This is a genomic window from Microtetraspora sp. AC03309, from assembly GCF_020826795.1.
Lineage (GTDB): Bacteria > Actinomycetota > Actinomycetes > Streptosporangiales > Streptosporangiaceae > Microtetraspora > Microtetraspora glauca.
This window is the reverse complement of the sequence record NZ_JADDIL010000035.1, coordinates 1-56,430: the sequence shown is the minus strand read 5'-3', so window position 1 is coordinate 56,430 and position 56,430 is coordinate 1. Positions and strand designations below refer to the sequence as shown.

Here is a 56,430-nt window from a genome sequence, read left to right as displayed (position 1 = left end):
GGGTGCCGTGCACGTACCGGTGGATCGTCGAGGGCGACCGGGTGCTCGGCGGGATCGTCCTGAGGCGCGGGTTCAGCGAGTTCGTGCAGTGGGCCGGCCACATCGGCTATGGCATCCGGCCGTCCGCGCGTCGGCGCGGACTGGCCACCTGGGCGCTGGGCCGGATGCTCGACGAGGCGCGCGTGCTCGGCATGGACCGGGTGCTGGTTGTCTGCGCGGCCGGCAACGTTGCCTCGGTGAAGACGATCGAGCGCCACGGCGGCGTCCTCGAGGGCATCCGGGACACCGAGCTCGGCCCGGCACCGCGTTACTGGATCAAGATCGGCGTACCGCGCGCGTGATTTCCTGGCACGCCGCCGCAGGTAGTCGAGCACGCGTGTAGGTTGACCTAGATCGCCGAGTTCGGCTACGTGTCCTGATGCGCCTCTGTGTCGTGCTACGTCTCTGGTCACTGGCGCATCGTCTGATTGATGCTGGTTTGCCTTCCCTCAGATGATGGTCGTGAGGGTCCGGCAGGGGAGTTTCTGCGGGACTGCAGAGGTGACCTTCCGATCGGCTGCGACAACGTGCCACGATGTGGGTCATGCTGACCCGAAAGGACCATGCCGCGTAGGCCCCCCGGTGCTCTGCGAGCTGGGTGGAGCGGATCGTCCGAGCGCAGGCCGCGTAGACACATACGTGGACTCTCGGCCAAGTCCGATGCCGCGATACGGCGACTGGAAGATCAACGTTTCTGGCGCAATGCCATTGCCGATGCGCTGGACACGTACACGAGCTTTCTTCGAGGTCGAGGCCGGTATATCTACGTGAACCGGGATTGTCCTTGGTGTGATCCGGTAGAGGCTCGTGATCGCTTGGAAGAAGCCTTGCAGGCCCTTCCCTCCGCTGCTCGCTCTGAGCTACGCCTCGTTGTGGATCGACTGGACGACCAGTTCCATAACCGCACCTTGCCTGACCCGGGAGCGGAGCCCCTGAGCACATGGCACGCGGCGGCGTGGTGGCGCCGGCGCATGACGGGCTGGTGATGGCTTGATGGCTCAAGAAAGCAGGAAGGCCGCAGGGTTCCGGATGGCTTCCGAGACCCTGCCTGTCTGCCTCGTACGTCACGCTGCCAGAGCGCCTCGATCTCCCATCGACGATCTCTTGTCAGCCGTCATGGCGCTTGGCGTAGACCAGTAGGAGGACAGCGCCGAGTGGATGGACGCCGATCCTGCCACGGGCGCGCGGTCAGGTCTTCGCCGGTGCCGGAGACGGCGACCACGGGATCTTCGCCAAACGACTGCAGGTCGCGCAGCAGCTTGCGGCCAAGCCGACCTGCAGTTCCTTGAAGATCCCGATTGATCCGACGTGTCTGTCACCGGGGCGCTCAGTTCAGCGGAGAAACTCCAGGAGCACCGGCACTATGGCTTCGGGTGTGGGCCCGTGGCCCTGGCCTGGCAGGACGCGGCGGGTTGCGTTGGGCAGGGCTGCCGCCACCGCGTCGGCGGCCTCGGGCATGCCGGGGAAGGTCTGGTCACCCGAGTACACGATCGTCGGCACGGTGATCGAAGCCCAACGGGTGGCCCAGCCGGGATCGATGTTGATCTCATGGACGGCCGTGAGGTCGTAGACGAGCGTTGGGGCGACGGCGACTATCTCGGCCCATCCGGGTGATTGCGCCATCCCGTCGACGACCTCGGATGGGATCCCGATCACCGCTTTGAGGTTGTAGCGCATCGCTTCGTCGTTCTGGCCCGCTGCCAACAAAGAGTGCAGCGTGGCCAGGTGCTCGGCATGGTCGGCACCCGCGAACAGTGGTGGCTCATAGAGCGCCAGTGCGGTGACACCGATGCCGGCGTCCGCGGCTGCCAGAGCCACGGTCGCTCCTGACGAGCTGCTGTAGAGAGTCGCCGTCCCTCCGGCTGCCTTGATCAGCGCGGCGAGATCCTCGACCTCTCGCTCCAGCGCCCACGGCGCGGTGTCGCCGGATCGCCCGCGCCCGCGCCGGTCGTAGTCGATCGCGGTGAAGCCCTCGGCCGCGAGCTGCTGCGCGACCTGCCTGGTGTTCTGGTCGATGGCGCGGTACTGGGTGGCCCCGCCGATGAAGATGACGGCAGGCCCGTCACCGTAACGGTCGTAGTCGATGACCGTGCCGTCCTGCGAGGTGACTGTGCTCAAGATCCTGCCTCAATTCGTGGAGACGGTTGTGTGATCGTGGGTTGGAACAGGTCTTGCCCTCGTCCCACGCGGCGGTGTGAGCGCCGGGCGGTCGGAAGCGGGCAGCCTTGCGGCTACGGCCAACGGTATGGGCGGGGACCGACATTTTCCTTCGGGGTCGGACTGCTGGGATTCACCGGCACATGGCCAGCGCCCCGGCGTCATCTCCCGGTTCAGGCCGCGTTCCCCGGTTCAGGCCGCGTTCCCCGGTTCAGGCCGCGTTCCCCGGTTCAGGCCGCGTTCCCCGGTTCAGGCCGCGTTCCCCGGTTCAGGCCGCGTTCCCCGGTTCAGGCCGCGTTCCCCGGTTCAGGCCGCGTTCCCCGGATCGGGCCGCAGGAATGCCGAAGATGCCCGGACGGCCTCCGGCACCGTTCCTGTACGGCTCGCTCGTCACGCCGCAGGGCATCATCGAGCCGCCGGGTTGGCGATCTCGGATATGTCGGGAGTCCGAATTCCCTCCCAGGCTCCACCCATGGGCATTCCCGCTCTCCATGGAATCCACGGCGCTTCGGTTCGAGGCCAGCTGGACGAATAGGGCTGACCGGTGTCAACCGGATGCCCTCGCGCCCCGTCTCTCCTTTGCCCCATCTGTCGCAACAGGAGCCGCTTTGCGCATCCACTCGATTCTCTCGGTCGCCGCCTTGGCCGGCGGCCTGACCCTTTTCTGCCAATCAGCGCAAGCCGCCGTCTCCGAGGCGCGACAGGACACGGTCGCCGTCACCGACATCGTCGACTATCAGTGCACCGCGACGGGCGTGGCCGAGAAACAGGACATCAAGGTCAAGATCGAGCTGACGATGCCGACGGACGCCACGACGGGCGAGCAGATGACGATCGGCTGGCGCGGAACCTATGCCGACGACACCGCGCTGAGGGCGCCGGCCACAGGACTGGCCAGTGGCACCAAGCTGTACGCGTACGCATCCATCAGCGGGCTCGCCGGGCTGACCTCCGCCACCGGAGTGGGCGAACTCGCCACGCTCAGCGCGGGTCAGAACATCTCCCTGCCGATGGCCGCGGTCTCCCTGAAGACCAGATCCTCCAACGCGGGGACCGCGACGGTACGGCCGGGCGCCATCAACTTCGGGACCAGGCCCAACGAACCGTCGATTCAGTGCGAGGTGCGAAACGCCACCGCCCTGGCGACCTACACCCTCACCGTCGCCTCCGCGAACGGCCGGCCGACCGGTTCTGCCTCGCAGACGCCGAGTCCACAACAGACCCCCACCGCCACGGCGACCGCGAGCGGTCAGCCGACCGATTCTGCCTCGGGAACGCCGAATCCGCTGCCGACTCTTACCGTCACGGCAACCGTGACGAGAGCCTCAGAGGAGGGAGACGGCACAGTGGCCACGACTCCGCTCGGCGGAGCAGCGACCGGCGGTGGCGGTGAGTCCGGCCCTGACGGCCGAGTGATGGTATTGGTCGGCTTCCTGCTCACGCTCGCTGCCGCCGCCGGACTCCTGCTGCGCCGTCACAGCCTCACCAAGGGGTGACCACCCGGGCCGTCCGCGCCCGCCGCGAATGGCTCTCCATCATCGATCCGGGCGGACCGGGCGCTCCCTGTGTCAGCTGTCTTCTTGTGCCGGCGTCTGGCGGATCAGCTCCAGGTCGGCGAGCTTCCGCTCTATCTCGGTGAGTGTGGCGGTCGCGCGTGCCCGCGGCCCTCTGCCGGCTCTGCCGTGACGATCCCCGGGCACCCGCACCCGAAGCGCCGAGGTGGTCGGCCGCGACCCCGGCGACGTGCGCCACCGTTCCCGCGAGCCCCAGATGTTCCTGGGGCACAATTGCCGCGTGGCCGAACCCTCCGCGAGCGAGCCGGGCAGCAGCCGGGAACAGCCATGGATGAGCCCCGGAGTCGCCGGAATCGGAACGGCGAGCTTCTTCGCCGACGTCGGCCACGAGGTGCCGACGGCATTGCTGCCCAGCCTGCTCACCTCGACCCTGGGAGCGCCCGCCGCCGCACTCGGCCTCATCGAAGGAATCGCGGACGGGCTCGCCGGGGTCGGAAGGCTCGCCGGTGGAGCACTCGCCGACGATCCTCAACGCCGCCGGGCCGTGGCCGTCGGCGGATACACCATCACCGCGGTCCTGTCCTCGCTCCTGGGAGTCGCGGCCAACGTCTGGCAGGCCGGAGCGCTGCGCGCGGGAGCCTGGTTCGCTCGCGGCCTGCGTGTGCCATCCCGCAACGCCCTGCTCGCCGACCTCGTCCCCGCCAACGCCTACGGCAGGGCATACGGGTTCGAACGGGCGATGGACAACCTGGGAGCCATCGGCGGACCACTGCTCGCCCTCGGCCTCGTCGCCGTCTTCAGCGTCCGTACCGCGATCCTCGTCTCCGTCGTCCCCGGCATCCTCGCCGCGCTCGCCATCGTCTACGCCATCCACCGGGCCGCCCAGCCGGTCGTACGCGAACGCGCGCCCATCCGGTTACGCATCCGCCCCGTCCTGCACGGAGACCTGGGCCGCCTGCTGGGCGCGATCACCGCCTTCGAGGTCGGCAACGCCGCGGCGACCCTGCTCATCCTGCGCGCCACCCAGCAACTCGCTCCCGTCCACGGAACCCGTACGGCGACCGGCATCGCCCTGGGCCTGTACATCGCCTACAACATCGCCGCGACCATGGCGTCCGTCCCCGCGGGGCACGCCTCCGACCGGCTCGGTACGCGCGGGCCTGTTCTGGTCATGTCCGCGGGCATCACCCTGTTCGGCCTCGCCTACGCCGCGCTGGCCGTCAACACCACCAGCTACCTCTTGCTGGCCCTGCCGTTCGGCGCCGCGGGACTGGCCGTCGGGTGCGTGGAGACCGCCGAACACGCGGCCGTCGCCGCCCTGGCCCCTTCCGAGCTGCGCGGGTCGGCCTTCGGCCTGCTGGCCACCGTCCAAGCTCTCGGAAATTTCGCCGCCAGCGCCGTCGCCGGACTGCTGTGGACCTTTGTCTCACCCAATGCCGCCTGGGCCTACCTCTCGGCTTGGATGGCTGTCGCCCTGGTCGGCATGCTGCTCATCCGCCCTCGCCACGGTGTGGGCTAGCCTTCCGCGCTCCATGGCGTACCGCACGATCGCATCGGGAGCCGCTCGCGCCGACTCGCGACGGCTCGCGGCGCCGGCCGCTCCGTTCCCACGCGTTGCTGGCGGCATCACGAGCGCGCCCGCTGATCACCTTCCAGGGGAAGCGCTTCATACTGCTTCAATGCGACACCTGGCCTATCCCAAGATTCCTACGGCGGAGCGGTCCGGCGGAACGGTCCTCGGCGGCCCCTGGGTCGCGACCGAGAAGGTTCACGGGGCTCAAATGGTGATCGCCTACGACGGTCGGAACATATGCGTGGGCAAGCGCAAGGCGTGGCTACGCAGCGACGAGCCGTTCTTCGGATGGCAGCTTCTACGCGGTCGCTTCGAGAAGGTGGCGAACGCCGCCTTGGCCCGGGGCGACGCGGCCGTACGCGTCTTCGGTGAACTGTACGGCGGCCACTACCCCCACTGTGATGTCACGCCGATTCCGGGTGTCACCCCGGTTCAGACAGGGATCTGGTACAGCCCGGAAATCCGCTTCGCCCTTTTCGACGTGCTGCGCCACAAGGCGCCGGGCGATCCCGGTGTCTTTCTGGCGTACGCGGACGTCGCCTCGATCGCCGCTGACGCGGATCTCGACGTTGTGCCGCTTCTCGCCAGAGGGAGTCGGTCTGACCTCGACACCCTGCCGGGCCGGTTTCCAAGCCGTGTGCCGCAGGCACTCGGTCTGCCCGGCTTGCCGGACAACGTGGCCGAGGGGATCGTCCTGCGGCCTGACAGCCCCCTTTCTCCCGAGCACCGCCCGATACTCAAACTGAAGATCGAAGAGTTCGATGAGCGGCGGTTCGATCAGAGCCGCCCCTGGGATCCAGAGGTGATCCTCGCCCCCGAGGAACTGGGCCAGGTCGCCCGAGCCATGGTCAATGAGCCACGGCTGGCCAGCGCGCGATCCAAGGTGGGGCCGTCGGCTCTCGACGAGCTCCTGGACGAGGTGGTCCTCGACATCATGGTGGATCTTTCAGACGCCTTTCCGGCGGCCATGGGGACTCTCGGCGGTGACGACGAGGCGTACCTGCAGGCATCCATCCGCACGGTCGCGGCACGGCTGGAGGTCGGCGGCCACCACCAGGCGTGACCGCGTGCCTCCGGTGACACCGCAGCGGACGATCGGCCGTCAGTGTGACCTGGCGCTTCAGTCGGCGAGTTGAGGGTCGTGGTTGACGAGCGAGCTGATCTCGCACCCTACACGCCGGCTCTCGCCGCCCGAATCGACCGAGACGCCGTAGCCCAACCCACCCGGGTCATGGCACATGAGCACACAAGGCTCACGTGCCGGGGCGTCATCAAGGCTCCGCGTCAGGACGGGGCGAGGACGCAGAACTCGTGGCCCTCCGGGTCGGTCAGGCACGTCCACGGGACGTCGCCCTGGCCGAGGTCGAGGTCGGTGGCGCCGAGGGCCCGCAGCCGGGCCACCTCCGCTGCTTTGTCGTCACCGGGGTACGGCAGCAGGTCAAGATGGACGCGGTCTGGCACGGTCTTCACGCCGGGAGTGCGGAGGAACTCGAGATACGGGCCGACACCCTTGGCGGAGCGCGACACCACATGATCGTCGCTCACCTCGTGCAGGGTCCAGTCCATCGCCTCACCCCAGAACCGGGCCATGGCCCGCGGATCCGCACAGTCGACCACCACCCGGGCGATCGGCCCGGTGTCCCGGTAGATCTCCCGAGGCTCCAGCACGCAGAACTCGTTGCCCTCGGGGTCGGCGAGGACCGTCCACGGCACTTTGCCCTGGCCCACGTGGGCGGGCGTCGCGCCGAGATCCTGGAGGCGCGCGACCAACTCCGCCTGATGGGCCGCAGAGGTGGTGGCGAGATCGAGGTGCACACGGTTCTTTGTCGTTGTCTTGGGTTCCGGGACGGGAACGACGTCGACGCAGACGGCGACCGGGTCCGGCCAAACGAGGCCGCCGGCGGGTCCGACGTAGGTGGTCACGCCGGGGCTGTATGCACTCCAGCCGAGTGCCTCCGCCCAGAATCGGCCGATCGTCGAGTGATCAAGAGCCTTGATGTTCACCTGTACAGGTCGCAATGCCATGCCGGCGATCCTATTGATCCGCTCCGCAACGACATTCGCATCGTCGCCGCACAGAGATCAGCTCGTTCGCCGGCCGCAATGCTCGGCTCGCCAACCAGAGCGCTCAGCCCGCCAGGTGAACTGCTCACTCGCCCGGATGAAGTGCCAGGTCACAGGCAGCCCCTACGGCATCACGAGTTCAACCTCAGTAGACCCCTTGCAGGCCATGACCACCCGCCGCGTTCGCTGGGGAACAGGCGCACATTCCGCGAGAGCTGTCCAAGGGATAAGAGCAATGCGTACATGTTCTCGACCTGCCGATTGTTGCCGGAACCATTCGTCGCGAATGACCGTCTGATCACATGATCCTGCTACGACAGCGTTCTCTGAGAGAGGTCAGCAGTGGTGCTCTTCGGGAAGGACGACCACCCGCCCCTTGTCCAGGACGCACGACGCGCCCGTGAACGTGGACATCGGATTTACGTCGCTCGAATCGCCACCGAGCTGAAGAATCCCGATCAGAGCCAAACCGTGTGGAACGTCGCCGAGGAGATCGAAATCATCGAACAGGAAGGATGGCGGCTCGATCGAATGGTGGAGAGCGTCGTCTCCACCACATTCCATTACCAACAGGCGATCACCTGCGTATTCCGCCGGGAGAACTGAATGGAGATCACCTGGTCGCCCGTCGATGTCGACCCGTGGAACGGGACGGTCCGGTGACGATCCGCACGCGGGTGTACGGATGAACACAACGGGCCGGCCGAGGCGACCGCGGTCGGGGTTGTTCCACTCGACCTGCTGAGCGCCTGCCGCTGCCGTCCGTCCTCTGAATCGTGGACCGCCGGTCGGCCCTGTGGGGGACGACGTGGGGCGATGCCGCCGCCTAGCTTTCCGATCCTCCGGTCCCGTCGGTTTTCGGCGGGCCGTACGGAAGGGAAAGGTCTCATGTCGGCGCTCTCAGATCCGCGCAGATTCCGCAGAACGGCGGCCGGGCTCTGCCTCATCGTCGCCCCGGTCCTCTACGTGGCGGGTGTCGTCGCCGACCCGGCGCTCAGGCAGGGGGGTGACACCGTCGGGGTCTACGGCAGATATCCGGATCAGGTCTCGGTCAGCGCCTCGCTCCTGCACTGGAGCTGGGTGCTGTTGCTCCCGGGCATCGTCGGGATGATCCATCTGGTCCGGTGGCGCGGGGTGGTGTTCGGGCACATCGCCGGGGGCCTCGCCTTCCTCGGCATCGTGAACTTCTCCGGGCTGATGCTCGGCGACTTCTTCTACTCGCGGCTCGAACGCGCCATGCCGGCCGCTCAGGGCGCCATGCTCGCGGACGAGGCGTTCGCCGATCCCGGAGCCCGGTACGGGTTCCAGATCCCGGGCTTCCTCGGGCTCCTCGGCCTGCTTCTGCTGGGTCTGGCCCTGGCCTACGCCCGCCACGCGCCGTGGTGGGCCCCCTTCGCGATGGTCCTGGGCGCACTGGGGGCGCCGGTCTTCCCGATCGGCACCGTCGTGGGCGGGGCGCTCTACCTGGCCGGTGCCGGTGTGATCGGGCTGAGGATGCTGCGGATGAGTGACGAGGAGTGGGCGGGGCAGTTGCGGGCTCAGCCGGCCCCAGCGGGATCGCCCAGCGGGAACCTGGCGAACACGCGATAGCCTCCAGCCGTGATCGGACCGGCGGAGAGCTCGCCGCCGTACATCGCGGTCCGCTCGCGCATCCCGATCAGGCCGTGCCCCCCGCCTCCGCCGTGCGGCGTGCGGCCCGGTCCCGCCTCGTCATTGATGATCACGACGCTCAACTCGTCGGGCCCGTACGCGATGGTGACGTCGACCCCGGCGGCCTGGGCGTGTTTCAGCACGTTCGTCAGGGCCTCCTGGATCAGGCGGTAGGCGGACAGGTCGAGTCCGGGCGGCAGGGCCCGCCGCGTGCCGATGATCCGCAGGTGGACCTCCGGTCCCGCCTCCCGGACCTGCGCGACCAGGTCGTCCAGGCGGTCCAGGCCCGGCTGGGGAGTCGGCGTGTCGCCGTCCTCGGTGCCGCGGAGCATCCCCAGCATGAGCCTGAGCTCCCCGACCGTCTCACGACCGGCGCGCTCGACGCCGAGCAGCAACTCGCGTTCGTGGTCGCGGCCGTCCCCGAGCATCCTGCGCACCCCGCCCACGTGCAGGGTCATCAGGCTCACGTTGTGCGAGACGATGTCGTGCAGCTCGCGCGCGATCCGGGCCCGCTCCTCGGCCACCGCCCAGCGGGCCCGCTCCTCGCGTTCCATCTCCAGCCGCGTGGTGTGCTCGGCCAGCCGTGCCGTCCGGTCGATCTGCCGGCGCAGCAGGATGCCGCTGGTGTACGCCACCCCGACGAAGATGGCGCTTATCAGGACTTCGGGGACGTCGCTGTACTGCAAGGTCTGCAGGTGACCGTACGCGATCAGCACACAGCCGAGCCCGGCGATCCCGCGGCGGCTACGCAGTTCGGCAGTGCTCGCCACGGTGTGCACCATGATCAGGGTCGAGTAGAAATGCCATGCGGCGTAGTACGCGGCGTCCGTGATCATCTGTACGGCGAAGCCGACGGCGGTCAGCGTGAGAAGCGTGGCCATCGGGAACCTGCGCCGGAACAGCAACAGCGCCCCGGAGGCGATCGCTCCCGCGGCCTGGGGCATCGGGTCGTTGATCTGTTCGAGCCCGGCTCCCTGGCGACCGAAGGACTCGACCAGCCCGGCCACCGCCACGGCGAGAGAGAGCAGCACGTCCGGCCACGTCGGCCGCCGATCGCGGAGTGGTCGGGTCAGCACGTCCGCTCCTCGTCCGCCTGCCCCGGCGGTTCCGCCTGCCCCGGCCGTACGACACCGGCCTCGTAGGCGAACACGACCGCGTGGATGCGGTCCCGCAGGTGGAGTTTGTGCAGGATACGGACGACATGGGTTCTCACCGTCGCCTCACCGATGCCGAGCTCCCGCGCTATCTCGGAGTTGGACATCCCGTGCGCGAGCCTCCGCAAGACCTGGAGTTCACGTCGCGTGAGCGTGGCCAGCTCGGCCGGCGCGGTCGGCTCGGGATGGTTCGCGAACGAGGCGATGACCCGTGGGGTGACCGCGGGATCGATGACCGCGTACCCGGCCGCCGCCGCCCGTATGGCGTCGAGCAACTGCTCGGGTGGCGAGCTCTTGAGGACGAAGCCGTGCACCCTCGTACGCAGCGAGGCGTGCAGGTAGTCGTCGGTGTTGAAGGTGGTCAGCATGATGATCTTCGGTGGGCGGGGGTCGTCGAGGAGCCGCCGCGCGGCGCCGAGCCCGTCCAGACCGGGCATCGCGATGTCCATCAGCAGGACGTCCGGCCGCAGCCGCCGGGTCACGGCGAGGGCCTGATGGCCGTCGGCCGCCTCTCCGACGACCTCGATGTCGGGCGCCGTCTCGGCGATGAGGCGAAGCCCGGCCCGGATCATGGCCTGATCGTCCGCGATGACCAGTGTGATCGTCACCGGAGCCTCCACGTCATCGTCACGGGTGCGTCCTTTCCGGCACGATCGCAGCGTACAAAGGTCGATGAGGTCCGGACGTCCCCGGGAACGAGGACCCGAGCCGGGGCGATGTCCCCAACGTGATGGACCCCGCGTCCCCCATATGACGGACCGGCACGCCGGGAGGTACGGCTCCACAGCGGGCCGGCCGCGTGGCGGCTTCGCCGTCATGAGGAGGGAGGTGGGCCGGTGGTGACGGCCGCTTCGGCGAGGACGCGAGCGCTGAGGAGGCCCGCCTCGACCACGAGCGGAGCCCGGGTGGCGGAGCAGCGCCCTCTCGACGGGTCGTACTCCGTCATGACGACGCCGGCGTGGTCGGTGTCCGTTTCGAGCAGGGCCACCGGCCATCCGCGCCTCCGCAGGGCCGCGGCGAAGTCACGCGAACGCGCCACGTCCACGATGGGGTCCATGACGCCGTGGACGAGCCAGAACGGAACGGGCTCCGCGACCGTCGTCGCGATCTCGTCGAGGGGGGTCGTCCCGGTCGAAGGAGCGGGCCGGTCGAAGCCGGAGGCGATGGCCACCACCCCGGCCGGTCGCCAGCCGGCGGCGACTCCGATGCCGGCCGCCGCCTTCCCGCCCATGGACCATCCGGCCAGCAGGACGCGATCGGGATCGCCGCCGAACACCCCGGCCCTCTCACGGACGAAGGCGATCGACTCCAGCAGGTGACACCGTCCGCCGTCCGGCGCGTCGGAACACCAGTCGGGGACGAACACGACGGTGCCCCGCTCCGCGACCACGCGGGCCAGCGGTTCGAGGACGTCCCGCTCGTCCGGGCCCCGGCCGTGCCAGAGCAGTACGGCGGGCAGGGGAGAGCGGCCGGCGTCGCCGCGATAGACGTCGAGGGCCTTGCCACTCGGCCCGTACACGATGCCCCGGTCCACCCGCACGCCCATCGATGCCTCCATGTATCCCGTCCGCCGGGCTCCTGGAACGTGCACAGTTCAGCAATGCGGGCCTCACCGGGGCAATCCCTTTCTCCGCGGATGGGAGGCGGCGCGGGCCGGCGGCTACCGTGAAGAGTGTGGACGCGGCCGGGGAGATCGGTCATCTGAGGAGTCGGCGGGCCGAGCGCGGAGCGGAGGTGCCGGTCCGATGAGCCGTGCGGTGGAGGAGTCCAACCGGCGCATGCTTCGCGCCCGCGACGCGATGGACCGCGCGTACGCGCAGCCGCTCGACATCCCCACGCTCGCCCGGATCGCCCATGTCTCGGAGGCGCACTTCATCCGGACCTTCCGGGCGACGTTCGGCGAGACGCCGCACCGCTATCTGCAGCACCGCCGGGTCGAGCGCGCGATGTTCTTGCTGCGCCAGACCGACCGCAGCGTGACGGAGATCTGTTTGGACGTCGGTTTTACCAGCTTGGGCACGTTCAGCCGGACGTTCCGCGCCATCGTGGGCGAATCCCCGACCGCGCATCGCACACGTGGGCGCATTTCGAACGTGCCCACGTGTTTCACGATGGCCTGGACGCGACCGAGCAATTTCGGAGAAGCCCCGCGCGACCGTGGATGACTAGCGTGACAAGCATGTTCAAGGCGCTCACACACTCGCACATCTACGTCTTCGACCAGGACGAGGCCCTCGACTTCTACGTCGGCACGCTCGGCCTGGAGGTCAACACCGACGCGGACATGGGGTTCATGCGCTGGCTGACCGTCAGCGTCCCCGGCCAGCCGGACCGCGAGATCCTGCTGGAGAAGCCCGGCCCGCCCGCGCTGGACGAGGCGACGGCCGAGCAGGTACGGGAACTGGTCGCGAAGGGGGCGATCGGCCTGCTCATCTTCACCGTGGACGACTGCAGGAAGACCTACGAGACGTTGCTCGCCAAGGGCGTCGAGTTCACTCAGGAGCCCACCGAGCACTTCTACGGCACCGACTGCGCGCTGCGTGACCCGTTCGGCAACGCGATCCGGTTCACGCAGCCGGCGCCGCGGCCGCACGAGCCCACGTCGGGCTGCTGATCGTCGCCGCCGGTCGCGGCGGACATGCCGGCGCTGTCGTGAGGCTCTCGATCGCGGCAGCCCCCGGCACCCGAATGGGAGAGCCGGGCACGTCCTCTCCTCCCGAACGGATCACGGCCCGGACGCGCGGTGCCCGTTCTTGCCACCGCAGCGCGTACGGGGGCGGCGATGTTCGGTCTGGTGGCCGCATTGAGCCATGGCCATCCCAGTCTTGATCCTGATCTCGCCGGAGTGGGCCGGTGCGCCACCAGGTGAGTCGCCACCCTGCTGACCGTTACCCTGCTGACCGCCACCGGGCGATCCGCCGCGCGACCCGCCGCTCGATCCGCCGCTCGATCCACCGTTCGATCCGCCAGGCCGCGGGACGTCGCTGACGATGCGTCCGATGGCCACCCCCTCGGGATGGGCGCCGACACCGACGGTGGCGACGACGGACGGGGGGTTGACGGTGATGTCGAGCACCGACACCGTTCCCGAGAAGGAGTTGGCCACGTAGGCGCGGGTGCCGTCCCGGGTGATCGCCAGCCCCGAAGGGTTGTTCCCGACGCTGACGGATCCGATGACGGTAGGCAGCCTCGGCTTCGTGTCGAGCACCCACACCGAGCCGGAGAAGGACGCGGTGACGTAGGCGCGGGCGCCACTGGGAGCGAACGCGACCACCATGGGGCTGAGCTGGACGCCGACGTGCGCGATGACGGACGGCGGGGTGGTCGTGGTGTCGATCACCGACACTCTTCCTGGGAGGGAGTTGGGTACGTACAGGCGGGTGCCGTCCGGGGTCACCGCCAGTCCTCGGGGAGCGCTCGGTGGGGTGGTGCTGACGTCCGCGATGACGGAGGGCGGGACGGCGGTGATGTCGATCACCGACACCGTGCCCGCCCCGAAGTCGGTGACGTAGGCGCGGGTGCCGTTCGGGGCGATCGCCACAGCCTCCGGCTCGCGCCCGACGCCGACGGTGGAGACGACGGACGGCGGGGTGGTCGTGGTGTCGATGACCGACACGGTGTCAGAGCCGAAGTCGGTGACGTAGGCGCGGGTGCCGTTCGGGGCGATCGCCACTCCGTGAGGGTCGTCTCCGACGCCGACGGTGGCGATGACCGACGGTGGGGTGGCCGTGGTGTCGATCACCGACACCGAATCCGACCCGGAGTTCGTGACGTAGGCGCGGGTGCCGTTCGGAGTGACCGCCACGCCCCGGGGACCGGTCCCGACGGCGACGCTCGCGATGACGGACGGTGGGGTGGCCGTGGTGTCGATCACCGACACGGTGTTCGAGTCGAGATTGGCCACGTAGGCGAACTCCCGATCCTGTGCGGCGGCGGCCACAGCGGGGATCGGTACGGCCGCCACTGTCGTCAGCCAGGCCGCGACGGCCACCGCGACCACAAAGGGCCGAGCACGTTCCCCGGGTGTCACGAGTCCCCTCCGCGACCTGGGTTCACGGTTCCGCCACGTGCTTCTGCACCAAAGAGACGGCATCGGGTCTCCTCCGTCGACGATGATCGAGACCCCGTTCTACGGCCGCCCGACGGCCCGCCGTCGAATCGGCGCGCCGGGTTGGGTTCCGGTGGCCCAGCTTTGGATCATTCCTAGCGGCTCGATGGTGGGCGGCGACGGTGAGCGACGCCTGCGTCATACCGATCGGTGATCTTCCGGCGGCTACGAGGCGAGGAGAACGGCCACGGTGATGAGGATGATCCCCGCCAGGAGCACCGCCGGTACCACCCCGAACAGCACGCCGCGCGTACGCGGGAACCGGCGCGGAAGGGCCCAGCCGGCCAGCCGGCACGCGGGGACGAGCAGGATGAGAAGAAATGCTAGCGCCGTGACCGGCAAGGTTCGCCCGGACATGGGCCCTCCCGGCGACGACGCGTGACGGCGGTCAGCCGTGTTCGATGAACAGGTGTTCCGGGCCGCGCAGCCGTGGATTCGACCGGTAGGGAGGCGGATCCGCCACGAGACGCGGATCGCGGAGCCGCCGGATGAGGCCGGTGAGCGCGATCTGGGTCTCCAGGCGGGCGAGTGGGGCGCCGAAGCAGCTGTGGACGCCGCTCCCGAACCCGAAGTGCTGGTTGTCCTCACGGGCCGGATCGAACACGTCGGGATCGCGGAAGCGCTTGGGATCGCGGTTGCCTGACGCGAGCACGAGCACCACCGACGCCCCCTTGGGGATCGTGACCCCGGCCACCTCGATGTCCGCCAGGGCGCCGCGCGGCGACAGCATGTGCACGGGCGGCTCGTAGCGCAGCAGCTCCTCCACCGCTCCCGGCATGAGCTCCGGCTCGCGGCGCAGGCGATCGAGGACCTCCGGCCGCCGCAGCAGCGTCAGCATGCCGTTCGTGATCAGGTTGACCGTGGTCTCGTGCCCGGCGATGAAGAGCATGATCGCGGTGGTGACCAGGGTCTCCGGGGGCAGCAGGCCCTCGGCGGTCATCCCGGACAGCATGTCGTCGCCGGGATCCTGGCGGTGCCGCCCGATCAGCGCCGCCATGTACTGCCCCATCTCGGTCATCGCCTGCCGCTGCAGCCCGGGGTCCAGCCGGGGATCGAGCGTCTGGATGAGCGCGTCCGCCCACTCCTTGAAGAGGTGCTCGTCGTCGCGTGGCACGCCCATCAGGGCGCAGATCACGGTGACCGGGAACGGATACGCGAACTCGTCGACGATGTCGATCCGTTCCCCGCCGTCGTACCTGTCGGCGAACCCGTCGATCAGGCCCGTGGAGATGCGGGTCAGCTCGTCGCGCATGCCGTACACGCGGGCCGGGTTGTGCGGCGGGCCGAAGAGCCGCATGGTCTGGGCGCGCAGCCGGTCGTGGTCGGGCGGGTCCATCCTGATGAAGGCGGGAGCCAGCCCCGCCTCCGCCGACAGGTCGGGCGGCGCGTCCTCCCGGTTGTGCGGATCGGAGCTGAGCCGCGGGTCGTGCAACAGGGCGACGATCTCGTGGTACGTGCTGACGAGGAACGTGCCGTCCTCCTGCCGCGCCACCGGTGTCCTGCGGAGCTCGGCGTACAGCGGATACGGGTCCGGCCGGCTGGCGTCGTCGACGATCCGCTTGAACATCGTGTCCGGCGTCGTCATCGGGGCTCCTCGCACATCGGTCGCAGGGGCGATCCCAGGTCGTCGCCGGTCACGCGGTGGCGTACCGGACAAGCCTGACCTGCCGCTCGTCCGGCAGATGGCCGGTGAGGGCGATCGTGGGGCCGTGGCTGAGCACGGCGGGGTCGGGCACGTCCGACGGCACGGGCCCCGTCGTGCCCGGCGCGACCCTGCGCGGCCGGTCCATGGTCCGCTGATCGGGCGGGAACGGCGCCGCCGTCTCGATCAGCATCCGGTAGTAGTCCAGCCACATCGCCTGGTTGAAGGTCACCGCGGCGGTCACCCGCCCGCGATAGCCGTAGACGACGACGAACCGGTGGTCCTCCGGCGACCCTTGAGTGATCATGACCTGGTCCGAGAAGGTCGGGACGCCGATCGACTTGATGTTGATCCCGAACTGGGTCGACCAGAAGGCCGGTACGGCGAGGTGGGGCCGTCGCCGCCGCCCGGTGGCGATCATGTTGTGCGCCGCGACCTCGGCCTGCGCGACCGCGTTGCCCCAGTGTTCCAGGGCGATCAGCTGGTACTCGTACAGCGGGTGGGGGGTGCGGGCCACGTCACCGGCGGCGAAGATGTCGTCGGTCATGATGCCGTTGAGATCGAACGCGCGGCATCCGGCGTCGCAGGCGACCCCTCTCGGGCCCGCGGCGAGCCCGGACCCGTCCAGCCATTCGGTGTTGCGTACGGCGCCGAGTGCGACGACGGCCACGTCGGTGTCGAGCGTGCCACCGTCCGACAGGTGCGCCCGGCGGAGCCGCCCCCGCGCGTCCCCTTCCAGCCCGGTGACCGTGACGCCGCACCGCAGGTCGACCCCGTGCGCGCGGTGCATGGCGGCGGTGAAGGCGCCGAGCGCGCCCCCGAGAGCGCCCACGAGGGGAGCGGGGCCGCGTTCGGCGACGGTGACCTCGATGCCGCGCTCGCGGCAGGCCGAGGCGATCTCCGAGCCGGTGAACCCGGCCCCGATGACGAGCATCCGGCGCGGTCCCGCGTCCAGCCGCTCGCGCAGCCGTGCGGCGTCCTCGCGGGTGCGCAGGGTGAAGACGCCGTCCAGGGCGCCCTCGGTGGCGTTCGGCCACGGCCGGGCGCGTACGCCGGTGGCGATCAGGAGGCGGTCGTATCCGACGTCGTCGCCGTCGGCAAGGAGCACCCGCCCGGCGTCCCGGTCCAGCCCGACGGCGCGGACGCCGAGCCGCCATCGGGCGTTCAGCGGGCGGCGTTCGGGGAGCGCGGTCTGGTGCGCCGACACCTGCCCGAGCAGCACCTGCTTGGACAGCGGCGGCCGGTCGTACGGCTCGCACGGCTCGTCGCCGACCATGGTGATCGTGCCGGTGTAGCCCTCGGCACGGAGCGTCTCCGCGGCGCGCAGACCGGCGAGAGAGGCTCCGACGATCGCGATGCTATCCGGCATGGGACCCCTCGACCATGATCGCCTGTACCGGGCAGGCCGCGGCGGCTCTCAGGACGTCCTCGCGCCGCGACTCGTCGGCGTACGGGGTGTAGAGCAGGGACTCCTCGCCGTGCATCACGAACACGTCGGGTGCGAGGAACGCGCACTGGCCGTACCCCTGGCACCGGTTGAGGTCGACAACGATCTTCATGGCGCCCCCGGTCCTCCCGCTCGCCGCTGGCCTCCGCAGCCGACGATAGGCGGACGGTGATGAAAATGTCACCCTATGTAGTGGAATATTGTGAGCTGTCGGTGAAGTTTGCTGCGGTAAAGCGTGATTAAAAGCTATTGTCGCGTTCATGCATTGGGGGCGGTTCGCTGTCGGCGTGGCCGTGCTCGCCCTGGCCACGGGATCGATTCCCCGTGAGGACGAACTCATCAAGGTGGTCGCCTACGCCTACGCGTCCCAGGGCATCCCGTACTCCTGGGGCGGCGGCCACGGGAAGAGTCCGGGCCCGTCCCGCGGAACCTGCCGCGGCTACCACGGATCCGTACGGCCCTGCCCGGCGGAGCGGACCCGGGGGCTGGACTGCTCCGGCTTCACCCGCTGGATGTACCGGCTCGCCTTCGGCGACGACGTGCTCGGCAGGGGCAACACCGACGACCACATCCGCAGGATGCGCAGGGTGCGCGTGCCGCGCCCGGGCGACCTCGTGTTCTACGGCAACCGGAAGAGGACCCACCATGTCGGCGTCTATGTCGGCGAAGGCAAAATGATCAACGCCTTCGCCACCGGCACGACGACGAGGATGGACGACGTCACCGCGGTGAAGGACATCCTCGGCTTCTACCACTACCCGGCGTGAATAGGGCGCTCATGGTGAGATTGCGGGTTCTCGGGCAGTGCCGCGCCGAGGTGGAGGGAAGCCCCGCGGATCTGGGCACGTCGCTCCAGCGCGCCGTCATCGCCAGGCTCGTCTGCGCCCAGGGGCACGTCGTGTCCACGGACAGGTTCATCGACGACCTCTGGCACGGCCAGCCGCCGCCACGGGGCCTGGCCGCGCTGCAGGTCTACATCTCCAATCTGCGGCGCGTGCTCGAACCCGGCCGGCCTCCCCGGACGCCGGCCCGCGTGCTGGTCAGCGCGCCGCCCGGCTACCGGCTGAAACTCGACGCCGACGCCGTGGACGCCTGGCGCTTCCCCCGACTGGTCGACGCAGCGGTCGCCGCGCTCCACGCGGGACGGCCGGCCGAGGCCCTGGAGACGATCGACGAGGCGCTCGCGCTCTGGACCGGTCCGGCCTACGCGGAGTTCGCTGACGAGGAGTGGGCCGCCCCCGAGGCGACCCGGCTCGACGAGCTCCTCATGGTCGCCGTCGACTACCGCGCGGAGGCGGCGCTCGCGCTCGGCCGCCACGCCGAGATCGTCCCCGAGCTGGAACGTCACGCCCACGCGCACCCTCTCCGTGAGAACGGCGTGCGCCTGCTCGCGCTCGCCCTCTACCGGTCGGGACGGCAGGGAGAGGCGCTGGCCGCCATCCGCCGGACGAGGCAGACCCTGGCCGAGGAACTGGGCGTGGACCCCGGGCCGCGGTTGCGCGGCCTCGAGACCGACATTCTCGCGCAGGCCGACTCCCTCCATCTGATCCCGGCCCAGGTCACGGCCGGTGTCCCCACCGCCGTTCCCGTTGCTGCTCCTGCCGCCGTTCCCGCAGCCGCCTCCGCGGCCCAGGCGCCCGCCGCGTTCCGCGACACCCCCGACCCGATGATCGGCCGTACGGCGGAGCTCGCCCGCCTGACGGCCGCCGCCGCCCAGGCGAGGAGCGGGTTCCGGGTCGCCTGGCTCGGCGGCGACGCGGGCTCGGGCAAGAGCACGCTGGCCGACGCACTCGCACGCACGCTCGCCGCCGAAGGCTGGCGGACCGCGGTGGGCCGGTGCCCGGAGACCGTCGGCGGCGTCCCGCCCGCCTGGGCCTGGAGCGAGGTCCTGCGCCACCTCTCCGCCGGCTCCCCGCCCGCCCCGGAGATCGCGGTACGGCTCGCCCCCCTGCTGGAGGACGACACACGGCAGGTCGTCGGCCAGTTCTGGCTGGCCCAGGCGGCGGGGGAGTACCTGGAAGGCGTGCCAGGTCCGCTGCTGATCGTGATCGAGGACGCGCACCGCGCCGATGAGGAGACCCTCCAACTGCTCCGCCACCTCGCGGTGCGGCTGGCCCGGACCCCGGTCCTGGTGCTGCTGACCCACCGGCCGTCCGAAGCGGCCGCCGACCTGATGGCCACCGGGGCGGCGCTGGCCGTACAGGCAGCGGAGCACGTGACGCTGGACGGCCTGGGCGAGCGGGACGTGGCCCGGCTGCTGCGGGAACGCTCCGGGGTGGACGTCGATCCCGCCGCGGCCCGTACGGTGACCGAACGGACCGGGGGCAACCCGCTGTTCGTGTCCGAGATCGCGCGGCTGCTCGCCGTCGACGGGCCCTCGGCGGTTCACGCGCTGCCGCCCGGCGTCCGCGACCTGATCCGCAGGCGGGTGGCCCGCCTGCCCGCGACGGCCCAGACGACGCTGCGCAACGCCGCCGTCCTCGGCAGGGACGCCGACGCCGACGTGCTGATCGCCATGTCCGGCACCGACGAGGAGACCGTGCTCGACGGGCTGGAGGCGGGCGTGCTCTCCGGGCTGCTGACCGAACCGCTGCCCGGTCAGGTGCGCTTCGCCCACGTCCTCGTACGCGAGACGCTGTACGAGGACGTCCCCCGGCTCCGCCGTACCCGCCTGCACGGCAAGGTCGTGGCGGCGCTGGAGCGGGTCAGGCCGGGAGACGTGGGCGCGCTCGGGCACCACGCCCTCGCGGCGGCGACCACGGCGACGGCGGCCAAGGCCGCGCAGTACGCCGCGAGGGCGGCGGACCAGGCATCCGGTCTCTACGCGCACAAGGAAGCGGCCACACTGCTCGAAGGCGCGCTCACCGCGCTCGACCTCGAAGCCGGTATCGGAACCGGTATCGGCCACGGAACCGGTACCGGCACCGGTAGCGGCGACGGTCCGGCCGCGAGGACCCGCGTGGAGTTGTTGTGCCGCCTGGTCTCCGCGAAGGCCCACGCGGGGGACGTCGTGTCCGCGCTCTCGACGCGGGCGACGGCGCTCTCGCTCGCCCGGGGGATCGGGGATCCGCTGCTCATCGCCCGCGCGGCGGCCGCGTTCGACGCGCCGGTCATCTGGACGATCCAGCCGGACCGGCGGACCGACGACGACGTCGTGCGGGCGGCCTGGGACGCGATGCCCGCCGAGGCGGGGACGGCGCGCTGCCGGGTCCTCGTCGCGCTCGCCCACCAGCTCGAAGGCCATGATTCCGAGCTGGTCGAGACGGTGAGCGCCGAGGCCCTGCGGATCGCCCGCGACCTGGACGATCCGCGGTTGCTCTGCATGGCGCTCAACGCCCGCTACTGGGTCTGCGTGGAGCCGGGTCGGCGCGAGGAGCTGGAACGGCTCGGCCAGGACCTGCTGGAGGCGTCCGCGCTCGGCGGACTGCTCGGCTACCAGACGCTGGGCCACATCGCCCTCTGCATGGTCGCGCTCGGCCGCAACGACTGGGCCATGGCGCGGCGGCACGCGGACCAGGCGGTCGAGCTCTCCACAAGCGGCCAGCTCGGGCTCGCTCTCGGCGTTCTGGCCGTGCTCGACGCCCTGCACCTCCTGGTCAGAGGAGAGTTCGAGCGGGCCGAGGCCGCGTACAGCTCCATCGCGGAGCAGATGGTGCAGGCGGGCGCCCCCAACGGGGCCGCGTTCGGCGTTCTCGGCAGGCTGGTGGTCCACCTGTCCTCAGGACGCGGGCACGAGTCGCTGCCCGGCATCCACGCGTTGTGGGAGCGGATGCCGGACCAGGTGGACGAGGTCTACACCCATACGTTGATCCTCTCCGGGCGTCTGGATGAGGCCAGGGCGGTGTGGCAGGCCGGGCACGCGCCCCGGCGTGACTACTACTGGCAGATCATGATGACGATGCGCGCGTGCAACGCGATCGCCCTCGGAGATCGTGGGGTGGCCCGGGAGTGTCTCCGGCTGCTCCTCCCGTTCCAGGACGAACTGGCCGGGTTGCACAGCGGCTCGATCACCTTGGGGCCGATCGCCCACACGCTCGGGGAACTCGCCGCGTTCCTCGGCGACCCGGACGCCGCGGCCGCGCACTATGCCGCGGCCGCCGAGGTGGCGGGCCGGGCCGGTTCTCCTCACTGGCGCGAACGGGCACTGCGCGCGCTGACGTCCGTCACCGGCTGAGCGCCAGGTGAGCACCGGCCGGGACACCCCGATCGCCGCGGCGCTGATCGAGGTGGTGTCGATCGAGGTGGTGAATGGCGGGCCGCAGAGGCTGAGGCGGCACCGATCTCGGGGCGATCTCGGGACGCGGGCGACGGATCAGGCGGTTCCGAAGATCAGCCGCTGCCGCCGCCGGTGGCCTCCGCGCAGCAGCGCGAGCAGCATCACGAGCACCGGACCCGCGAGCTTGCGCATCGCCTCCATCTCCGACGGCTGGGCGTACTGCTCGATCCTGGGCAGCTCGAAGCGGATGCTGCCGCCCTTCCTGGCCTTCTCCTCCACGGCGTTCCAGTCCGCGACGGAGACGTGCCGCTCGATGATGGGGAAGATCACACGCTCCTCCTCCTCGATGTGCTCGTCGAGGAGATCGGCCAGCCGCGCGAGGGGTCCCGCGGCGCGGGCCGGGTCCGCCGCGACCGCGCGGATCTCGTCCAGGATCGGGTCCAGCTCGGAGTGGTCCTCGCTCAGGTCGCCGAGGTCCACCTCGGCCCCCGCGGATCGTACGAGCACGGGCCAGAGCGCCGTGTCCTCGACGCTGTGGTGATGGTGGATGCCGTCGCAGAGCCGGATGGCGAAGTCGCGGATCGCCGCGGCCCGCCGCGCGTCGCACGGCTGCCGTCCCTCCGCGATCTGCCTCGTCACGTCGGCGAGGCGGCGGGTGTCGCCGCGCATGGCCCGGTGGGTGATGCGGAACCCGAGCACGTTCGGGGTCGTCGTGGTAGTCGTCGGGGGTGTCATCGGAACTCCTCGGTCGTGGTCTTCGCGGTCAGATTGCGTCGAGTCGCTTGGAGTTCGTTTGGTCTGGACTTAAGCCCGAACTGTTGTGACCTGTGATGCTCAGGGAAATTGTCGGGGCGAAGCGATAGTTTGTCGGGATATGGGATCACGCTGGGTGGGGACGTGCGGCTACGAGATCGTGCCCGGAACCCGGGACGGTCGCCAGGTGCTCCAGGTGCGGCAGAACGGTCGGCCTGTCGCCGACTGCCGTTCCGTGGAGGAGGTAGCCCGGTATGTCGACCTTGCCGATCTTTGTGAGGTAATCCCTCTGCGGACGCGGAGTGAGGATCGGCGGGCCGCGCTCCCGTAGTTCCCAGCGCTCCGGGCGCGACCCCTCTAACCTCGGAGAATTCCGACTCATGAGGGGGAACCATGCGCCCGCCCGCCGTCGTACTCAGCCTGGCCGCCATGAGCCTCGTCGCCGCCTGCACAGGCGCGGCGTCCCGTACGGCTCCCGCGGCCGAGACGTCGATCGAGACGCCGATCTACGTGCTCAACCTGTACGGCGACGAGAACGGCCGGAGCGACCAGCGTCCCCAGGCTCTCGTGCTGTCGGAGTTCAGCACCGTCAACGGGATCAGCTGGCAGAAGTGGGGACCCGGCGGGGCGGTCGGCGTCGGACGGCTCAGCGGCACCTGGTGCCTGCCCGAATGTCAGGACAGGCCCTACGAGGCGACGGTGACCCTCAGCGCCGTCACGCCGTTCAAGGGCAACGGCTACTTCACGAAGTACGCGATCAAGGCGGACCTGCCGGCGGCCCAGAAGGAGATGGCCGACCTGAAGGGCGCCCTCCCGACGCCGGAAGAGTAGTACGGGGAGAGTGGGTACGGGGACGGTGCGGGGACGGTGCGGGGCCGGGACGAGGACGCCGCCAACCCCTGCCCCTGTGGCGCTGTGGCATCGCACGTTGATTTCGCATCAGCCGCCGGGGCCGTGTATGGTTACACCTGTCCGCAGCGCGAGAGCGGCGGCGGGCACGCCCCTATAGCTCAGTCGGCAGAGCGTCTCCATGGTAAGGAGAAGGTCAACGGTTCGATTCCGTTTGGGGGCTCTCGCTAACAAGTCCCGCTCGATGTTTCGGGCGGGTCTTTTGGCGTGATGGGTGGTTTTTCGCCTGCCCATCGCAAAACAGTTTGGGTTTCTCCCGTGAGCTCCGGCACACTGGAGTCGCCCGAGCTCGATCACGGCCGTATGCGCGTGCGCGACAGCCGTACAGGTCGGGTATCCTTGCGTGGCCGGTCGGTTTTTGCCGGTTCAAGGCGGAGTAGCTCAGTCAGGCAGAGCAAGCGGCTCATAATCGCTGTGTCGCCGGTTCAAGTCCGGCCTCCGCTACTACCCTGCTCGGTTTCCCTCACACAGGACGCCGGGTTCGGGTTGTCCAGTAGTCCCAAACGTAGAAAGGCACTCCCACGTGGCTGCCACAGACGTTAGGCCGAAGATCACGCTGGCCTGCCAGGAGTGCAAGCACCGCAACTACATCACGCGGAAGAACCGGCGCAACGACCCGGATCGGCTTGAGCTGAAGAAGTACTGCCCCAACTGCAAGACGCACCAGGCGCACCGCGAGACGCGCTGAGCAAGACGCGCGCCGCGCGCCCTGCGTCGGGGTGGCACTTCCAGAAGTACTGCCCATCGCGCTCCTCAGACTGGGGCAAGACGCATCGGGCGCATCGCGAGGCGCGCTGAGCAAGACGCGCCGCCGCCGAGCGTCGGGGTAGTGCTTCAGAGGTACTGCCCGCCGCGCCCCTCAGTCCGGGCGCAGGACGCACCAGGCGCATCACGGCTTCTCGCTGATGCGCCCGGCAGTCGGGCAGAGGTGCTGTGCTGGCGCATGCCAGGCAATCAACGCGTGACCGGCGTTCCCGTTGAGGAACGCCGGTTTCTCGCGTTTCCGGCCGGCCGCCAACCCGACCGCAAGCCCGCCAACCTGCCCATCTGGCAGGCACAGCCAACCCGGCAACCTGCCCGTCTGGCCCATCTGGCAGGCACGGCCGCCGACCAGGGTGCGTCACGACCATCGGTGATCCCGTGAAACCCGGCCTGCCGGGGGAGTGGGGACGGTTCGTCCCCTTGGCGTAGATGGACCGCTTTGTCGTGTCGATACAGAACCATGGTGGTCGTCGTTGGCGCGGGGCGACACATGATCTACCGGCTGGACCCGGCTAACGTTGGTTCTGGCCGACGTACGGCGAAAGCCTGACCCAGACAGCCGAACCTTGTTCTGTTACCGTCGGCCTCTCAGCTCTGTAGCCGCGAAGGAGCACGGGCAGCGATGGCTTTGAACCGTGATTTCGTCGGGCGGGCGTATACGGCGCCCGTCCCCTACGAGGTCAGCCGCGTAAAGATCAAGGAGTTCGCCGCCGCGATCGGCGACGCCAACCCGATCTACTCCGACAGGGAAGCCGCCGCAGCGGCCGGACATCCTGACGTGGTCGCGCCGCCGACCTTCCCGATCGTGTTCAGCCTCGCCGGTGCGGGCGAGGCGCTCTCCGACCCCGGTCTCGGGCTCAACTTCGCCATGGTCGTCCACGGAGAGCAGCGTTTCGAGTACCAGCGGCCGATCTACGCCGGCGACGAGCTGATCTGCACCTCCACGATCACGGAGATCCGCAGCGTGGGCCGCAACGAGTTCCTGACGGTGCGCAGCGACGTGTCGACCATCGAGGGCGAACCCGTCTGCCGGACCTACAACACCATCGTCGAGCGTGGAGGGGCGGCGTAACCATGGCTGCGACGGTCAAGTACGACGAGGTCACTGCCGGGCAGGAGATCCCCGCCGTCGAGTTCCCCGTCCACCGGGTGAACCTCGTGATGTACGCGGGCGCCTCCGGGGACTTCAACCCGATCCACTGGAACGAACGGTTCGCCAAGTCCGTCGGCCTGCCGGACGTCATCGCGCACGGCATGTTCACCATGGCCCAGGGCGGGCGGTTCGTGACCGACTGGGCGGGAGACCCGGCGGCGGTCGTCGACTACGGCGTGCGCTTCTCGTCCATGGTGGTCGTCCCCGACGACGACAACGGCGCGGTGATCACGGTCAGCGGCGTCATCGAGGAGAAGCTCGAGGACAAGCGGGTCGTGGTCGTCCTCACCGCCAGGTCGGGAGACAGCCGGGTCCTGTCCAAGGCCCGTGCCGTCGTCCAGCTCTCCTGACCGAAGGTTTGCCGGGGACCGCACGGGTAGCGTCCCCGCATGACCCGATCGAGCGAACAGGGCGCCGCCGGGAGCGGCCGAGAGCCCGCCACGCGTGCCGAGGCCGAGGCCGGGCACGGCACCGAGGCCGCTCAGGCCGCTCGGGCCGCTCGGGCGGTTCCGCCGGGCCGGCCTGAGCGGGCCGTTCGCGCGTCGGGTCCACCACTCACGCAGGAGCGGGCGCGGAACGCCCATGAGGCCTCCGAGGAGACCGCTCGGGCTCCGGAGTGGGAGGTCTATCCCGGCGGGACGATCGAAACGGGTCTCACCTCATCGGGGGAGCCGTCGATGGTGGCCTCCCAACTGCTCTGGGACGGCAGCACCGCGACATCCAGGGTCGATCGGGCCATAGCGGAGGCGATGCGCGCGGAAGCGGACCAGGACACCGACGACGCCGGGGCCGACGTCGACGCTCGTACCGAGGCCGATGCCAAACCCCGTACCGAGGCCGATGCCGAGCCCCGTACCGAGGCCGAAGCCGACGCCGGAGCCGGGTCCGCGGCGGACCGGCGCGCCCGGCGGGACGCCGACCGGCCGTAGGCTGGGGCCTGCCGCGGCGGGACCGCGGCCGCTGAGGCTTCCCGTCGTCGCTGAGGAATCGCATGGCTGACCGTTTGGCAGGGGTACGGCTCGCGCCGTACACGACGTTGCGGATGGGCGGCCCGGCGGGCGCCTTCGTCGAGGCACGATCCGAGAGCGAGATCGTCGAGACCGTGGCCGAAGCCGACCGGGACGGCGAGCCGGTGCTGATCCTCGGCGGCGGCAGCAATCTCGTCGTCTCCGACGAGGGGTTCGACGGCCTGGTCGTCAGGGCCGCCTCCACCGGTGTCGAGATCACCGGTGACGGACGGGTGACCGTCCAGGCCGGAGAGGACTGGGACGCGCTGGTCGCCCGATGCGTGGCCGAGGAACTGGCCGGTGTCGAGTGCCTGTCCGGGATTCCCGGCCTGGTGGGCTCCACCCCGATCCAGAACGTCGGCGCGTACGGGCAGGACGTGTCGCAGACCATCACCGGGGTCCGCGTCTACGACCGGATGACCGGCGAGATCGCCGACCTGACCGCTGCGCAGTGTGGCTTCGCCTACCGGCACAGCGCCTTCAAGGAGGATCCCGGGCGGCACGTCGTGCTTGCGGTGACCTACGCCCTGACCCGGTCCGGCCTGTCGGGCCCCATCGCGTACAAGGAACTGGCCGCGCGGCTCGGCGTGAAGATCGGCGACCGGGTGCCGCTGGACCAGGCGAGGGAGGCGGTGCTCGCGCTCCGCCGGGGCAAGGGCATGGTGCTCGACCCGCTGGACCCGGACACGCGCAGTGCGGGCTCCTTCTTCACCAACCCCGTGCTCGACGCCGCGGCGGCGGCCGATCTCGAACTCCGCGCTCCCGGATACCCCCGCTGGGACATGCCGGACGGCGCGGTGAAGGTCCCGGCCGCCTGGCTGATCGAGAACGCCGGGTTCCCCAAGGGATACGAAAAGGGGCGGGTGCGCATCTCGACGAAGCACACGCTCGCCCTCACGAACCCCACCGGCGAGGCGGGCGCGGCCGAGCTGATGGCCCTGGCCAGGGAGGTACGCGACGGCGTGCGGGAGAAGTTCGGCGTCACCCTCGTGAACGAGCCCGTCATGGTCGGCATCGCCCTGGATCGGTAGGGCGCGCGGGCCTGGGGAATGCCGCCCGTCCCGGATCGATAAGGTGCGCGAGCCTGAGGAATCCCCGCCGTCCTGGATCGGTGAGGCGGGATCGAGGGAATGCGCACCGCCTGTCGTCCGCTATGTTGTGGTGGAACCACCCGAAGGGGAGTAGTCCCGAATCCGTTGATCGACACACTGGTGTGAGCTTTCACGCCCGGTCGCGGAGCCCATGCGGCGGACGAGACCTTCGGCCCGACAGTCATGCTGCCGGGCCGAAGTCGTGTGCCCGAAAACTCCCCGGGTGCAGAACGCGGTCCGGTCGCGCGAGCACGAGAGGCGCCCCTTGGAAGCGTTCTGGATATCACTGGCCGTGATCTTCGTGGCCGAGCTCGGCGACAAGAGCCAGCTCATGGCCCTGACGTTCGCCACACGGTTCAAGGTGTGGCCGGTGCTGGCCGGAATCACCGCAGCCACCGCCGTCGTCCACCTTTTCAGCGTCGGCCTCGGACAGATCATCGGCGACGCCGTCCCCACCACCGCGATCTCGATCGCCGCCGGCATCGCCTTCCTCGGCTTCGCCGCGTGGACGCTCCGCGGCGACGAGCTCAGCGACGAGGAGTCGGGCAAGGCCGCCAGGACCACGCGGAACGTCCTGGTCGCCGTGACTGTGGCGTTCTTCCTCAGCGAGCTGGGCGACAAGACCATGCTCGCCACGATCACGCTCGCGACGCAGCACGGCTGGTTCGGCACATGGATCGGCTCCACTGTCGGCATGGTCGCGGCCGACGCGCTCGCGATCGTCGTCGGCCGGTTCCTCGGCGCGCACCTCCCCGAAAAGTGGATCAAGTACGGCGCGGCCGCCGCGTTCGCGGTCTTCGGCGTGCTCCTCCTGGTCGAACCGTTGCTCGCCTGACTGAGATCCGGCCTGCCGCACTATCGGGGGCCGGTGCGGCGCCGTACCCGCGCCCGGCGCGACGGGACGCCGCATCAGTCCACGCGACGGTGTTTCCCGGGAACGGCCGGGTCCCGGCCGTTCCTCAGGTGAGCAGGGCCAGGCGGTGAGCGGCGGCGGCGGCCTCGCCCCGGGTCGAGACGCCGAGCTTGGGCAGGATGTTCGACACGTGGACGCTGACGGTCTTCGCCGAGATGAACAGCTCGCCGGCGATGTCCCGGTTGGTCCGCCCCTGAGCGACCAGCCGGAGCACCTCCAGCTCGCGCGGCGTCAACGAGATCTCACGCGCGTGTCCCTGCTCCGGGGTCTCGTCGAGGGCCGCGCCGACGCGCCGGGCCATGGCGTCGATCTGGGTGAGGAGCGGAACCGCGCCCAGCGTCTCGGCTAGCGGCTTGGCCTCGCGGAGCCGTACGGCGGCGCCGTCGCGGTCGCCTCCGGCCGCCGCCGCGGCGGCGGCGTAGACCAGGGCCTTGGCCTGCGTGTGCGGGCGGCCCAGCTGCTTCCATCCGGCCGTCGCCTCGTCGAACCGGCCCTGATAGACCTGGCGGAACGCGTCGCCCACCGGTCCGGCGGTGACCATGTCGGACGCGAACGCGTCGGTCAGGTCGCGTACGGTCGCCGTGAGCTCGGGAGCCACGGAGGCGGCCTGGTCGCAGGCCACCCGGACCGCGGCGAGCAGCCGCCAGCCGAGCATGGCCTTTCCGGACCAGCGCGGAGTACTCAGAGCGAGTTCGGCCACTTCGACCGCCTTGCGCGGCTCGCCGCGGAGCAGGTGCCAGCCGATCAGCAGGCGGGCGTTGGCCGTCCACTCCTGCGTCCCGTCCTCGGGCCTGGGGACGAACGCGCCGACCTCGACGAGGATCTCCCTGGCGACGTCCTCCTCGCCGCGGGCGATCGCGATGTCGGCCCGCACCCGCAGCAGGTGCCAGCGGTTCTGCCGCGTCGGGTCCATGGTCAGGGCGCGCGCGGTGACGTCGAGAGCCTCGTCCCACCGTCCGAGGGCCTCCAGCGCCTCGGCCCGGTTGTTGGCGATGAACACGCCCTGATGACGGTACCTGCCGTACCTCTTGGCCAGCTTCTCACCCTCGATGGCGAGTCGCACCGCCTCCTCGGACCTGCCGAGATTGTTCAGCGTGTCCACGTTGTTGGCGAGCGCGCGCAGCGTGATCCGGGCGGAGCCGAGCCGCCTCCCGATGGCCAGGGCTCGATCGTTGGTGGCCAGGGTCGTCTCCAGATCGCCGGAGATCGAGCGCCCGAGGGCGAGGTTCAGCAGCAGGTCGGCCTCCAGGCACTCGTCGCCGAGGTCGCGGGCGATCCGCAGCGCTTCCTCGGTGACGGCGGTGCCCTCGGCCACCTCGTCGCAGAGCATCAGGACCCGGCCGAGATGGCTCAGCGCGGAGGTCCGGGCCTCGGTGGGGTGGGGGACGAGCCGCTCGGCGCGGCGGAGGTCCTCGATGAACCCAGACGTGTGCTTCTGGACCTTGATGTTGGCCCGGCGGACCAGCAGCGTGGCCACCCGCTCGGGTTCGGTCTCCTCGTCCAGTTCGGCGAGCGCGCCCTGGACGAACTTCTTGCCACGGTCGCTCTCGCCGCAGACGTACGCGCTCTCGGAGGCCCGCTCGAAGACGGTGACGTGGTCCACCCCGATCCGTTCGGCCGCGTCGGGCACCTTGTCCCAGAGCATGAGGACGCGTTCGAGCAGGTCGATCTGCTCGGTGTAGGCGAACGCGCGCGCCGCCTTCTCCGCCGCCTCCCAGGCCGAGATGAGTGCCCAGAGGTCGTCGCGGGCGGAGTGCCAGTGATGGGCGATCTCGATGGCCGCCCGCCCCGGCGGGACGAGCTCCCGGTCGCGGTCGATCTCCAGGGCGTAGCGCGCGTGCAGCCGCATGTGCTCGCCCGGGAGCAGGTCGTCGTGGACGGCCTCGCGGATCAGGGCGTGCCGGAATGCGTAGACGTGGCTGTCGGCCACCTGCACGACGTTCGCGGCGATGGCCGGGCGCAGCGCGTTCTCCAGGTCGTCGTCGGACAGCCCGCTCACGGCGGCGAGCAGCGCGTGGCCCACGCGGATCCCGCCCGCGGCGGCGATCCGCAGCACGTGCTGGGTGTCCTCGGGAAGCCGTTCCACCGACGCGCTGATCAGGTCGAGCAGGGACTCGGGGAACGAGCACTCATCGCAGTCGATCAGCGCTTCGACGTACAGAGGGATGCCCTCGCTGCGCTCGAACACTCTGCCGACCTTGGCGAACTCCGGGGTCACGCCGAGGATGCCGGCCATCTGCGCCGCGACCTCGCTCTGCGTGAATCGGGGCAGGTCGATCCGGGCGACGCCCTCCACCCGGCCGAGTTCCGCGAGGACCGGCCGGAGGGGATGCGTGCGGTGCAGTTCGTCCGAGCGGTACGTGAGGACCATGAGGACGGGCGCGGCGCGCAGGTTGCGGCTCAGGAACGCGATGAGGTCGCGGCTGGACCGGTCCGCCCAGTGGATGTCCTCGACGATGAGGACCACCGGCCGTCGCTCCGCGAGCCGTTCGAGCAGGGTGAGGATCAGCTCGAAGAGCCGGGCCCGCGCGGACTCCGTGTCCAGGTTGCCGCCGGGCTCGCCGAACTCGGGAAGCAGCCTGGCCAGCTCGCGCTGGGAGCCCTCGGGCAGGAGCGCGGCCACCTCGGCGGCGCCCCGCTCCCGGACGAGCTGCCGCAGGGCGGCGGTGAAAGGCGCGTAGGCCAGACCCTCCGCCGAGAGTTCCACGCACCCGCCCGCCAGCACGTGGGCACCGTTCCTGGCGGCCTGGTCGGCGAAACGGGAGACCAGACGGGTCTTCCCCACACCCGCCTCGCCGCCGAGCAGGATCACAGCCGCCGCCTGCTTACGGGCCTGGTCGAACGCGTCCGACAACATGTCAAGTTCCGCGCCCCGTCCAACGAAGACGGGGCTCACCGCCCGGCCCATCATGTCGTCAAGCATTACATGCCATCCGTATGGCTTTCGCCCGTTTTCCAGTGGGTGGACAGGGGTTCTCCCAGCGCGTGGACAGGGGTCACGGAGGCTGAAAGGCCCGGCCGGGAGGGAGGCTCCGGCCGGGCCTTCGAAGCGGGCTCATGCGGTGCGGGACTTGCCGAAGGACGCACGCGTCCGATGGCCGTCTCGCCTCCGCTCCTTGAGCGCCATGATGGCGGCGCGTACGGTGCGGTGGTGGGCCGCCTCCTCCCGGAGCTCCGCCGCGCGGCTGATGATCAGCTGGTAGTGCAGTTCGGGACCCATCCCGGTTTCCTCTCTCAACGCCTTGCGTTTCCCTTACACACTCAAGGTTCGGGCTAAGGCCCCCTCCACCACATCAGGCGGATGCCCTATCTGTGCTTCGTGCCTGTGTCCTAGGACCGCCTAAGACCCCTTAGGCCGTCCCCGCCGCGGAAGTGAAGATCCATAAGACGCTCCGGGGGCGGTGAACGGCGACATGTGACAAACAACCTGGAAGGGGCTCGGCTCCGGTCGGTTTGGAAACCGTGAGACAGGTCGGCGATGCTGGGGAGGTGTCAACTACGACTGCTCCGTTCGCGGAGGTCGCCTCTTCCAACGCGACGCTGCGCGCGTTCCTGCACGGGCTTCCCGGTGTCGACCGGGTCGGTGCGGACGCGCGGGCCGCGATGCTGGGGACGCGTTCGATCAAAACGACGGCCAAGGCCCAGGCGATCGACCTGGCCATCTCGATGGTGGACCTGACCACGCTGGAGGGCGCCGACACCCCGGGCAAGGTCCGGGCGATGTGCGCCAAGGCGGTCCATCCCGATCCCACCGACCCCTCCGTTCCCCGTGTCGCCGCCGTGTGCGTCTATCCCGACCTCGTGGCGACCGCCGTGCGCGCGCTGGACGGTTCGGGGGTGAAGGTAGCCTCCGTGGCGACGGCGTTCCCGAGCGGGCGGTCGTCCCTCGACGTGAAGGTCACCGACACCGCGCTCGCCGTGGCCGCGGGAGCCGCCGAGATCGACATGGTGATCGACCGGGGCGCGTTCCTGTCCGGCGACTACCTGAAGGTGTTCGAGGAGATCACGGCGGTCAAGGCCGCCTGCGGTGGTGCCGGCGGCGCGCAGGGGGAGCAGGGCGCGCACCTCAAGGTGATCCTGGAGACCGGCGAGCTGGCCACGTACGACAACGTGCGGCGTGCCTCGTGGCTGGCGATGCTGGCCGGGGCCGACTTCATCAAGACCTCCACCGGCAAGGTGCAGCCCGCGGCGACGCTGCCGGTGACACTGATCATGCTGGAGGCGGTCAGGGACTTCCGGCTGCGCACCGGCCGCGTGATCGGGGTCAAGCCCGCGGGCGGCATCCGTACGACCAAGGACGCGATCAAGTACCTCGTGCTCGTCAACGAGACGGCGGGCGCCGACTGGCTGACCCCCGACCTGTTCCGGCTGGGCGCTTCGACGCTGCTGAACGACCTGCTCATGCAGCGGCAGAAGATGGCCACCGGCCGGTACGCCGGCCCCGACTACTTCACCCTGGACTGAGGCGGCACATGTTCGAGTACGCACCTGCGCCCGAATCGCGGGAGATCGTCGACATCAAGCCGTCGTACGGGCTGTTCATCGGCGGCGAATGGGTCGACTCCCAGGGCGAGGATCACCACAAGACCATCAACCCCGCGTCCGAGGAGGTCCTGGCGGAGGTCGCCTGGGCGACCGAGGCGGACGTCGACCGGGCCGTCCAGGCCGCGCGCACCGCGTTCACCACCTGGTCCGCGCTGCCCGGCTCGGAACGGGCCAAGTACATCTTCCGGATCGCCAGGATCATCCAGGAACGCGCGCGTGAACTGGCCGTCCTGGAGACCCTGGACAACGGCAAGCCGATCCGCGAGTCGCGGGACGTGGACCTGCCGTTGGTGGCCGCGCACTTCTTCTACTACGCCGGTTGGGCGGACAAGCTGGGATATGCCGGGTTCGGTAGCGACCCTCGGCCGCTGGGCGTGGCCGGACAGGTCATCCCGTGGAACTTCCCGCTGCTCATGCTCGCCTGGAAGATCGCTCCCGCGCTGGCGTGCGGCAACACGGTGGTGCTCAAGCCCGCCGAGACGACCCCGCTGACCGCGCTGGCGTTCGCCGAGATCTGCCGCCAGGCCAACCTCCCGCCGGGCGTGGTCAACATCGTGACCGGCGCGGGCGAGACCGGGGCCGCCCTGGTGAACCACCCCGGCGTCGACAAGGTGGCCTTCACCGGCTCCACCGAGGTCGGGCGGATGATCGCCAGGTCGGTGGCCGGCACCCGCAAGAAGCTCACCCTGGAGCTGGGCGGCAAGGCCGCGAACATCGTGTTCGAGGACGCCGCACTGGACCAGGCCGTCGAGGGCATCGTCAACGGCATCTTCTTCAACCAGGGCCACGTGTGCTGCGCGGGCTCGCGGCTGCTGGTGCAGGAGTCCGTCGCCGACGAGGTGCTGGACGCCCTCAAGCGGCGGCTGTCCACCCTGCGGCTCGGCGACCCGATGGACAAGAACACCGACATCGGCGCGATCAACTCCGCCGCCCAGCTCGCCAAGATCCGCGAGCTGTCCGAGGCCGGGGTGACCGAGGGGGCCGAGCGGTGGTCCCCACCGTGCCCGATCCCCGACAGGGGGTTCTGGTTCCCGCCGACGGTCTTCACCGGCGTGGCGCAGTCGCACCGGATCGCCCGTGAGGAGATCTTCGGGCCGGTCCTGTCCGTGCTGACGTTCCGTACGCCGGCCGAGGCGGTCGAGAAGGCCAACAACACGCCGTACGGCCTGTCGGCCGGCATCTGGACGGAGAAGGGCTCCCGCATCCTGTGGATGGCGGACCGGCTGCGCGCCGGTGTCGTGTGGGCCAACACCTTCAACCGGTTCGACCCCACCTCGCCGTTCGGAGGGTTCAAGGAGTCCGGCTACGGCCGGGAAGGCGGACGACACGGACTGGAGGCGTACCTTGCAGTGTGAACATCGCCGGCGCCGCCGTCTGATCCGGCGCGCCGTCGCGGGGGCCGGTACCGGATACGCCCGCGGCCGCCGCTCACGCCGCTTCGCCGTACGGCATGGCTGGTTCGCGCATCGCGGCGGAGTCTGCCGGTGCGGCCAGGTCTACCAGCCGGCCCGTCCACTCCAGATTGGAACCTTCGATGAGTGAGCGCCTGGCCGTGCGCAAGACGTACAAGCTGTTCATCGGCGGGGCGTTCCCGCGCTCGGAGAGCGGAAGGTCCTATGCCGTGACCTCCTCCAAGGGTGACTTCCTGGCGAACGCGTCGAAGGCGTCGCGCAAGGACGCGAGGGACGCCGTCGCCGCCGCCCGTAAGGCGTTCCCCGGCTGGTCGTCGGCCACGGCGTACAACCGGGGGCAGATCCTCTACCGCGTCGCCGAGATGCTGGAGGGGCGCCGGGCCCAGTTCGTCGCCGAGGTGGTCGACGCCGACGGCGTCACCGCGAAGAAGGCGGGGGAGCTGGTGGACGCCGCCGTCGACCGGCTCGTCTGGTACGCGGGCTGGTCGGACAAGATCGGTGCGATCCGGGGCTCCGCCAACCCGGTGGCCGGGCCGTACTTCAACCTGTCCACGGTCGAGCCGACGGGCGTCGTCGCGGTGGTCGCGCCGCCGATGGGGCCGCTGCTCGGCCTGGTCAGCGTGATCGCGCCGCTGATCGTCACGGGGAACACCTGTGTCGTGGTCGCCTCGGAGCGGGCCCCGCTGCCGTCGATCACGCTCGCGGAGGTGCTGGCCACGTCGGATCTGCCGGGCGGCGTGGTGAACATCCTGACGGGTTCGGCCGGGGAGATCGCCCCCTGGCTGGCCGGTCATATGGACGTCAACGGCATCGACCTCACCGGTGCGGACACCGACCTCGCGGTGCGCTGCGAGGAACTCGCCGCCGAGAACCTCAAGCGGGTCCTGCGGCCGGCGCAGGACAGGATCGACTGGCTGGCCGACCCGGGTACGGACCGCATGACGGCCTTCCTCGAAACGAAGACCGTCTGGCACCCCATCGGGGTCTGACCCGGCAGGAACGCCGCGCGAAGGCGGCCGCCTCAGGGCGGCCGCCTTCTTCCTTCAGGGCGGCGGTTTGTGGCGGCTTGAGTGGGGATGCCCAGGCCGGGTCAGCGTGACTGGAGCGCGTCCAGCGCGACGGCCATGGCGATGATCAGGCGCCGGTCCAGGCGCGGATCGCCGATGGTCACGGCGTACTGGTCCCGGAGGCCCCATATGCGCTCGACCGAGAACGCGATCGACGCTCCCACGCTGAAATCGAAGTGGTACGGCAGCCACGACAGCGAGTCACTGAAACGGCGCACGACAGCGACGGCCGCGTTGCGCTCGCTGCCGGTGTAGGTGGGCAGGCCCGGCTGACGGAGATGCCAGGTCGAGCGCAGCAGCGACTTGCCGAAGTCCTTGCGGAACAGCCCGATCGGCCTGCCGTCGTGGTCGGTCACGTCGTACTCGCCGGCGAGGTCGAGCACGTTGCGTGCCTTGAAGCCGCCGAGCACCTGTTGCCGGGAATCGTCCGTGTACAGCGTGACCTGTTCCTTGAAGGCCATCCGTTTCTGCTCGGCGAAGGCGACGACCTCGCCGGGTGACCCATCGGCGTGGACCACGTGGACGACGTAGCGGTTCACCATCATGGTGATCTTCTGGCGCACGATCAGTCGCGTCTGCTGCTGCAGGCCCGAAATGTCCATGTCACGCTCCATGGGGTCGGGTTAATCACCCTATATTGGGAGATCACCCGTGAGGTAGCGTTGGACGGCAGGTGCCACGCAAGAGATCAGTTCCTCCGGGGACAACGACACCAGCGGGTCGATCCGCGCCACATAGCGGGCGAAGGCGACACCCATCAGGTGTGACCCGGCGAGGATGGCACGCGTCTCCGGTGAACTCACGTCCAGTCGCTGGACGAACGGCCGGACCACCTCGGAGCGTACGAACTCCTTGAACAGGTCCGCGGCCGCGGGTGACGCCGCGACCGAACTCATCACGGCGTGGAGTCGCGCGCCCGTCTCCGGGTCCTCCCACAACGCTATGTAACGGGCGACGACGCGCCGGCCGAGACCCTCGACGTCGCCGTCCGCGGCGTCGGACAGGCTGCGCAGCGGGATGCCGCTGCGGATGGCGGCCTCGAACAGGCCGTCCTTGGACCCGAAGAAATGCATGACCAGCGCCGGATCGACGCCCGCCGCACGGGCGACGGCCCTGATCGTGGTCCCGGCGTACCCGCTCTCGGTGAACGCTCGCAGCCCCGCGTCGAGGATCGCCTCGCGCGTCTGTGGCGATCCGGGCCGTCGTCCGCTCATGAGGGCTATTCAACCACGTTGAATTCATCTATGTTCAACTCAACGTTGTTGAACTCATCGTTTGGAGAATTCCATGCGCAAGCTGATCGCGGCGGTCGTCCTCGTGACGGCCCTCGGCATGGTCTTCGCGCTGTCCTTCCTGGGAGCGCTGCATCAACCGCGCCCGCACGACGTCCCCGTGGCGGTCGTCGGCCCGGCCCAGGCCACCACGCGGATCGACGCCGCGCTCGCCGCCAGGGCGCCGGGCGCCTTCGCCCTCACCGCGTACGCCGACGAGGGGACCGCGCGTGCCGCGCTCGCCGATCGGGAGGTGGACGCCGTCCTCGTGCCCGGGGCGGGGAAGCTCCTGGTCGCCGGCGCGGCCGGCCGTACCGGCGCGACCGTGCTCACCCAGGCGTTCCAGGGCGCCGCCGAGGCGCAGGGGACGCGGCTCGCGGTGGAGGACGTGATCCCGCTGCCGCCCGGTGACGCGGGAGGCGTCTCCGGGATGTTCTACGTGCTCTCCCTCGTCATCCCGGGCATCGCCGTCGCGGTGCTGATCTCCCGGATCGCGCCCGGACTCGGCGGCGCGGCGCGTGCCGGAGTCCTCGCCGTCGCCGCTCTCGCGGCGGGTACGGCGAACGCCTGGCTGGCGGACGTGGTGCTCGGCGCCATCCCCGGCAGGTTCGCCGGGCTGGTGGCGGTCTCGGCGTGCGTCACGCTGACCATCGCTCTCGTGTCGGCGGGTCTGGCCCGGTTCGGGGGGATGGCCGCGGTCGGCCTCGCCGCTCTCCTGTTCATCCCGATCGGACTGCCCGCGAGCGGCGGCCCGGTGGGCGCCCGGTTCATCCCCGAGTGGTACGCGGCGGTCGGGCAGGTCCTCCCGGTCGGCCAGGCGGCCGAGGCGCTCAGGAACGTCGTCTACTTCGACGGGGCCGCACTGGGCGCGCCGGCCGCGGTGCTCGGTGGCTGGGCGCTGCTCGGTGTGCTGCTCCTGGCCGTCCCCCGCCGGAGGGTGACGGCGCTCACTGTGGAACCCTTGGCCGTGGCGTGAGATTGGGTGGGTGGAATGCCGCGGTGGCGAGCGTGGACCGGCGGGAACCGGACCGGTACGAAATGGGCCGGTAGGAAATGGGCCGGCGGGAAATGGCTTGTCGTTCCGGGCGTGACGGCGCTGGCCCTGTTCGTCCTCAAGGACCGGCTGCCGAACGTGGACGAGGTCTGGGACTCGCTCAGCGGAGTGAGTCTCGGCTGGCTCGCGGTGGCCGTGCTCGCCGAGGCGATGTCGATGGGCGTCTTCGCCAGGCTCTTCAGCCGCCTGCTCGCGCTGGGCGGGGCCCGGCTGACGTACCCCCGCGCCGTGGCCGTCACGTACGCGCGCAACGCCGTGTCCAACTCGCTGCCCGCCGGGCCCGTCCTGTCCATCGCGTACACGACGAGGGAGTTCGTCCGCCTGGGTGCGGCGAAGCCGCTCATCGCGGCGACGCTGGTGCTGGCGGGGACGTACTCGACGGCCACCTTCGCCGGGCTGAGCCTCTTCGCGCTGTTCGGCGAACCGTCCACGAGGACGCCGACCGCGATCACCCTCGGGGCGCTGCTGTTCGCGGTGGTGGTCCTGCTGCGGCTGCGCCCGCGCTGGTTCGCCGGATGGCTGTACCGGCGGAGCCCGAAGGTCATGGGGCAACTCCGTGCCGCTCGTGACGCGCTCCGGCTCGCCGGTCGCGACCGCCTGGTCATCGCCGGCCTCGCGCTCGCCAACTGGCTTCTCGACGTGGCCTGCCTCGCGGCCGTCTGCGCCGCCGCGGGCGTACGGGTCGGCCCGCACACGATGCTGCTCGGGTACGTCGCCGCCAAGATGGCCGCGACGCTCGCCCTGATTCCCGGCGGGCTGGGCATCGCGGAACTCGGCATGGCCGCCACATTCGTCGCGGCCGGTGTCACGGGCGGAGCCGCGGCCGCCGTGGTCGCCCTCTACCGGCTCATCTCGTACTGGGCGATCGTCGTCGCCGGCTGGATCGCCTGGCTGATGCTCCGGGACGGCGTACGCGCACGCCTCGCGGTCGCCGGGCGATGGTTGTGGGAGGGGTTCCTGTGGTCGGTGCGGAACGCGCCCTGCGCCGTCACGTACGGCGTCCGCGGCGACGACCTCTGAGTCCCTGGTGAGTCCCCGGATGCCACGACCGTGAGCCCCGGATGCTTCGAGCATCCCCGGACGGGCCTTCGTGCACCTTCCACGGGCCTTCCAGGGCCTCCATAGGTGGTGGGGGGACGGACGGCGAGGCCGTTGCTCCCGCCGCCCGCCGGTCCGCGCAGCGTCAGTCCTTGAAGGCGTCCTTCACCTTTTCGCCGGCCTGCTTGATATTGCCCTTGACCTTGTCGGCCTTGCCTTCGGCTTGCTTGCGCTCGTCGTCGGTCATCTCGCCGACGCGCTCTTTGGCCTTGCCCTTGAGTTCCTGAGCCTTGTTGGAAATCTTGTCACCCTTACCCATGTCAGACTTCCTTCCGATATGCGGCGATTGTCCGCCAACGGGAAGACTGTCCGATGTAGAGGAAAGCAAACCCCCTGTCCAACTCAGGGTTTTGTCAGGGTCGGCGGCGGAACCTGATCTTGGTGAAGGTCCGTTGGGCTGAGTGAAAGAAGGGGGTTTACACACATGTACCGATCCAGAGACCACAAGATGATCGCCGGTGTCTGCGGCGGAATCGCGGAGCGCTACGGCATGTCGCCCAACGTCGTCCGGCTGCTCTTCCTGCTGTCCTGCCTGCTCCCCGGCCCGCAGTTCGTCATCTACCTGATCATGTGGGTCTTCGTCCCCAAGGCGCCTGCGCGCCTGCACTACTGAGGCGCCCGTAGCGGCACGCGGGCGGCGACGGGGTGACGAACGACACCGCCGCCTGCTCGGCCACCTGACGGTGATCACGGCGCGCGGGCCTGGGCATGTCTCGTGTCCAGGCTGCGTGCACCCGTTTTGGGGGTGCGTTCTATGCTCGCGAATGGAGGTGCCCGATGCGTGAACGACCGTTGACGTTGGTTCAGGATGATCTGGTCGACTATGAGAAGGCCATGGAGCGAATGGCCGCCCTGGTCGAGGAGCGGCAGGAGGACGGCCGGCCGGACACGCTCTGGCTGCTCAGCCACCCCGCCGTGTTCACGATCGGCAAGCGCACGCCCGAGGAGCACCTGCCCGACCCCTCGCACGGCATTCCCGTCATGCAGACCGGCCGGGGCGGGCAGCTGACCTACCACGGGCCGGGCCAGCTCGTCGGATACCTGATCGTCAAGCTGCGGGCCGACGAGGGGGTCGTCGACTACATCCGCGAGGTCGAGCTTCGGCTGGTCGAGGCGCTCGGAGAGCTGGGGATCCCGGCCGAACGCCGCGACACCCCGCCCGGATCGGAACTGCTCACCGGGGTCTGGACCAAGGGCACCGGACGTAAGATCATTTCGATCGGCATGCGGGCCAGCCGGGCCGTGACCAGCCACGGCTTCGCCCTCAACGTCGAAGGCGACCTGAGCCCGTGGGACCTCGCGATCCCCTGCGGCATGCCCGATGTCGACATGACCTCCGTGGCCCGCGAGCGCGGACACGCGTCGATGGACGAGACCCGGCAGGCGGTCGCCACGGCGTTCGAGGCCACGCCCGGCGCGTAGCGGTACCGATGGACACGTCGTCCGGCCTAGTGAGAATCAAGTGATTGCCGGGATAGTCCTCGTGTGAAGTCCCGCGATGGCTTTCACATGACTACGCGGGCCAGTCCGAATTCTGGATGATCTCCACGAAATCGATACGCCGGAATCCGGGAACGAAGTGTTCCAGCACGTCGGCGTTGACCGTGCCGAATGTGGTGTCAGGGCGGTGCCGGAACCCGTCGGCGAACGCGGCGAGGATCTGGCGCTTGAAGTCGGGCCTCGGGTGGGCGGCCGTGACGGCGGCGATGTCGTCGGGGGACAGCTCCCCGTAGCCGATCCCGAGGACGTCGGTCTCGACTCCGGCGGTGACCAGCGCGACCTCCGGGTCCAGCCGGTACGGCACCTCGGGGGTGGTGTGGAGCGCGATTCCCTCCCAGACCTTCCGGATGTCGGTCTCGGGCAGCCCGACCGGCCGCGAGGGGCGCCCCGCTGTATGGGACGTATCTGCCACAGAAACGGACAGTTCTCGGCAGTGGGTACGCCGGCAGCCGCTCCTCAGGTGGTCGGCGCATCCGAACCGTCCAGTGCATGAACGTCCAGTACATGAACGCCCAGTGCGCGAATAGTCAGTGCGCGGATGCCCGGTCCCCGCGAACGTTTCGCGGAGCCGCCGGAACCCGCAGGTGAAGCAGGCCCCCGGGACGAGCCGGGTGAAGCAGACCCCCGGGATGGAGCAGCACCCCCAGGGGTGGGGCGTCAGCCGCCGTGCGCTCCGTGGAACGGGGTGGTGACGCCCTCGTAGGAGAGGTGCAGGGCCATGCCCATGTCGGCGTGGCTCAGGTTGTGGCAGTGGTTCATCCACAGCCCCGGGTTCGTGGCGCGGAAGGCCACCTCCCAGACCTCTCCGGGGCGTACGTCGAAGGTGTCGAGCAGCAAGGGCGCCCCGGTCGGTGCGCGGCCGTCGCGGCTGAGGACGAGCACGCGGTGCCCGTGCAGGTGCCAGGGGTGGGTCTCGCGTCCCCGGTTCACGACGGTGATCCGGACGAGGTCGCCTTCCGTCACGATCTGCGTGGGGACGTTCGGGAACGCCTGCCCGTTGACCGTGTGCGCGTACATCGGCCGCCCGTCGACCATGGCGAGTCCCTGGTCGAGGACGAGCGTGAACCTCCGCTTCACCTGCTCGTTCGCGTCGAACGGCGGGGCGGCGGGTTCTCCGTACGCGAGCGGGTCGAGTTCGGGCCAGCTCGCGGTGTTCTCGACCGGACCGGCGGTGGGGCTCGCCGCGGTCGCGCTGCCCGTGCTCCCGGCGGTTCCGGTGGTTCCGGCGGCGTCGGTCGTCCCGGTGGTGGTCCGGACATTCTCGATCGTTTCGACGCTCCCCGTCGTCCCGGCGGGGTCAAGGGCGCCGGTGGTCGCGGCGGGCACCAGCTTCAGACCCTCCGTACGGTCGTCCACGAGCAGGCGCACGCCGGTGGCGGGCATCGTGAAGGCGAGGTCGTACCGGCCGCCCGCGGGCAGGCGCAGTCCCACCTTGCTCACCTCGCCCGGTTCGTTGAGGTCGTTGCCGTCGATCGCGACCAGCCGGTACGGCGTACCGCTCAGCGTGAACCGGTGCGGGGTGTTGTCGGTGTTGACCAGGCGCAGGCGGGTCGGCATGCCGGGGTACGCCCGCTGCTGGATGGGCTGGTCGTGGTTGCCGAGCACGGTCGTGCCGGAGAACGTGTGCACGGGGAGGGTGAGGTCCAGGCCCTCGGCCCTGTTACGCGAGTGCACCACGAGGGTGCCGTACAACCCCATCCGCACGCCGAGGTCGGACACCTCGTGCGTGTGGTACCAGAAGGTCCCCACCTGGTTCGCGAGGAAGCGGTACACGAACTCCTCGCCCGGAAGGACCGCGTCCTGGGTCAGGCCGGGGACCCCGTCCTCGCCCGAGGGGACGTCGTAGCCGTGCCAGTGGAGCGTCACGCCCGACTCGATGTCGGCGTTGCGCAGCCGTACCTCGATCAGGTCGCCCTCGGTCGCGGTGATCGCGGGTCCGGGCACCTGGCCGTTGAACGTCCACGCGGCGACCTGCTTCCCGGAGGACAGCGCGATGGTCGAGGTGCGGGCGGTCAGCATGAAGCGGCGCACCCTGCCGCCCTCGGCCGGGGCGTTCGGCCCGCGCAGCGCGGTCACCGCCTGTCCCTGGTGCTCGTGCCGCTCTCCGGAGACGCCGCCGCCGAGGTCGGTCGCCTCGACCGGGGCGAACGCGAGCCCGGTGCCGAGCAGGGCCACCGCGAGGATCGCGGAGGCGCCGGGCCGGAGCCCGCGTACCGGAGGGCAGACGACCCGCCAGCTCACCAGAAGGGCGACCCCGAAGAGCGCCACCGTGAGCAGGCCCGTGCTCCAGGTCGCGGGGTAGCCGAGCAGGAGCGTGTGCACCAGCCCCGCCGCCGCGGCGAAGCCCGCGCCCAGCAGGGGCATCACCACGATGGGCCGGGCCGCCATGACGCCACGGCCGCGGGCCGCCTCGACGAGACGCGGCCCGGCGAGCACGGCCGCCACCAGTACGGTGAGGCCGAGGAGGGGCACCGCGACGATGACCTTCTCCTGGACGAACCACCATCCGGCGCGGGCGAGCGCGATGACGCAGGCGACCCGGGCCAGCGTCACGAGCACGGCCACGGGGAACAGGGCCAGCGCCACTTTCGGACGCCGGAAGGCGGCGGCCGCCCCGGTCCCCAACCACGCGAGCGTGGTCAGGGCCGAGGCGAGCAGGTCGAGCGCGAGCAGCCCCGAGGTGGTCATGACACCGGCGCCGTCACGTTCTTCGGCGTCGTCTCGCCGGCGAAGGCGAACTTCCGGGCTCCGGCGAGCACCTGTCCGGAGACGGCCATGATGGCCAGGCCGTTGACGGCGTGCAGGCCCAGGATGGCCAGTGACGCCGTCGTGGAGTTGCCGGTGGCGTCGTCCAGCGCCCGGCCCAGGATGATGATCAGCATCTGGACGATGACCAGGCCGAACGGCGCGATGCTCAGCCCGATCAGCCGGCCCGGCGCCTTGACGATCGTGGCCACCACGGTGATCAGCAGGGACAGGACGGGGATGACCATCATTCCGGTGGTGCCGTGCAGCGCGAACGAGTCGTCCGACTGCGGTTTGTCGAAGGCGCCGACGCCCGCGAAATAGAACTGCGCGAGTATGGCGAGCATTTGCAGGCCGGCCAGCGCGACGAAGACCCTGCGCACGGTGCGCTCCCTTCAGATACGTGGTTTAGGGAGGATCTTGTCCCATCACGCCCGCCGAGTCGTCGTCCGGCCAGAGACACGTCACATACGACCAGGGGAGTACGCGAGGGGGTACGGCACCTTCCCCGGGAGGCGTCCGGCTCAGATCAGCCCGAGCGCGAGCATCGCGTCGGCGACCCGCTTGAAGCCGTCGATGTTGGCGCCCGCCACGTAGTTCCCCGCCATGCCGTACTCGTCCGCCGTCTTCAGGCAGCGGTCGTGGATGTCGGACATGATCTCGCGCAGGCGGCGCTCGGAGAACTCGAAGGTCCAGGAGTCGCGGCTGGCGTTCTGCTGCATCTCCAGCGCGCTGGTGGCCACGCCGCCCGCGTTGGCGGCCTTGCCCGGCCCGAAGGCCACGCCCGCGTCCTGGAACACCCGGATGGCCTCGGGCATCGTCGGCATGTTGGCGCCCTCGCCCACCGCGACGCAGCCGCCGCGTACCAGCCGCTCGGCGTCCTTGCCGGTGATCTCGTTCTGTGTGGCGGACGGCATCGCCACCTCGCAGGGCACCTCCCACACGCTGTGGCCGGGCACGAACACCGCGCCCTCGCCGGCGCGCTTGGCGGCGTACGCGCTGAGCCGCTGGCGTTCGACCTCCTTGACCTGCTTGAGCAGGTCGAGGTCGATGCCCTTCTCGTCCACGACGTATCCGGAGGAGTCGGAGCAGGCGACCACGACGCCGCCGAGCTGGCGCACCTTCTCGATGGTGTAGATCGCGACGTTGCCGGACCCGGACACCACGACGCGCTTGCCGTCGAAGGACGTGCCGCGCGCCTTGAGCATCTCCTCGACGAAGAACGCGCAGCCGTACCCGGTGGCCTCGGTGCGGACCTGGGCGCCGCCGAAGCTCAGCCCCTTGCCGGTGATCACGCCGGACTCGTACCGGTTCGTGATGCGCTTGTACTGCCCGAAGAGGTAGCCGACCTCCCGGCCGCCGACGCCGATGTCACCGGCGGGGACGTCGGTGTACTCGCCGATGTGGCGGTAGAGCTCGGTCATGAAGCTCTGGCAGAAGCGCATGATCTCGCTCTGGGACCTGCCCTTGGGGTCGAAGTCCGAGCCGCCCTTGCCGCCGCCGATGGGCAGGCCGGTCAGGCTGTTCTTGAAGATCTGCTCGAACCCGAGGAACTTGATGATCCCCAGATAGACGGACGGGTGGAAGCGCAGCCCGCCCTTGTACGGCCCGAGCGCGCTGTTGAACTCGACCCGGAAGCCACGGTTGATCTGCACCTCGCCCTGGTCGTCCTCCCAGGGCACACGGAAGATGATCTGCCGCTCGGGCTCACATATCCGCTCAATGATCTTGGATTCGGCGTACTCGGGGTGCTTGCCGAGGACCGGGCCGATACTCTCCAAGACCTCGCGGACGGCCTGGTGAAACTCGATTTCACCGGGATTACGGCGCAGGACGTTGTCGTAGATCGTCGACAGCTTCTCGTGTAGCACCGGGTACCCCGTTCGTTCAGGTCTGGCAGTCCATGCCCAATCTTATGAGTCCCGGGTTGACACCTGTCATGCAGGATCGGCACGTCAGCGCCGGTTTCGGTCCATATTTCGGACTAAGGTGACGTACGTCGGCTTTAACCTGCGGATCCTGTTACCGTGGGTCGCTTACATTGTCTCTTTGACGTTGTCTCTTGATGCTCTCTTGACGGAGGCGCTCGGTGGTACGGCGGTCTTCTCCGAAGGGGCCGGCGAAGTGAAGGGGCGGCAGGCCGGGTGGGGCTCGGCCGTACTCGACCGGTTCCAGAACCCGACCCAGGTCCTGGCGACCGGATTCGGCAGCGTGGTGCTGATCGGCACGGTCCTCCTGACGCTTCCGATCGCGACGACCTCCGGTGAGTCCGCGGGTTGGGTGTCCGCCCTGTTCACCGCGACCTCGGCGGTGTGCGTGACGGGTCTGGTGATCGTCGACACCGGGGCGTACTGGTCCTCCTTCGGTGAAGGGGTGATCGCCGGGCTGGTCCAGGTCGGCGGCCTCGGGATCATGATGATGGCCACCCTGTTCACCATGCTGGTCTCCGGCCGCATGGGGCTCCGGGTCCGGCTCATGGCCCAGGCCCAGACCAGCACGCTCAACGTGGCCGACGCCCGCCGGGTGGTGCGCAACGTCGTGATCTTCAGCCTCGTCTCCGAGGCGATCGTGGCCGTGATCCTCACCGCCAGACTGATGATCAAGTACGACGAGTCGTTCGGTGAGGCGGTCTACCACGGGGTCTTCCACGCGATCTCGGCGTTCAACAACGCCGGGTTCGCCCTGTGGCCGGACAGCCTGATGGGGTTCGTGACCGACCCGTGGATCTGCCTGACGATCGCCGCGGCGGTGATCGTCGGCGGCCTGGGCTTCCCGGTGATGTTCGAGCTGCTGCGCTCCTGGCGGCGGCCCAGCCGCTGGTCGGTGCTCACCCGCGTGACCGTCGTCGTCACCGTGCTCCTGCTCTCCTCCGGCACGCTGGTCTTCCTGATGACGGAGTGGCGCAACCCCGGCACCATGGGCGCCCTCGACGACTCCGAGAAGCTGCTGGCCAGCTTCTTCACCGCCGTCATGCCGCGCTCGTCGGGCTTCAACAGCATCGACGTCTCCCAGATGGCGCCGTCGAGCTGGCTGGCCACCGACATCCTGATGTTCATCGGCGCGGGCAGCGCCGGCACCGGGGGCGGCATCAAGGTCACGACGTTCGGACTGCTGGCCTTCGTCATCTGGGCGGAGCTGCGGGGCGAGTCCCGGGTCAACGTCGGGCACCGGCGGCTCACCGAGTCCGCGCAGCGCCAGGCGGTCGCGATCAGCGCGCTCGGCGTCGCCCTCGTCGCGGTGTCCACCTACGTCCTGCTCGTGCTGACCCCGCACAGCCTGGACAAGGTGTTGTTCGAGGCCGTCTCGGCGTTCAGCACGACCGGCCTGTCCACCGGCATCACCGCCGACATACCCCCGGCCGGGCACCTGCTGCTGGTGGTGCTCATGTTCATCGGCAGGATCGGCCCCCTCACGCTCGGCTCGGCGCTCGCCCTCAAGGAGCGCACCCGCCGCTACGAACTACCCGAGGAGCGAGTCATCGTTGGCTGACAAGAAGAACGATCCTGTCGTTGTCGTCGGCCTCGGCCGGTTCGGCAGCTCCCTCGCGCTGGAACTGGCGGCGAGGGGAACCGAGGTGCTGGCCATCGACAGCCGCCCCAAGCTGGTGCAGAGCCTGGCCGGACGGATCACGAACATCGCGACCGCGGACGCCACTGACATCGAGGCGCTGCGCCAGCTCGGCGTGCCCGACTTCTACCGTGCCGTGGTCGCCATCGGCAGTGACCTGGAGGCGAGCATCCTCGCCACCTCGCTGCTGGTGGAACTGGAGCTGGAGGACATCTGGGCCAAGGCGGTCAGCCGCCAGCACGGCCAGATCCTGCACCGGATCGGCGCCCACCACGTCGTCTTCCCCGAGCACGACATGGGGGAGCGGGTCGCCCACATGGTCAGTGGCCGGATGCTCGACTACGTCGAGGTCGACGAGAACTTCGCCCTCGTCAAGACCCACCCGCCCAAGGAGTTCGTCGGCGTCCCGCTGGGCCAGTCGAAGCTGCGCCGCAAGTACGGCGTGACGATCGTGGCCGTCAAGAGCCCCGGCGAGGAGTTCACCTACACCACGGCGGAGACCGAGCTCTCCTACGGCGACATCGTCCTCGTCTCCGGAAGGAGCGACAACGTCGAGCGCTTCGCCGAACTCCCCTGACCTCCGGGAACGTCGTATCGTGCCTGACTTTTCCCGCCAGAATCGATCCGGAACCCCTGCGTCGAGTCGCGTACCGGAGCGGAACCTCTGACCCGCGAAAGCGGGGCTTGGCGCCGGTGCTTGACCTCAAGTCGAGGTGAGGTTGGAGACTTGACCTCATGCGAGCGATCATGGCGACCCGGTTCGGCGCCCCTCACGTTCTGAAGCTGGTTGACCTGCCCACGCCGTCACCGGGAGCGGGACAACTCGGTATCGATGTAGCCGTCGTGGGCGTGACCTGGATGGACACCCTGATTCGGTCCGGCAACGGTCCCGAGGTGTTCGCGGTGGATCCGCCGTATGTTCCCGGCGGTGCGGTCGCGGGCACGGTCGCCGCGGTCGGGGCCGGGGTCGACGGCAGTTGGCTGGGCACCCGGGTGGTCGCCCGAGCGGTGAGCGACGGGTACGGCGGAGGTTACGCCGACACAGTTGTCGCCGCGCTGGAGACCGCCTTTCCGGTGCCGGAGGGTCTTGACCTGCGCAGCGCCATGGCCGTGATGGACGATGGCAGCACCGCTCTGGCCTTGCTGGAAAGGACCCCGGTGCGGATGGGGGAGCGAGTCTTGGTGGCGCCGGGGGTGGGGGGTCTCGGCAACCTCCTCGTGCAGCTCGCTCTCGCGGCGGGGGCGACGGCCATCGCCGCCGTGCACGGAGCGAAGAAACGCTCCGTCGCGCTGAAGCTGGGCGCTGAGGCGGTCGACTACTCCATGCCGGCCTGGTCCGACCAGGTGCGCATGCTCACTGGCCGGCACGGGGTGGATGTGGTGTTCGACGGAATCGGTGGCCAGATCGGCGCGGCGGCGGCGTCCCTGCTCGCGGACGGCGGCCGGTTCTCCGGGTACGGCATGACCAGCGGGGCACAGACCGTGATCAGTGATGTGGGCCGGCGGCGGCTCACGGTAGTGGACATGTCGCAGCTGCCGGAGTTTTGGCCGGACAATCCCCGGCGGGTGACGCACGTGCTGAGCGAAGCCGCCGCGGGTCGGCTGGCTCCGGTCATCGGCCAGAGTTATCCGCTGGCAGCGGCCGACGCCGCACATGCCGACATCGAGGCACGGCGCTTCACGGGCAAAATCGTGCTTCTGACATGACATCTATTCCTGTATGGCAAGACTCAGAGCAACCGCTTCTGTGTCTGATCCTTTTCATGGGCTCCTCTGGGCCCGGTTGCCAGTGATCCTTGTCTGATCAGCACGGTTGCATCGAGATTGAACCCACCGGCCCCATGCGGGTGGGTTCGTCGCTTTACGTGACATTTGTAGCTCTTTGCGGAGGTCGGCGAGCTGATTCTGGATCCGCGCGGGCATAATCCGCCCAGGTCAGGCGTTTAGTTAGCTGTACTAACTTCTTCTCGCTAGGGGGGCACGAAGATGTGCGGTATCGCCGGCTGGGTCGACTACGACCGTGACCTGAGGACCGTGCGCGACGTCGCGCAGGCCATGACCGACACCATGGTGTGCCGGGGACCGGACGCCGAAGGTCTGCGGGTGGAGCCGCACGCGGCGCTCGGCCACCGCCGGCTCGCCATCATCGACATCGAGGGCGGTCGCCAGCCGATGGCCGCCGAAAGGGACGGGAGGCTCCTCGCCGTCCTCACGTACAGCGGCGAGGTCTACAACTTCCGCGAGCTGCGCGCCGAACTGGCCGCCCGCGGGCACCACTTCCGGACGGAGAGCGACACCGAGGTCGTCCTCGAGGCGTACCTGGAGTGGGGAGAGGACTTCGTCGGCCGGCTCAACGGCATGTACGCCTTCGCCATCTGGGACGCCCGCCGCGAGGAACTGCTCCTCGTGCGCGACCGGATGGGCATCAAGCCGCTCTACTACTACCCGACCCCGTCAGGGGTGCTGTTCGGCTCGGAGCCGAAGGCGATCCTCGCCAACCCGCTGGCGGAACGGGTGGTCGACGCCGACGGCCTGCGCGAGCTGCTCGCCTTCGTCAAGACGCCGGAGCGGGCCATCTACCGCGGCATGTACGAGGTCCGTCCCGGCCAGCTCGTCCGGATCCGCCGCGAAGGCGTGACCCGGCGCCGTTACTGGACCCTGGAGTCCCGCGAGCACACCGACGACCTGCCCACCACGATCGAGAACGTGCGCGGGCTGCTGGACGACATCGTCAGCCGCCAGCTCATCTCGGACGTGCCACTGTGCAGCCTGCTGTCGGGCGGCCTGGACTCCAGCGCCGTGACCGCGCTCGCCGCGAGGGCGCTGGGCACGACGAAGGTCCGGTCGTTCTCCGTCGACTTCGCCGGGTACACCGAGAACTTCCAGCCCGACGAGATGCGCGACACCCCTGACGGCCCGTACGTCAAGGACGTGGTCAAGCACATCGGCGCCGACCACACCGACATCCTGCTGAACTCGGCCGATCTGATGGACCCGGCCGTCCGTGCGGCGGTGCTGCGGGCACGCGACCTGCCGGCCGGCATCGGCGACATGGACACCTCGCTCTACCTGCTGTTCAAGGCGATCCGCGGACACTCGACCGTGGCGCTCTCCGGCGAATCCGCCGACGAGGTCTTCGGCGGGTACAAGTGGTTCCACGACGCCGAGGCGGTCAACTCCGGCACCTTCCCGTGGCTGGCCATGCGGGGCTCCATCGGGCGCCGCGGCCTGGACGGGCTCTTCGACGAGGAGCTCACCCGCAAGCTCGACATCCCCGCCTACCGGGCCGACGCCTACCAGCAGGCCCTGGCCGAGGTGAAGCCGCTGCCCGGTGAGACCGGCCTGCAGAAGCGGATGCGGGAGGTCAGCTATCTGCACCTCACCCGCTTCGTGCAGATCCTCCTGGACCGCAAGGACCGGATGAGCATGGCCGTCGGCCTGGAGGTGCGCGTCCCGTTCTGCGACCACCGCCTGGTGGAGTACGTCTACAACGCCCCGTGGGCGATGAAGACGTTCGACGGGCGGGAGAAGAGCCTCCTGCGCGCCGCCACCGCGGACGTCCTGCCGCGTTCGGTGGTCGAGCGCCGCAAGAGCCCTTACCCCTCGACCCAGGACCCCGCGTACGAGCGGGCGCTCCAGGCCGAGGCGGTCAGACTCCTCGGCCTGGACGACCTGCCGGTGGCGCCGCTGCTCGACATGGCGAAGGCGCGGACCGCGCTCGACCACGAGGTGGGGACGACCAGCCTCCAGGAGAGCAGGGCCGCGATGGAGCAGCTCATCCAGTTCAACGCCTGGCTGGAGAGGTACGGGGTCCGCGTCACCATCTGACCCGCTTTGACCCGCTCCCGGCCGTGACCGACTGGCCCCACCGACCCGCCCGTGCGGCTACTGGGGCCAGTTGGCCACGGTCGAGGCCTTGATCGGATCGACGTAGCAGTTCACGGTGGCCCGGCGGGCCTTGTCCAGTACGCAGACCTTCACGTCCACACGCGTGATCTCGCCGTCGGAGGAGAGCCGGAAGGAGCTCTTCGCCGCGCAGGTCGACCTGGGCTGGGCCCATCCGGTGCCGCCGCCGGCGTAGTGGAAGCGGGCGCGGATGTACGCGCAATGACCGTCGTGCCGGTCGCGGTCGTACAGCGTGCCCGACACGACGAACGTCTCCGCGCTGAAGTCGGTGATCCACACGTCGGCCTTGGCGTACCCCCCGTGGCCGCCCTTGGACTGGACGGGTCCCCAGTGGAGCCGGGCCGCGGCGGCCTCGGCCGGCGCGGTCAGGCCGCCGACGGCCACGACCGTCAGCAGCGCGGCGGCACCGGCCGCGCGGGCGGTTCTGCGGGCGGTCCTGATGATGGTGCTGTTCTTCATGCCTCCATGAGTAGTGCCGCCGACTTGGAGCCACCTTGCATCCCGCTGGGTTCCGCCGGAACCCGCCCGCCGGAACCCGCGCAGGAAACCGCTCGCGCGGGCGGGTGAGGAGAAGAATGGTCATTCTCGGTACGGCGATCCTCATCTCTGCGTAGTGTCGTCATCACTCATTGTGATCGAAGCGGGGGTTGTCGTTGTTGACTCGCGCGCAGATCCGGCTCGTCATGGCCGGACTCATGCTCGCCATGCTGCTCGCCGCTCTGGACCAGATGATCGTGGCCACCGCGCTGCCCATGATCGCGCAGGAGCTCGGCGGGCTGGACCAGCTCTCCTGGGTGGTCACGTCCTATCTGCTCGCCTCCACGGCCGGGACCCCGTTGTACGGCAAGCTCTCGGACCTGTACGGCCGCAAGCAGATCTTCCAGAGCGCGATCGTCATCTTCCTGATCGGGTCCATCCTGTGCGGCCTCGCCCAGAACATGGCCCAGCTCATCATCTTCCGCGGCGTCCAGGGGCTGGGCGGCGGCGGCCTCATGGCGCTCGCCATGGCCGTCATCGCGGACGTCGTCCCGCCTCGTGAGCGTGGCCGCTACCAGGGGCTCTTCGGCGGCGTGTTCGGCCTGGCCAGCGTCGCGGGCCCGCTCGTCGGAGGGTTCTTCACCGACCACGCGACCTGGCGGTGGATCTTCTGGATCAACCTGCCGCTGGGCGTGGCCGCGCTCGCCGTGATCGCGGTCGCGCTGCATCTGCCCCGCACGACGGTGCAGCACAGCATCGACTATCCCGGGGCCGTCCTCCTGGTCGCCGCCGTGTGCTCGATCCTGATGGTCACGGTGTGGGGCGGTCGCACGTACGACTGGGCCTCGCCGCAGATCATCGCTCTCGCGGCGGCGGGTGTCTGCCTGACCGTGGCCTTCGCCGCCCGGCAGCGCAGCGCGGCCGAGCCGATCCTGCCGCCGCGGGTCATCACCGATCCGGTGGTCGCGGTCAGTGCGGGGTTGTCGCTGCTGTCCGGAGCCGCGCTGTTCGGCGCCGTGGTCTACCTGCCCACCTATCTCCAGATCGTCCGCGGCGACACGGCCACGGAGTCCGGGCTCGCCCTCGTCCCGCTGACCGGCGGCGTGATCGTCGCCTCTCTGGTGAGCGGGGCGCTGGTCTCCAAGACCGGCCGGTACAAGGCGATGCCCGTCCTGGGAGCGGGGATCCTGGCCGTCGGGCTGTACCTGCTCAGCCTGGTCGAGGTGGACACGTCGCGGGTGCTGCTCATGGCCTTCACCGTGGTGGTCGGTCTGGGTGTGGGCGGCTTCATGCAGGTCCCGCTGGTGGCGACGCAGAACGCCGTACTCCCCGGTGACATCGGTACCGCGTCCAGCGCCATCGCGTTCTTCCGCACTCTCGGCGGCTCGCTCGGCACCGCGCTGTTCGGCACGATCCAGATCCGCACCCTGGAGGAGGAACTCGCCAGGGCCGGTCTGCCGGCGCAGGCCGTCCAGCTCGATCCCGGCATGCTCGCCCGGCTGCCCGGCGCGCAGCTCCACGAGCTGCTCGAAGCGTTCACCACGGCGGTCCAGGCCGTCTACCTGTGGGCGATTCCGTTCGCCGCCGCCAGCCTGCTGCTCGCGCTCTTCCTGAAGGAGGTGCCGCTGCGCGGGGAGGCGTCCACGCGGCCGAGCGCGGTGACACTGGCGGTGACCGGCGTCGCGCTCGCCTGGCTCGCCGACCGGCTCGAACGCGGGGCGTCGCCCCGGCTGCTCGCTGCCGCCGCCCGGCTCGTCCCGCCCGACGCGGTGCCGGACGCCGCCGCCGACGATGACGCCGCCCGCGCTCGCGCCGCGTCCCGGCAGCTGCTGCGGCCGTTGGCAGGCCAGGTGCTGCTCGCGGCTTTGGTGGAAAAGGAGAGCAAATGACCCGATATCTGGCTGGCCTGATCACGGCGACCGCCGCTCTCGGCGCGGGTGTCTGGCTGCTGATCGCGCCGTACGGCCTGAACTACCCCTCCGGCAGCACGGCGTCGGAGGTCGACGCGTGGACGGGAGCGCTGGTGTGTGTGTTCTCCCTGGCCACCATCGGGGTGTGGTCCCGTGCCTGGCGCGCGCAGCTCCGCGCCGACGGGCTGCTGCCCGAGCGTCAGGCGGTACGGCCGGACCGGTCGGCCCTGCCGCATCCGGATGAGCACGGCCGGGCCGACTCGTCGGACGCGGCGAGGGTCGCACGGGCGCTGGAGGAGGAGCCGCCGCCGCCCCCGCCGCAGGTGCCGACCATCGAGGACCTGCACGGCCTGCTCAAGCCTCTGGTGGCCGCACTGGCCGCCGACCAGATGGAGCGGATCCACGCGCCGAGCGCCCAGCCGCAGAACGCCCAGCCACAGAACGCCCATCAACAGAACGCCCATCAACAGAACGCCCGCCCGCGGAACGCCCACGGGCCGAGCACCCACACGCAGACCGCGTACACGAATGCGGAGGAGGACTGGTGAGCAGGTGGGGAATCGCCGGCATCGGCATGATCTTCGCGATCGGCGTCTGGCTGGTCGCGGCGCCGTTCGTGACCGGGCAGCAACCGGACAGCGCGACCTGGACCACGGCCACCCGCAATGATGTGATCGTCGGTGCGGCGCTCGCGCTCCTCGGCTTCACCGGTTTCTTCACGGTGCTCGCCGGTCACGTCGCCGACATGTACGCCAAGGGCCCGCAGCCGCCCGCCCCGCGCTGACCAGCCTTGCCACGGAAAGCCGCAGACGGGACGAACGTCTGGCGGATCTCCCGGCGGGGGCGCGCCCATCGAGCGGGCGTGTCCCTCGCCGTCCCCGCCGGGAGATCCGTCGTTTCCTGAAATATCCGAGTAAGGGTTACTTCAGGCCGGTGTCCACGGCACCGGTCAGCGTGCCGGTGTCACCGGACATCTCCCAGATCATCACGCCGAGCAGGCCCTTGGTACGCAGCCACGCGGTCTTCTTGGCGATCGACCACGTGTCGTCGAAGGTCCACCACTGGCCGGGCTGGCTCGCGCTGCCGGTGTAGCAGTAGGTGGCCCCCGCCTGCTCGTCGTGCCGTACGGTGCAGCCGGGCACGCTCGCCACCAGGTTGCTGTAGCCCCGGGTGCCCGCCTCCTCCTGGAACTGGCCCGGCGCGGCACCGGTCGCCGACTGCCACTCGCCGGACTTGCCGCCGTCGGTGACGCCCTGCCAGCCGCGCCCGTAGTACGCGAGACCGATGGTGAGCTTGCGCGGGTTCACCCCGGCCTGCAGGTACACGTCGACCGCGTTCTCGACGCTGAAGTGGAACGAGTACGGGTCGTCGGTGTCGGCGTACAGGTTGCCCTGGTGGCCGGTCCGGTTCGGCTCCCACGAGTTGTCGCTGCCCGCGCCGTGGAAGTCGTAGCCCTGGATGTTGAAGATGTCCAGGGACTTGGCGACCTCGGGCAGGTCCCAGCCCGCCGCGATCTTGTCCGGGTCGGCCGGGGTGAACGCGGTGAGCTGGTAGCGCTTCCCGGTCTCCACGGTCAGCGCGTCCAGCTGCTTGCGGAACTCGGCGATCAGCAGGGTGTTGTTCGCCTTGTCGTTCGGGCCGATGTGGTTTCCGGCGTGGCCCTCGGCGCCCGGCCACTCCCAGTCCAGGTCGATGCCGTCGAAGATCCCGGCGGCGCTGCCCGGCCCGCCCGCGCTGTTGTACTCGGGCAGGTCGCCCTTGATGTACATGTCGATGCAGGAGCTGACGAACTTCTTCCTGGATGCGTCCGTGGCGGCCACGTCGGAGAAGTACTTCGAGTACGTCCAGCCGCCGAGCGAGATCAGCACCTTCAGGTTCGGGTACTTCGCCTTGAGCTTGCGCAGCTGGTTGTAGTTGCCGCGCAGCTTCTCCCAGCCGGTGTCGGCGACCCCGTCCACGGACTGCGCCGAGCTCATCGGCCGGCCGTAGTCGGCGTCGGCGTCGCCGGAGCCGTCACCCTGGTTCGGGTCCTGCGGGTCGGACGAGGTTCCCTTGGTGACGCCGTTGAGGCAGGTCAGCTTCACCGGGTCGATGTTGGCGAACGCGTAGTTGAGGTGGGTCAGCTTCGCCGCCGCCCCGGTCGTGTCGAGGTTCTTCACGAAGTACTGGCGGCCGTAGATGCCCCACTGCACGAAGTAGCCGACCCTGGCGTACCCGTTCTCGACGATGTCGGCGGTGGTCGCCTTGACGGCGACGCCGGCAGCCGACGTGTTGTCGTAGAGGTCACGGGCCCGCACGGTGAAGGTGTACTCCGTGGACGGGGACAACCCGATCACCGTGGCCGTGGTGCCGAGCACGCTCGTCGCCAGTGTCGTGCCGACGTACACGTCGTATCCGGCGACGCCCTTGTTGTCGGTCGAGGCGTCCCACGCGAGCGCGACGCTGGACGACGTCTTGCCGGTGCTGCGCACGTTGGCCGGCACGGTGGGCGGCTGGGTGTCGTCGGCCGGATTGTTGGTGGTCACCTTGAGCGGCGAGCTGGCCGGAGAGGGGGTGCCCTTGCGGTCCTTGGCCTTGACCGTGAACGTGTACTCGGTGTTCGGGCTCAGGCCGGTGACCGTCGCGGCGGTCCCGGTGACCGTCGTGGCCAGGTCGGTGCCGCGGTAGACCTCGTACGCCGTGATCGGGAGGCTGCCCGCGGTCGCGGCGTCCCAGGCGAGGGAGACCGTCTTGGTGGTCTTGACCGGCGAGCGGAGGTTCCCCGGCGCGGAGGGCGGGGTGTCCGCCGAGCCGTCGCATCGCACGTCGTTGACCCGGCAGCTCGTCGGCTCCACGGGCGAGCTGAGCGTGAAGGTCGGGCTGTACGGCTCGGTGGTCGCGTGCGCCGCGATCTTGGTGTTGTAGAAGGCCGGACTCAGCGTGACCTGGCGGCCGCTCTGACTCAGCGAGCCGTTCTGGGCGTTGCTCGCGGTGACCCCGGCGGGCAGCTCGAACTGGATCGACCAGGCGTCGAGGGCGGCGTCGCCGTTGTTCTCGACGACGAACTTCCCCTGGCTGCCGCTGAGGGAGAAGCTCGCGACGACCGGTGCGGCCGGCGCGGGCGGGTCGCCGCTGCCGTCGCAGTTGGCGTTGTTGATCAGGCAGCTCGTCGGCTGGGCGGGTGAGCTGAGCGTGAAGGTCGGGCTGTACGGCTCGGTGTTCCCGTTCGCCCGGACGGTGTTGATGTAGAACGCCGGGGTGAGTTTGACCCGTGTGCCGGTCTGGGTCGTGGTGGCGTTCTGGGGGTTGCTGACGGTGACCCCGGCGGGCAGGTCGAACTGGATCGACCAGCCGGTGACGGGGGCGCTGTCGGGGTTGCTCACCACGAACTTGCCCTGATTGCCGGTCAGGGTGAAGGCGGCGGTGAGGCGGGCGGCAGCGTGTGCCGGGGCGGCCGCGAAGGCGACCATCATGGCGATCGGGAGCAACAGGACGGCTAATCGGCGCATGTGAGAACTCTTTCCTAAAGGAAAGTTTCCTAATAATTACGCGGATCGTAACCCCGAGTCGTGGTGGCGGCAAGGCCCAAAACGCTGGGTGCGTTCGGAAGGCTCGGCCCGGAAAGCCGACGGCGGGCAGCCCGGCTCGGAGAGTCAGGTGTGGGCGCTCCGGTCCGGGAGAGCCGGGGGGTGGGTGCTCCGGTCTCGGAGGGCCAGGGTGGGTGCTCCGGTCCGGGAGGGCCAGGGG

At 69.8% G+C, this 56,430-nt stretch carries 53 protein-coding genes and 2 tRNA genes (1 of these 55 only partly in view); 33 read left to right on the top strand and 22 right to left on the bottom strand.

The annotated features are described in order from the left end of the window. A protein-coding gene (locus IMZ11_RS21605; protein WP_228644168.1) for a GNAT family N-acetyltransferase crosses the window boundary here: on the top strand, positions 1–341 show its 3' portion. 196 nt of this gene lie to the left of the window's left edge; the window shows 341 of its 537 coding nt (coding positions 197–537); the start codon falls outside the window, past its left edge; the stop codon is at positions 339–341. A gap of 1,030 nt (positions 342–1,371) precedes the next feature. Here IMZ11_RS21605 and IMZ11_RS21600 read toward each other — a convergent pair. After that, positions 1,372–2,157 carry an alpha/beta fold hydrolase gene (locus IMZ11_RS21600; protein ID WP_228644167.1) on the bottom strand — a complete coding sequence of 262 codons (786 nt, stop codon included), beginning with the start codon at positions 2,155–2,157 and terminating at the stop codon, positions 1,372–1,374. A 647-nt stretch (positions 2,158–2,804) separates the two neighbouring features. On the opposite strand from IMZ11_RS21600, the gene IMZ11_RS21595 reads away from it, so the two are divergent. From IMZ11_RS21595 to IMZ11_RS21585, 3 genes are all read left to right on the top strand, one after another. Then, positions 2,805–3,692, top strand: a complete 888-nt coding sequence (locus IMZ11_RS21595; protein WP_228644166.1) for a hypothetical protein — start codon at positions 2,805–2,807, stop codon at positions 3,690–3,692. A gap of 298 nt (positions 3,693–3,990) precedes the next feature. Beyond that, positions 3,991–5,229, top strand: a complete 1,239-nt coding sequence (locus tag IMZ11_RS21590; RefSeq protein WP_228644165.1) for an MFS transporter — start codon at positions 3,991–3,993, stop codon at positions 5,227–5,229. After that, on the top strand, positions 5,144–6,346 hold the full coding sequence (locus IMZ11_RS21585) for an RNA ligase family protein (protein WP_308066830.1): 1,203 nt from the start codon (positions 5,144–5,146) through the stop codon (positions 6,344–6,346). The genes IMZ11_RS21590 and IMZ11_RS21585 overlap by 86 nt, the downstream gene beginning before the upstream one ends. Before the next feature lie 221 nt (positions 6,347–6,567). Here the strand turns inward: IMZ11_RS21585 and IMZ11_RS21580 are convergent, their stop codons facing one another. After that, positions 6,568–7,308 carry a VOC family protein gene (locus IMZ11_RS21580; RefSeq protein ID WP_228644164.1) on the bottom strand — a complete coding sequence of 247 codons (741 nt, stop codon included), beginning with the start codon at positions 7,306–7,308 and terminating at the stop codon, positions 6,568–6,570. A gap of 384 nt (positions 7,309–7,692) precedes the next feature. On the opposite strand from IMZ11_RS21580, the gene IMZ11_RS21575 reads away from it, so the two are divergent. After that, positions 7,693–7,953 carry a hypothetical protein gene (locus tag IMZ11_RS21575; RefSeq protein ID WP_228644163.1) on the top strand — a complete coding sequence of 87 codons (261 nt, stop codon included), beginning with the start codon at positions 7,693–7,695 and terminating at the stop codon, positions 7,951–7,953. A gap of 282 nt (positions 7,954–8,235) precedes the next feature. Further along, the gene (locus tag IMZ11_RS21570) at positions 8,236–8,937 is read left to right on the top strand and encodes a hypothetical protein (protein WP_228644162.1); all 702 of its coding nucleotides are present in this window, start codon (positions 8,236–8,238) and stop codon (positions 8,935–8,937) included. On the opposite strand, the gene IMZ11_RS45955 is transcribed toward IMZ11_RS21570, so the two are convergent. The 3 genes from IMZ11_RS45955 to IMZ11_RS21555 all read right to left on the bottom strand — a co-directional run bounded on the left by IMZ11_RS45955 (position 8,886) and on the right by IMZ11_RS21555 (position 11,697). Further along, positions 8,886–10,073: a histidine kinase gene (locus IMZ11_RS45955; protein ID WP_308066829.1), complete on the bottom strand. Its 1,188-nt coding sequence runs from the start codon at positions 10,071–10,073 to the stop codon at positions 8,886–8,888. The genes IMZ11_RS21570 and IMZ11_RS45955 overlap by 52 nt on opposite strands. Then, positions 10,067–10,759, bottom strand: coding sequence for a response regulator transcription factor (locus IMZ11_RS21560; protein ID WP_228644161.1), 693 nt, complete (start codon positions 10,757–10,759; stop codon positions 10,067–10,069). Before IMZ11_RS21560 ends, IMZ11_RS45955 begins: the two co-directional genes overlap by 7 nt. A 206-nt stretch (positions 10,760–10,965) precedes the next feature. Continuing rightward, the gene (locus tag IMZ11_RS21555) at positions 10,966–11,697 is read right to left on the bottom strand and encodes an alpha/beta hydrolase (protein ID WP_228644160.1); all 732 of its coding nucleotides are present in this window, start codon (positions 11,695–11,697) and stop codon (positions 10,966–10,968) included. Between the two features lie 199 nt (positions 11,698–11,896). Here IMZ11_RS21555 and IMZ11_RS21550 point away from each other — a divergent pair, with 199 nt between their 5' ends. Next, a complete protein-coding gene (locus IMZ11_RS21550; protein WP_228644159.1) occupies positions 11,897–12,316 on the top strand; it encodes a helix-turn-helix domain-containing protein in 420 nt (139 codons plus the stop codon). Between the two features lie 14 nt (positions 12,317–12,330). Continuing rightward, on the top strand, positions 12,331–12,765 hold the full coding sequence (locus IMZ11_RS21545) for a VOC family protein (protein ID WP_228644158.1): 435 nt from the start codon (positions 12,331–12,333) through the stop codon (positions 12,763–12,765). 111 nt (positions 12,766–12,876) lie between these two features. Here IMZ11_RS21545 and IMZ11_RS21540 read toward each other — a convergent pair whose 3' ends face one another. From IMZ11_RS21540 to IMZ11_RS21520, 5 genes are all read right to left on the bottom strand, one after another. Beyond that, positions 12,877–14,181, bottom strand: coding sequence for a beta-propeller fold lactonase family protein (locus IMZ11_RS21540; RefSeq protein ID WP_228644157.1), 1,305 nt, complete (start codon positions 14,179–14,181; stop codon positions 12,877–12,879). A gap of 243 nt (positions 14,182–14,424) precedes the next feature. Then, complete coding sequence (locus IMZ11_RS21535) at positions 14,425–14,616, bottom strand: hypothetical protein (protein ID WP_228644156.1); 192 nt, start codon at positions 14,614–14,616, stop codon at positions 14,425–14,427. A gap of 31 nt (positions 14,617–14,647) precedes the next feature. Next, complete coding sequence (locus IMZ11_RS21530) at positions 14,648–15,844, bottom strand: cytochrome P450 (protein WP_228644155.1); 1,197 nt, start codon at positions 15,842–15,844, stop codon at positions 14,648–14,650. Between the two features lie 49 nt (positions 15,845–15,893). Further along, on the bottom strand, positions 15,894–17,270 hold the full coding sequence (locus IMZ11_RS21525; protein WP_228644154.1) for an NAD(P)/FAD-dependent oxidoreductase: 1,377 nt from the start codon (positions 17,268–17,270) through the stop codon (positions 15,894–15,896). Then, positions 17,260–17,460: a ferredoxin gene (locus IMZ11_RS21520; protein ID WP_228644153.1), complete on the bottom strand. Its 201-nt coding sequence runs from the start codon at positions 17,458–17,460 to the stop codon at positions 17,260–17,262. The genes IMZ11_RS21525 and IMZ11_RS21520 overlap by 11 nt, the downstream gene beginning before the upstream one ends. A 148-nt stretch (positions 17,461–17,608) precedes the next feature. On the opposite strand from IMZ11_RS21520, the gene IMZ11_RS21515 reads away from it, so the two are divergent. Together IMZ11_RS21515 and IMZ11_RS21510 are read left to right on the top strand one after the other, a co-directional pair. Continuing rightward, positions 17,609–18,115 carry a C40 family peptidase gene (locus IMZ11_RS21515; protein ID WP_228644152.1) on the top strand — a complete coding sequence of 169 codons (507 nt, stop codon included), beginning with the start codon at positions 17,609–17,611 and terminating at the stop codon, positions 18,113–18,115. Next, entirely contained in the window at positions 18,112–21,522 is a 3,411-nt protein-coding gene (locus IMZ11_RS21510) for a BTAD domain-containing putative transcriptional regulator (protein WP_228644151.1), read from the top strand. Before IMZ11_RS21515 ends, IMZ11_RS21510 begins: the two co-directional genes overlap by 4 nt. Before the next feature lie 138 nt (positions 21,523–21,660). Here the strand turns inward: IMZ11_RS21510 and IMZ11_RS21505 are convergent, their stop codons facing one another. Next, a complete protein-coding gene (locus tag IMZ11_RS21505) occupies positions 21,661–22,299 on the bottom strand; it encodes a hemerythrin domain-containing protein (protein WP_228644150.1) in 639 nt (212 codons plus the stop codon). A gap of 411 nt (positions 22,300–22,710) precedes the next feature. Here IMZ11_RS21505 and IMZ11_RS21500 point away from each other — a divergent pair, with 411 nt between their 5' ends. From IMZ11_RS21500 to IMZ11_RS21460, 9 genes are all read left to right on the top strand, one after another. Next, a complete protein-coding gene (locus IMZ11_RS21500) occupies positions 22,711–23,148 on the top strand; it encodes a hypothetical protein (protein ID WP_228644149.1) in 438 nt (145 codons plus the stop codon). A 168-nt stretch (positions 23,149–23,316) separates the two neighbouring features. Continuing rightward, positions 23,317–23,389: transfer RNA gene (locus tag IMZ11_RS21495), tRNA-Thr, on the top strand. Positions 23,390–23,596: 207 nt separating this feature from the next. After that, a tRNA-Met gene (locus IMZ11_RS21490) sits at positions 23,597–23,670 on the top strand. A gap of 79 nt (positions 23,671–23,749) precedes the next feature. After that, positions 23,750–23,914: a 50S ribosomal protein L33 gene (gene rpmG / locus IMZ11_RS21485; RefSeq protein ID WP_030921771.1), complete on the top strand. Its 165-nt coding sequence runs from the start codon at positions 23,750–23,752 to the stop codon at positions 23,912–23,914. A 696-nt stretch (positions 23,915–24,610) separates the two neighbouring features. Next, entirely contained in the window at positions 24,611–25,060 is a 450-nt protein-coding gene (locus IMZ11_RS21480; protein WP_061252888.1) for a MaoC family dehydratase N-terminal domain-containing protein, read from the top strand. Between the two features lie 2 nt (positions 25,061–25,062). Next, complete coding sequence (locus IMZ11_RS21475) at positions 25,063–25,491, top strand: MaoC family dehydratase (protein WP_061252889.1); 429 nt, start codon at positions 25,063–25,065, stop codon at positions 25,489–25,491. Between the two features lie 39 nt (positions 25,492–25,530). Then, positions 25,531–26,070, top strand: a complete 540-nt coding sequence (locus tag IMZ11_RS21470) for a hypothetical protein (protein WP_228644148.1) — start codon at positions 25,531–25,533, stop codon at positions 26,068–26,070. 62 nt (positions 26,071–26,132) lie between these two features. Then, positions 26,133–27,179, top strand: a complete 1,047-nt coding sequence (locus IMZ11_RS21465; RefSeq protein WP_228644147.1) for a UDP-N-acetylmuramate dehydrogenase — start codon at positions 26,133–26,135, stop codon at positions 27,177–27,179. A 325-nt stretch (positions 27,180–27,504) separates the two neighbouring features. After that, positions 27,505–28,074, top strand: a complete 570-nt coding sequence (locus IMZ11_RS21460; protein WP_255706840.1) for a TMEM165/GDT1 family protein — start codon at positions 27,505–27,507, stop codon at positions 28,072–28,074. 124 nt (positions 28,075–28,198) lie between these two features. Here IMZ11_RS21460 and IMZ11_RS45950 read toward each other — a convergent pair whose 3' ends face one another. Together IMZ11_RS45950 and IMZ11_RS21445 are read right to left on the bottom strand one after the other, a co-directional pair. Next, positions 28,199–31,075: an AAA family ATPase gene (locus IMZ11_RS45950; protein ID WP_305075892.1), complete on the bottom strand. Its 2,877-nt coding sequence runs from the start codon at positions 31,073–31,075 to the stop codon at positions 28,199–28,201. A 132-nt stretch (positions 31,076–31,207) separates the two neighbouring features. Further along, on the bottom strand, positions 31,208–31,372 hold the full coding sequence (locus IMZ11_RS21445; RefSeq protein WP_228644145.1) for a hypothetical protein: 165 nt from the start codon (positions 31,370–31,372) through the stop codon (positions 31,208–31,210). A 269-nt stretch (positions 31,373–31,641) separates the two neighbouring features. On the opposite strand from IMZ11_RS21445, the gene deoC reads away from it, so the two are divergent. The 3 genes from deoC (at position 31,642) to IMZ11_RS21430 (ending at position 35,098) form a co-directional block, all read left to right on the top strand. Further along, the gene (gene deoC / locus IMZ11_RS21440) at positions 31,642–32,616 is read left to right on the top strand and encodes a deoxyribose-phosphate aldolase (protein WP_228644144.1); all 975 of its coding nucleotides are present in this window, start codon (positions 31,642–31,644) and stop codon (positions 32,614–32,616) included. A gap of 8 nt (positions 32,617–32,624) precedes the next feature. After that, a complete protein-coding gene (locus tag IMZ11_RS21435) occupies positions 32,625–34,052 on the top strand; it encodes an aldehyde dehydrogenase family protein (protein WP_228644143.1) in 1,428 nt (475 codons plus the stop codon). Positions 34,053–34,231: 179 nt separating this feature from the next. Then, positions 34,232–35,098, top strand: coding sequence for an aldehyde dehydrogenase family protein (locus tag IMZ11_RS21430; RefSeq protein ID WP_228644142.1), 867 nt, complete (start codon positions 34,232–34,234; stop codon positions 35,096–35,098). Between the two features lie 101 nt (positions 35,099–35,199). Here IMZ11_RS21430 and IMZ11_RS21425 read toward each other — a convergent pair whose 3' ends face one another. Continuing rightward, complete coding sequence (locus IMZ11_RS21425; protein ID WP_228644141.1) at positions 35,200–35,778, bottom strand: hypothetical protein; 579 nt, start codon at positions 35,776–35,778, stop codon at positions 35,200–35,202. Positions 35,779–35,808: 30 nt separating this feature from the next. Next, the gene (locus tag IMZ11_RS45365) at positions 35,809–36,390 is read right to left on the bottom strand and encodes a TetR/AcrR family transcriptional regulator (RefSeq protein ID WP_255706826.1); all 582 of its coding nucleotides are present in this window, start codon (positions 36,388–36,390) and stop codon (positions 35,809–35,811) included. 73 nt (positions 36,391–36,463) lie between these two features. On the opposite strand from IMZ11_RS45365, the gene IMZ11_RS21410 reads away from it, so the two are divergent. Continuing rightward, the gene (locus tag IMZ11_RS21410; protein WP_228644140.1) at positions 36,464–37,423 is read left to right on the top strand and encodes a hypothetical protein; all 960 of its coding nucleotides are present in this window, start codon (positions 36,464–36,466) and stop codon (positions 37,421–37,423) included. 111 nt (positions 37,424–37,534) lie between these two features. Next, the gene (locus tag IMZ11_RS21405) at positions 37,535–38,521 is read left to right on the top strand and encodes a YbhN family protein (RefSeq protein WP_228644139.1); all 987 of its coding nucleotides are present in this window, start codon (positions 37,535–37,537) and stop codon (positions 38,519–38,521) included. 163 nt (positions 38,522–38,684) lie between these two features. Here IMZ11_RS21405 and IMZ11_RS21400 read toward each other — a convergent pair whose 3' ends face one another. Next, the gene (locus tag IMZ11_RS21400) at positions 38,685–38,858 is read right to left on the bottom strand and encodes a CsbD family protein (protein ID WP_228644138.1); all 174 of its coding nucleotides are present in this window, start codon (positions 38,856–38,858) and stop codon (positions 38,685–38,687) included. 165 nt (positions 38,859–39,023) lie between these two features. On the opposite strand from IMZ11_RS21400, the gene IMZ11_RS21395 reads away from it, so the two are divergent. Continuing rightward, the gene (locus IMZ11_RS21395; protein WP_228644137.1) at positions 39,024–39,212 is read left to right on the top strand and encodes a PspC domain-containing protein; all 189 of its coding nucleotides are present in this window, start codon (positions 39,024–39,026) and stop codon (positions 39,210–39,212) included. Between the two features lie 164 nt (positions 39,213–39,376). Next, a complete protein-coding gene (gene lipB / locus IMZ11_RS21390; RefSeq protein WP_228644136.1) occupies positions 39,377–40,021 on the top strand; it encodes a lipoyl(octanoyl) transferase LipB in 645 nt (214 codons plus the stop codon). A 91-nt stretch (positions 40,022–40,112) separates the two neighbouring features. On the opposite strand, the gene IMZ11_RS21385 is transcribed toward lipB, so the two are convergent. From IMZ11_RS21385 to gdhA, 4 genes are all read right to left on the bottom strand, one after another. After that, the gene (locus IMZ11_RS21385) at positions 40,113–40,511 is read right to left on the bottom strand and encodes a hypothetical protein (protein ID WP_228644135.1); all 399 of its coding nucleotides are present in this window, start codon (positions 40,509–40,511) and stop codon (positions 40,113–40,115) included. Positions 40,512–40,756: 245 nt separating this feature from the next. Next, complete coding sequence (locus IMZ11_RS21380) at positions 40,757–42,787, bottom strand: multicopper oxidase family protein (protein WP_228644134.1); 2,031 nt, start codon at positions 42,785–42,787, stop codon at positions 40,757–40,759. Further along, positions 42,784–43,227, bottom strand: a complete 444-nt coding sequence (locus IMZ11_RS21375) for a DUF6220 domain-containing protein (RefSeq protein WP_228644133.1) — start codon at positions 43,225–43,227, stop codon at positions 42,784–42,786. The genes IMZ11_RS21380 and IMZ11_RS21375 overlap by 4 nt, the downstream gene beginning before the upstream one ends. Before the next feature lie 141 nt (positions 43,228–43,368). Beyond that, the gene (gdhA, locus tag IMZ11_RS21370; RefSeq protein ID WP_228644132.1) at positions 43,369–44,715 is read right to left on the bottom strand and encodes an NADP-specific glutamate dehydrogenase; all 1,347 of its coding nucleotides are present in this window, start codon (positions 44,713–44,715) and stop codon (positions 43,369–43,371) included. Positions 44,716–44,968: 253 nt separating this feature from the next. Here gdhA and IMZ11_RS21365 point away from each other — a divergent pair, with 253 nt between their 5' ends. From IMZ11_RS21365 to asnB, 4 genes are all read left to right on the top strand, one after another. Next, positions 44,969–46,333 carry a TrkH family potassium uptake protein gene (locus tag IMZ11_RS21365; RefSeq protein ID WP_374462498.1) on the top strand — a complete coding sequence of 455 codons (1,365 nt, stop codon included), beginning with the start codon at positions 44,969–44,971 and terminating at the stop codon, positions 46,331–46,333. After that, positions 46,326–46,988, top strand: a complete 663-nt coding sequence (locus IMZ11_RS21360; RefSeq protein ID WP_228644130.1) for a TrkA family potassium uptake protein — start codon at positions 46,326–46,328, stop codon at positions 46,986–46,988. Before IMZ11_RS21365 ends, IMZ11_RS21360 begins: the two co-directional genes overlap by 8 nt. A 170-nt stretch (positions 46,989–47,158) precedes the next feature. Further along, the gene (locus IMZ11_RS21355) at positions 47,159–48,118 is read left to right on the top strand and encodes a zinc-binding dehydrogenase (RefSeq protein ID WP_228644129.1); all 960 of its coding nucleotides are present in this window, start codon (positions 47,159–47,161) and stop codon (positions 48,116–48,118) included. Positions 48,119–48,397: 279 nt separating this feature from the next. Continuing rightward, the gene (gene asnB / locus IMZ11_RS21350) at positions 48,398–50,239 is read left to right on the top strand and encodes an asparagine synthase (glutamine-hydrolyzing) (RefSeq protein WP_228644128.1); all 1,842 of its coding nucleotides are present in this window, start codon (positions 48,398–48,400) and stop codon (positions 50,237–50,239) included. 57 nt (positions 50,240–50,296) lie between these two features. Here asnB and IMZ11_RS21345 read toward each other — a convergent pair whose 3' ends face one another. Beyond that, on the bottom strand, positions 50,297–50,776 hold the full coding sequence (locus IMZ11_RS21345) for a hypothetical protein (RefSeq protein WP_228644127.1): 480 nt from the start codon (positions 50,774–50,776) through the stop codon (positions 50,297–50,299). Positions 50,777–50,973: 197 nt separating this feature from the next. On the opposite strand from IMZ11_RS21345, the gene IMZ11_RS21340 reads away from it, so the two are divergent. From IMZ11_RS21340 to IMZ11_RS21330, 3 genes are read left to right on the top strand one after another with little or no spacing between them, the layout of a single operon-like run. Continuing rightward, entirely contained in the window at positions 50,974–52,683 is a 1,710-nt protein-coding gene (locus IMZ11_RS21340) for an MDR family MFS transporter (RefSeq protein WP_228644126.1), read from the top strand. Next, positions 52,680–53,252, top strand: coding sequence for a hypothetical protein (locus IMZ11_RS21335; protein WP_228644125.1), 573 nt, complete (start codon positions 52,680–52,682; stop codon positions 53,250–53,252). Before IMZ11_RS21340 ends, IMZ11_RS21335 begins: the two co-directional genes overlap by 4 nt. Then, a complete protein-coding gene (locus IMZ11_RS21330; RefSeq protein WP_228644124.1) occupies positions 53,249–53,488 on the top strand; it encodes an SPW repeat protein in 240 nt (79 codons plus the stop codon). Before IMZ11_RS21335 ends, IMZ11_RS21330 begins: the two co-directional genes overlap by 4 nt. Before the next feature lie 136 nt (positions 53,489–53,624). Here the strand turns inward: IMZ11_RS21330 and IMZ11_RS21325 are convergent, their stop codons facing one another. Then, entirely contained in the window at positions 53,625–56,192 is a 2,568-nt protein-coding gene (locus tag IMZ11_RS21325) for a glycosyl hydrolase family 18 protein (protein WP_228644123.1), read from the bottom strand. Positions 56,193–56,430: the final 238 nt, after the last annotated feature.

Excerpts from the sequence above, each read along its gene's own strand:
- IMZ11_RS21585 (WP_308066830.1), top strand. The coding sequence starts at position 5,144 with ATGCCGCCTGGGCCTACCTCTCGGCTTGGATGGCTGTCGCCCTGGTCG.
- IMZ11_RS21580 (WP_228644164.1), bottom strand. The coding sequence starts at position 7,308 with ATGGCATTGCGACCTGTACAGGTGAACATCAAGGCTCTTGATCACTCG.
- IMZ11_RS21570 (WP_228644162.1), top strand. The coding sequence starts at position 8,236 with ATGTCGGCGCTCTCAGATCCGCGCAGATTCCGCAGAACGGCGGCCGGG.
- IMZ11_RS21555 (WP_228644160.1), bottom strand. The coding sequence starts at position 11,697 with ATGGGCGTGCGGGTGGACCGGGGCATCGTGTACGGGCCGAGTGGCAAG.
- IMZ11_RS21550 (WP_228644159.1), top strand. The coding sequence starts at position 11,897 with ATGAGCCGTGCGGTGGAGGAGTCCAACCGGCGCATGCTTCGCGCCCGC.
- IMZ11_RS21545 (WP_228644158.1), top strand. The coding sequence starts at position 12,331 with ATGTTCAAGGCGCTCACACACTCGCACATCTACGTCTTCGACCAGGAC.
- IMZ11_RS21535 (WP_228644156.1), bottom strand. The coding sequence starts at position 14,616 with ATGTCCGGGCGAACCTTGCCGGTCACGGCGCTAGCATTTCTTCTCATC.
- IMZ11_RS21530 (WP_228644155.1), bottom strand. The coding sequence starts at position 15,844 with ATGACGACGCCGGACACGATGTTCAAGCGGATCGTCGACGACGCCAGC.
- IMZ11_RS21525 (WP_228644154.1), bottom strand. The coding sequence starts at position 17,270 with ATGCCGGATAGCATCGCGATCGTCGGAGCCTCTCTCGCCGGTCTGCGC.
- IMZ11_RS21520 (WP_228644153.1), bottom strand. The coding sequence starts at position 17,460 with ATGAAGATCGTTGTCGACCTCAACCGGTGCCAGGGGTACGGCCAGTGC.
- IMZ11_RS21515 (WP_228644152.1), top strand. The coding sequence starts at position 17,609 with ATGCATTGGGGGCGGTTCGCTGTCGGCGTGGCCGTGCTCGCCCTGGCC.
- IMZ11_RS21505 (WP_228644150.1), bottom strand. The coding sequence starts at position 22,299 with ATGACACCCCCGACGACTACCACGACGACCCCGAACGTGCTCGGGTTC.
- IMZ11_RS21500 (WP_228644149.1), top strand. The coding sequence starts at position 22,711 with ATGCGCCCGCCCGCCGTCGTACTCAGCCTGGCCGCCATGAGCCTCGTC.
- IMZ11_RS21480 (WP_061252888.1), top strand. The coding sequence starts at position 24,611 with ATGGCTTTGAACCGTGATTTCGTCGGGCGGGCGTATACGGCGCCCGTC.
- IMZ11_RS21475 (WP_061252889.1), top strand. The coding sequence starts at position 25,063 with ATGGCTGCGACGGTCAAGTACGACGAGGTCACTGCCGGGCAGGAGATC.
- IMZ11_RS21470 (WP_228644148.1), top strand. The coding sequence starts at position 25,531 with ATGACCCGATCGAGCGAACAGGGCGCCGCCGGGAGCGGCCGAGAGCCC.
- IMZ11_RS21465 (WP_228644147.1), top strand. The coding sequence starts at position 26,133 with ATGGCTGACCGTTTGGCAGGGGTACGGCTCGCGCCGTACACGACGTTG.
- IMZ11_RS45950 (WP_305075892.1), bottom strand. The coding sequence starts at position 31,075 with ATGCTTGACGACATGATGGGCCGGGCGGTGAGCCCCGTCTTCGTTGGA.
- IMZ11_RS21445 (WP_228644145.1), bottom strand. The coding sequence starts at position 31,372 with ATGGGTCCCGAACTGCACTACCAGCTGATCATCAGCCGCGCGGCGGAG.
- IMZ11_RS21435 (WP_228644143.1), top strand. The coding sequence starts at position 32,625 with ATGTTCGAGTACGCACCTGCGCCCGAATCGCGGGAGATCGTCGACATC.
- IMZ11_RS21430 (WP_228644142.1), top strand. The coding sequence starts at position 34,232 with ATGAGTGAGCGCCTGGCCGTGCGCAAGACGTACAAGCTGTTCATCGGC.
- IMZ11_RS21425 (WP_228644141.1), bottom strand. The coding sequence starts at position 35,778 with ATGGACATTTCGGGCCTGCAGCAGCAGACGCGACTGATCGTGCGCCAG.
- IMZ11_RS45365 (WP_255706826.1), bottom strand. The coding sequence starts at position 36,390 with ATGAGCGGACGACGGCCCGGATCGCCACAGACGCGCGAGGCGATCCTC.
- IMZ11_RS21410 (WP_228644140.1), top strand. The coding sequence starts at position 36,464 with ATGCGCAAGCTGATCGCGGCGGTCGTCCTCGTGACGGCCCTCGGCATG.
- IMZ11_RS21400 (WP_228644138.1), bottom strand. The coding sequence starts at position 38,858 with ATGGGTAAGGGTGACAAGATTTCCAACAAGGCTCAGGAACTCAAGGGC.
- IMZ11_RS21395 (WP_228644137.1), top strand. The coding sequence starts at position 39,024 with ATGTACCGATCCAGAGACCACAAGATGATCGCCGGTGTCTGCGGCGGA.
- lipB (WP_228644136.1), top strand. The coding sequence starts at position 39,377 with ATGCGTGAACGACCGTTGACGTTGGTTCAGGATGATCTGGTCGACTAT.
- IMZ11_RS21380 (WP_228644134.1), bottom strand. The coding sequence starts at position 42,787 with ATGACCACCTCGGGGCTGCTCGCGCTCGACCTGCTCGCCTCGGCCCTG.
- IMZ11_RS21355 (WP_228644129.1), top strand. The coding sequence starts at position 47,159 with ATGGCGACCCGGTTCGGCGCCCCTCACGTTCTGAAGCTGGTTGACCTG.
- asnB (WP_228644128.1), top strand. The coding sequence starts at position 48,398 with ATGTGCGGTATCGCCGGCTGGGTCGACTACGACCGTGACCTGAGGACC.
- IMZ11_RS21345 (WP_228644127.1), bottom strand. The coding sequence starts at position 50,776 with ATGAAGAACAGCACCATCATCAGGACCGCCCGCAGAACCGCCCGCGCG.
- IMZ11_RS21335 (WP_228644125.1), top strand. The coding sequence starts at position 52,680 with ATGACCCGATATCTGGCTGGCCTGATCACGGCGACCGCCGCTCTCGGC.
- IMZ11_RS21325 (WP_228644123.1), bottom strand. The coding sequence starts at position 56,192 with ATGCGCCGATTAGCCGTCCTGTTGCTCCCGATCGCCATGATGGTCGCC.